Consider the following 55,707-nt stretch of genomic DNA (forward strand, 5'->3'; position numbering starts at 1 on the left):
GCCGACGGAGTGGGCCCGTTCGCGCATGCCCATGACGCCGAAGCCCTTCACCGGCTCGGGGGCCACCGGGGCGGGCGGACCCTCGTCGGTGACCGTGATGAGGAGGCGGGGGCCGTCGTAGACGAAACGGACGTGGGCGGTCTGGGTGGCCGCGTGCTTGGTGACGTTGGTGAGCGCCTCCTGCACGATCCGGAACGCGGTCAGGTCCACGCCCGGGGACAGGGGCTGCGGCTCGCCCTCCGTGGTGACGGTGACGGTGATCCCCGCCAAGGCGCACGAGGAGACCAGTTCGGGCAGCCGGGCGAGGCCGGGGGCCGGTTCCAGCGGGGCGCCCTCGTCGTCGGTCTGCCGCAGCAGGCCCAGGGTGGCCTTCAGCTCGCGCAGTGCGGAGGACGTGGTGCCGGTGAGGTCGTGCAGGATCCGCTGGGTCTGCTGCGGGTTGGCGAGCGCGAGGTGTTCGGCGGTGCCGGCCTGGGCGTTGGCGAGGGCCAGGTGGTGGGCCACGACGTCGTGCAACTCCCGGGCGATCCGCATGCGTTCCTCGGTGACCCGGAGCCGCGCCTCCTCCTCGCGGGTGCGCTCGGCGTGGTCGGCGCGGGCCTGGGTGGCCGCGAGGTAGGCCCGCCGCAGCCGGGTCATGGTGCCGGCGGCCAGGGGGAGCAGCAGCCAGAAGACCGGGCCGATGGTCCTGAGGAGCAGCGACACGTGGTCCATGGAGTCGGAGAGGGCCGCCGCGAGCGTCAGCACCACCATGGTCGACAGGCCGTAGGCGCGGATGGTCTCGCGCTCGGTGAGGGTGGCCAGCCAGTACAGCGAGGCCATGACGGGACCGAGCAGCAGGGGGGTGAGGAGGTACCCCTGCGCGATCACGATCGTGGCGCAGAGCGCGTTGACGACGACGGTGAGGCGTGGGTGGGTGCGGTGCTTGAGCAGGGCGAGGCAGGACACGCCCATGAGGACCACGGCGATCCTGTCGTCGTCCGGCGGCGCGGCGCCCGGGAGGGTGAGCGAGGCTCCGAGGGCCGCGGAACCCATCAGTGCCAGGACCAGGGCCAGGTCGACGAGGAAGGGATGGCGGTCCGAGAACTCCTCCAGGCGGTCCGTGTAGCGCCGCTCCAGGCTGGTGGTCATCATGCTCTCCGGTGGGTGGGCCTGGGCCCCATGGTGATCGAAGGGGGCCGCCCGTGCCGTACGACACGGGCGGTCCCGGTGGGGGGTGGGTCAGACCCGGGCGGCCTCCTGGTCGGCGAGGGCGGGCTCGGGGGTGTCGGCCGCCCTGGTGAGCGCCTCACCCTCGACGTCGACCCGCGGCAGGATCCGGTCCAGCCACTTCGGCAGCCACCAGGCCCGGTCGCCGAGCAGGGCGAGCACGGCCGGCACGAGGGCCATGCGGACCACGAAGGCGTCGAGCAGGACGGCGGTCGCGAGGCCGAACCCGATCATCTTGATCATGGAGTCGCTCTCGCCGATGAACCCGGCGAAGACCGCGATCATGATCAGGGCTGCGGCCACGACGACCCGGGCGCTGTGCCGGAATCCGGAGGTGACGGCCTGGTGGGCGGTCTCGCCGTGGACGTACGCCTCGCGCATCCGGGAGACCAGGAAGACCTCGTAGTCCATGGCGAGGCCGAAGACGATGCCCACCAGGAAGATCGGCATCAGGCTCATGATCGGGCCGGTGGTCTCCACGCCCAGCAGTCCGGCGCCGTGCCCCTCCTGGAAGACCACGACGACCGCGCCGAGGGCGGCCAGCACGGAGAGCAGGAAGCCGAGGGCGGCCTTCAGCGGGACGAGCAGGGAGCGGAAGACCACCAGCAGCAGCACGATCGCGAGGCCCACCACGACGATCAGGTACGGCACCAGCGCGGACTGCACCTTCTCGGAGATGTCGATGTTCAGGGCGGTGGTGCCGGTGACCTCGAAGGTGGCGCCGGTGGCGGACTCGACGCCGGGGCGCTCGCCGCGGATCGTGGTGACCAGGTCCTTGGTCTTCTCGTCGGTCGGCGCGGTGGACGGGACGACCGAGAAGACGGCGGTGTCGCCGGCCTCGTTGAAGCGGGCCGGGGACACGGACACCACCCCCTCGGTCGCGGCGATGTCCTTCGAGATCGTCGCCGCGGCGGCCTTGGCGTCGTCGTCGCCCCTGGCGTCCACCACGACGGTCAGCGGGCCGTTGAAGCCGGGCCCGAAGCCCTCGGCGAGCGCGTCGTAGGCCCGGCGTTCGGTGGTGGAGGCCGGCTTGGCCTCGTCGCCGGGCATGCCCAGCTGGAGGGAGGTCATCGGCAGGGCGAGGGCGCCGAGGCCGACCACACCGAGCAGCAGCACGGGCAGCGGGCGGCGCAGCACGAACCGGGCCCAGCGGGTGCCGCCGTTGTCCTCGGTCTCCGCTTCGACCCGGCCGCCCTTGCGGGCCCCGCGCTTGAGGACCGCGTTCGGCCAGAAGCCGAGGAACGCCGGGACCAGGGTCAGCGCGATGAGTACGGCGACGACGACCGCGCCCGCCGCGGCCAGGCCCATCTTGGTGAGCATCGGGATGCCGACCACGGAGAGTCCGGCGAGGGCGATGACGACGGTCAGGCCCGCGAAGACGACCGCGGAGCCGGCCGTGCCGACGGCGAGGGATGTCGCCTCCTGGGGTGCCCGGCCCTTGGCGCGTTCCTCCCGGTAGCGGGAGACGACGAACAGGGCGTAGTCGATGCCGACCGCGAGGCCCAGCATCATCGCCAGGGTGCCGGTCGTGGTGGACAGGCCGAGGGCGTCGGCGAGGGCGAGGATCGAGGCCATGCTGACGCCGACACCGATGAGCGCGGTCAGCAGCGGGAGTCCGGCGGCGGCCAGGGAGCCGAAGGTGACGAGGAGGACGACCGCGGCGATCGCGACACCGATCACCTCGGCCGCGCCGCCCGCGCCGGCCCCGTCGTTCATGGCGGTGCCGCCCGCGTCGACGGCCAGCCCGGTGTCCCGGGCCTGGTCGAGGGCCTTGTCCAGCTGGTGCCTGCTGACGTCGGTGAGGTCGTCGGCGGCGACCTTGTAGGTGACGGTCGCGTACGCCGTCGTGCCGTCCTTGCTCACCGCCTTCGCCTGGAACGGGTTCACGGCGGAGGCGACCTGCGAGCCGTCGGCCAGATCGGCGACGGCGGCCTCGACGGCCTTCCTGTTGTCGGCCGCGGTGACCTTCTCACCGTTCGGCGCGACGAAGACGACCCGGGCGGTCGCGCCGTCGGCCGTGGCCCCGGGAAAGCGCTGTTCCATGAGGTCGAACGCCTTCTGGGACTCGATGCCCGGCATCGAGAACCCCTCGTCGGCCGCGCCGGGCGCCTTCAGGGCTCCCAGCCCGACGGCGGCCAGGACGGCCGCCCAGACCAGGGCGACGTACCAGCGTCGCCGGAAGGCCAGGCGGCCCACGCGGTAAAGGAAAGTAGCCACGGCGGGGGATCTCCACATCTGATGCCGAACGGTCCCTCCAGGGTGTCGGGACGAGGGCCGTGAAGTCGTCGTGCGCCTGCCGACAATCCCCCGTACTCAGAACGCAGTACGCGGCCCCTCACGGGTAGGCCCCCGGGACGACGGCCGGGACCTGGGAACCGGCACGCGTGTTTTTCTGTGTTCTCTCTGTGAAACGACCGTTTCTTTGAGGCTTGACCAGCCCAAGGGGGAACAACAGCAGTGAAGTTGAGACGACTGAGACTCGCCGGAGCCGCCGTGAGCGCGCTCGCCGTGGCCTGGACCGCGTCCCCGGTGTCGGCGGCCGCGCAGGACACACCGACCGTACCGAGCCCGACCGTGCCGACCCTGACCTGGTCGGACTGTCAGGACGGCTTCCAGTGCGCGAACGCCCAGGTGCCCCTGGACTACCGGGATCCGCAGGGCAGGACCCTCACCCTGCCCGTCATACGCAAGCCGGCGGCCGACCCTGCCCACCGCAAGGGCACGCTGTTCCTGCAGCCCGGCGGCCCCGGCAACTCCGGTGTGGACTTCGTACGCGGCAACTACGCCGACCTGCCGGCCGAACTTCGCGACGACTTCGACGTGTTCGGCTACGACGTGCGGGGCGTCGGCCGCAGCTCGCAGGTCGTGTGCTGGGACGACCCGACCTACACCCGGGCCGTCACCGCCGCCAAGGGCGTCCCCGGCCCCGACGCCTACGAGCCCGCGCTCCAGCAGGCCGCCGACTTCGACCAGGCCTGCCAGAACAACGCGGGCGACCTGCTGCCGTACATCGGCACCCAGTACGTGGCCCGGGACATCGACCTCCTGCGCCAGGCCCTCGGCGAGAAGCAACTGACCTACTACGGCCGGTCGTTCGGCTCCTACATCGGTACGGTCTACGCCTCGATGTTCCCCAAGCGGGTCCGCGCGCTCGCGCTGGACGGGGCCTACGACCCGGAGCACTACACCAGCCGGCCCTACGCCTACGACCGCCCGCAGTACCTCGCCCTGGACGGGGCGATGAGCCGCTTCCTGGACTGGTGCAAGGCCGACCAGGCGACCTGCGGCTTCGGCGACGGCGACCCGCGGGGGGCGTTCGAGAAGCTGAAGGCCGACCTGGACGCCCACCCGGTGCCGACGGCCAACGGGGGCCAGGCGAACGGCTACACCCTGGTCTACCGGCTCATGTTCAACATCAACGAGGGCAAGGTCATCTGGCCGTCCTTCGGCGAGGCCCTGCGCAAGGCGCAGCTGCGCGACAACACCTCGTTCCTGCTGCGGCCGCCGTCCCCGGCCAGCTTCGACTTCCTCAACCCGAACGTCGCTGTCGAGTGCGTCGACAAGAAGTACCCGACCGACCGGGCCCTGCTGAAGCGCCAGGTCACGACCAACGCCAGGCTGGCCCCGCTGCTCGGCCCGGCCATGGCCTACGGCCCGCCGACCTACGACCACCAGCACGCCACGGCCTGCGTGCAGTGGAAGGGCGAGCACACCAGCCGCTACGACGGCAACTTCCACGCGAAGGGCTCCGCGCCGATCCTCGTCATCGGCAACACCGGTGACCCGGACACCCCGTACCAGGACGCGGTGGCGCTCTCCCGCGAGCTCGACAACGGCCGGCTGCTCACGTTCAAGGCGGAGGGGCACACCGCCTTCGGTCGCAGCGCGTGCGCGTCGGACGCGATCACGGACTACCTGGTCGACCTGAAGGTCCCGGCCCGCGGCGCGAGTTGCGCGGACGAGGCCCAGCCGCCGTCGTCCACTCCGACGGTGGCCCCGCCCGGCACGACGCTCTCGGAACTCCGCAACGGAGTGAACGAGCGGGTCGACCGCATCGGCTCGCTGCGGTAGCGGCGGTAAAGGCATGAGGGCCCAGGTCTCCGGCGGAGTCCTGGGCCCTCACGTGTCACGACGAGCGGGTTCAGAAGAGCGCGATCCTCGGCTGGACGGTGCCCTGGGCGTCGGGGTCGACCACCGTGATCCGGTAGACCTGGGTCAGGGTCTGGCCAGCGTGGAGTGTGCGCTGAGCGGTCGTCAGGTCGGTGAAGAGCGTGCCGGTCTGGCTCGCGGTCCGCACCGGACGCCAGCAGCCGTGCGCGGTGCGCTGCTCGACCACGACGTCCGACGGCGTGAGGAAGGGACCCGCGTCCGGTGACTCCACCAGGAGCTGCGGGGCGACGGTCCGGTCCGCCGCGGTGTCGTTGCGGTAGGTGACGGTGACCTGGTGCTGCTCGCCGTCGGCCACGAGGGCACTGGTGGGCAGGTCCACGAAGTCGACCGGTACGGCGGGCTGTTGGGCCCGGACGGCCGCTGCCGTGGTCGTGGGTGCGGCGGCCGCCGGGCCGGCCGCCGCCAGCCCGGCGAGGGTCATGGCCGCGGCGACGAAAGCCACCTTGAGACGAGTGCTGTTCATCAACACGTTCGCTGTTCCTTGTCGTGCGTGGGGGATGTCGTTCAAGGGGACCGCAGCAAAAGGAAAACCGTTGGTCGATTCTCGTGGATATTTCGTGGATACCCCCCGGTAGATCACCCGGAGCACCCATTACGGCCATTGCGGACTGATAACTTCCGCGTCACCGGCCTGGGGGAGCGTCGAAGCCGGTACCCCCCACCCCTTTCTCCGAATGACCGGACGGAATTCCTTGCGTACTTTCCGTGAAAGCGCCGGCGGAAGACACCGCTGGCGCGTACCGAAAAGCCGGCGCGGCCGTATAGCGGCGGCCGGCGCGATGTCCGTGCTCTCGCTGGCCCTCATCGCCCCGCTGGCCTCGGCGGCCCTGACCGACCCCGCCGACCCGACGCCCGCCCCGAAGTCGGACCACATCACCGACACCTCCCAACTTCCCTCCGGCTGGCAGAAGTCCGGCGACCGGATCGTCACCTACGACGGTGACGGCACCGGACTGCACGTCCTGGTCGCCGACGCGGCCGACGCCTACAAGTGGCACACCGCGGCCACCCTGTCCGAGCCGGGCATCGACACCGACCAGTGGATCGGCCAGACCTGTGTGACCGGGTCCGGCGACCGTGCCGTCGTGGTCTACGCGCCCCGGCAGGCCGTCAACGACCAACAGGGCTTCCAGCAGGGCGCGTTCGCGGCCGTGGTCGACCTGGCGGACGGCACCGTGACCAAGCTGCCCGAGCTGGTCTCCCTCGCCTACTTCAACCCGGGCTGCGGCGACGGCGAACAGGCCGTCCTGACCCGGCCGCAGGGCGACGACACCGAACTGCTCACCGTCGACACCGCGCAGGCGAAGCTGGTGCGGCAGCAGACCGTCACCGGGCAGCTGACCTCCGCCGTGCCGTTCGGGAACAAGATCGCGGCGGCCTCCGGCGACTCGGTGGTCTCGGTGGACGCCAAGGGCACGACCAGCACCCTGGCCAGGACCGGCGGCACGCCGTTCCGGCTGGTGCCGGACGCGCACAGCGGGCTCGCCTACCAGGTCCCGGCCGGGAAGAAGGTGCAGGTCCGCCGGGTCACCTCCACGGGATCCGACCGGCTCCTCGGCTCCGGCGCACTCGGTGCCCTCGCGGTGCACGGCAACGGGGGCCGGGTCTTCGTGACCGGCACGGACGCCGGGGACGCCGTGAAGACCCTGCCGAAGAGCTGGCGCACCCTCGACGTGCCCGCCTCCGCCGAGGTCTCCACCACCGGCGGCCTCGCGCTGACCTCCGTCGGCAACGGCACCGAGGCGGCCGGCGGCAAAAAGGCGGCGGCGGACATCGCCCAGGCCGTCGGGATCGGCGCGGTGCTGCCCGGCAGCGACAGCACCGTCGACTTCACGGTGAAGCCGAGGATCTCCCGGACGTCGCAGGGCGCCGAGCAGTCCCCGGCGCTGTCCGACGGTGTGCACACGGACAGCGTCACCCCTGGCGACGACGACCCGTCGACCTCCACCACCGACCCCGACCGCGCCTGCGCGGTCACCCGCAACGACCCGAAGCTCCAGTCGCTCCAGCCCTCGACCGCGCAGGTCGAGTGGGCGACGGACCTCGCCGTGCAGGGCAAGCTCGACGTGCGCCGCCGCAGCGGCTGGAACGGCAGCGAACTCCCGTCGTACACCCCGCAGGGCCTGTTCCCGTCCACCGCGCTCAAGGGCGGCGGCCGGGTGCCCGCGCAGATCATGCTCGGGGTGCTCTCCCAGGAGTCCAACCTGCTCCAGGCCAGCTCCCGGGCGGCCGCGGGTGAGAGCAGTAACTTCATCCAGGGCGGCTACTACGGCAACGCGGGCAGCGTCCACACCGTCGACTGGGCGGCCGCCGACTGCGGTTACGGCATCGCCCAGGTGACCAGCGGCATGGCGAAGGCCGACACCACGTACACCGCCGAGCAGCAGCAGGCGATCACCGTGGACTACGCGGCCAACATCGCCGCGGGGCTCCAGATCCTCCAGGACAAGTGGAACCAGCTGTACGACAAGGGCCTGCTCGTCAACGGCGGTGACCCGCAGTACCTGGAGAACTGGTGGCTCGCGCTGTGGGCCTACAACAGCGGCTTCAACCTGCCCAGCTCGACCGACGCCACCGCTCCCTGGGGCCTGGGCTGGTTCAACAACCCGGCGAACGGCCTCTACCCGGCCGACCGGAAGATGTTCCTCTCCTCCGGCTACGACGACGCCCGCAACCCCAACCTGTGGACGTACCCGGAGCGGGTGCTCGGCTGGGCGGCCTACTCCCAGCAGACGACCGATCCGGCGACCGGGGCGACCGTCAGGGCGTTCACCGTCGGCGACTGGCCCACCGGCAACGCACCCGACGCCCAGCCGGCGCACGACACGTTCTGCAAGCCCACGGTCAACGACTGCGACATCACCAAGCCGCACAAGGTCGAGGGGTCGACCCAGCCCGAGGGCCCGTGCCAGCGCGACGACTTCAAGTGCTGGTGGAATCAGCCGGTGAGCTGGACCGACTGCACGGCCACCTGCGGCACCGAGGTGCTGAAGTACCAGGCCGGTGACCCCGAACCGAAGGTCGCGGCCCCCCACCCGGCCGCCTGCACGTCCACCCTCCCGGCGAACGCCCTGATCGTGGACGACGTGCCGAACACGGTAAAGTTCCGGGTCGGCGGCGCCAACCCCTGCGCGGGGGAACGGAACTGGACGAGCCGGGGCAGCCTGAAGTTCACCTTCGGGTCGGCCCAGCTGAACGGGGCGACCGTCTACCCGTCGAAGATCGACTTCCATCAGCTGGGTGCCGGCTTCGGCGGACACTTCTGGCTCACCCACACCCGGGTGCCGGGTTACACCGACTCGGTGGTCACCGGCACGTGGACGCCGGACCGCAGGGTGGCCGGGTCGGCGGAGGTGATGGTGCACCTGCCCGACCACGAGGCCAACACGCCGTCGGCCACGTACCGCATCGACCTCGGTGACGGCACGGTCGTGGAGAAGACGATCTCGCAGGACACGGGCGGGAAGAACGCGTGGGTGTCGCTGGGGTCCTACGAGTTCAAGGGCACCCCGAGCGTCTCACTGAGCTCGGCGACGGCGGACGGGACCGGCGACGCGTCGATCGCGTGGGACGCGGTGGCGTTCGTACCGGTGAAGGGGAAGTAGTGCCGCGACGGTTCGCATCCCGTCTGCCACGCCGCCGTGGCTGGTCGCGCAGTTCCCCGCGCCCCTAAGGACGCGTTGCAGCAACGGAGTTGTCCCTCAGCGCCCGTCGTCAGTCCATCGGACCGACGGCGGGCGTTCCCGTGTGTGCGCCCCCGGAGGCCTCGGCGCCCGGCAGGGGCGCGGGGAGGCGCGACAAGCCACGACGGACCCGCACCCGGCAGCGGCGGTCGCCATGACGGTGTTGCCCCGGCCGATCACCGGCGACCCCGGTGGACTCACCCCGCCGTGACGGCCCCCGCACGCGCCGCCTCGACGAATGCCGTGATCAGCGCCGGGTCCTTGACGCCCCGGCTGGCCTCCACGCCGCTGGAGACGTCGACGCCCCAGGGGCGGGTGACGTCCACGGCCTCGCGTACGTTCTCCGGCGTGAGGCCCCCGGCCAGGAGCCACTTCTCCCCGGCTCCGGCCACCTGCTTCCTCGACCAGTCCCAGGCGATGCCGGAGCCCGGCACCGGGGCGTCCAGGAGCAGCATGTCCTCCCCGAACTCCCCGCAGCGCGGCACGGAGTCGCCGAAGGCGGCCGCGCGGATCAGGGTCCAGCCGCCCGTCGCGAGGTCGGTGTAGTAGCCGCGGTCCTCGGGACCGTGCAGCTGGACCGCCCCGATGCCCGACTCGGCGGCCACCGAGCGGACGTACTCCAGGGGTTCGCGGCGGAACACGCCCACCGTGAGGACGCTCTCGGGGATCCTGGCGGCCAGCCGTGCCGCCGTGGCGGGGGCGATGCGGCGGGGGCTGTCGGAGAAGACGAACCCGATGGCGTCGGCGCCGGCCTCGACGGCCGTGTCGACGTCCTGCTCGGTCCTCAGGCCGCAGATCTTCACGAAGAGCGTCATGCCGCCCACCGTATCTAATTCGTATGTGTGAACAACGATCACATACACAACCGTTGACGCGGCCATGGCAAGCGCTTACCTTCCGAACGATACGTGCCCCCGTCGCCGCACACCATGGAGACGAACGATGCACCTGAGACCAGTCATCGCATCCGTCGGCCTCATCGCCGGCACGCTCGTCGCACTGTCCGGCACCACCGCCCAGGCCGCCACCACCCGCTACGAGGCGGAGACATCCCCCGCCATCTGCACCGGAGCCGTAGAGACCGAGTACGCCGGCTACTCCGGCAGCGGATTCTGCAACGGCACCAACGCCACCGGCGCCTACGCCCAGTTCACCGTGACCGCACCCGCATCGGGCACGGCGACCCTGAGCGTCCGCTTCGCCAACGGCACGACCACCGCCCGCCCCGCGGACATCATCGTGAACGGCTCGACGGCCTCCTCGGCGTCCTTCGAGTCCACCGGCGCCTGGACCGGCTGGACCACGAAGACGCTCACCGTCCCGGTGAACGCGGGCAGCAACACGATCCGGCTCAACCCGACCGGCGCGAACGGTCTGCCCAACGTCGACTACCTGGACGCCGAGACGTCCGGCACGACGACCCCGCCGCCGGCCGGCAGCGCCCTGTACGTGTCGCCGAGCGGCACCGACAGCGCGGCCGGCACGGTGACCGCGCCCACCACCCTCACCTCGGCGATCAGCCGCATCTCCGCCGGCGGCACGATCTACATGCGCGGGGGGACGTACGCCTACTCCTCGACGGTGACCATCCCGGCCGGGAACAACGGCACCTCGGCCGCCCGCACCACGCTCTCCGCCTACCCGGGCGAGACGCCGGTGCTCAACTTCTCGGCGCAGAGCGAGAGTTCCACCAACCGCGGGATCCAGCTCAACGCCAACTACTGGAAGCTCTACGGCCTGGTCGTCGAGCGCGCCGGGGACAACGGCATCTACGTCGGCGGCAGCAACAACGTCGTCGAGCGCACGGTGACCCGCTTCAACCGTGACACCGGGCTCCAGCTGGGCCGGATCGCCTCCTCCACCCCGGCCAGCCAGTGGCCCGCCAACAACCTGATCCTGAGCGCCGAGTCGCACGACAACGCCGACTCCGACGGCGAGGACGCCGACGGCTTCGCCGCGAAGCTCACCACCGGCACCGGGAACGTGTTCCGGTACGCCGTCTCGCACAACAACATCGACGACGGCTGGGACCTCTACACCAAGACCGACACCGGCGCGATCGGCCCGGTGACCATCGAGTACTCGCTGTCCTACGGCAACGGCACCCTCAGCGACGGCTCACAGGCCGGCAACGGCGATCGCAACGGCTACAAGCTCGGCGGCGACGACATCGCGGTCAACCACGTGGTGCAGCACTCCCTCGCCTACCGCAACGGCCATCACGGGTTCACGTACAACAGCAACCCCGGCTCGATGACCATCACCAGCAACGTCTCCATCGGCAACACCGAACGCAACTTCAACTTCGAGACCGGCACCTCGGTCTTCCGCGGCAACACCTCGTGCGACAGCGGCGGGAACGACCGGTACGCCGGTGACGCCGACGGCTCCAACCAGTTCTGGTCCGGCACCAACGGCTCCCGCTGCGCCACCTACACGGGCGCCCTGGGCTGGTCCTACGCCTCCAACGGCAGCCTGGTCGTCACCTTCGGCGGCAAGCAGGTCACGCTGTAGGACACGGCGGGGACCCCGGGCTCGGTGTTCCGTGCCCGGGGTCCCCTCGCCGTCACTGCTTGGGCGCGGCCTGCTGGACGACCTCGAAGGTCCACAGCGTCGAGCCGGAGGCGGCGGGCCTGGGACGGCCGCCCTGTTCGCCGCCGCCCCCGTGCGAGGCCTGCGACATCCCGGTCATCCACTTCTGGAAGTCCTCCTCGGTACGCCAGCGCGTGTACACGAGGTAGGTGTCGGTGCCCTCGACGGGACGCAGCAGCTCGAACCACTCGAAGCCGTCCGAGTTCTCCACGGTCCCCGCCCGGGAGGCGAACCGCTTCTCCAGCGTCTCGCGCTGCTCCTCGGGGACCGTGAGTACGTTGATCTTGACGATGCTCATGGCGGCCATTGTGCGCCCACGGGCATCAACGGGACGTCAGCGGGCCGCGGCCCGCGCGGGCGCCTCACCCTCCTTGTCGACGACGGCGGTCTTCATCACGGCGCTGGTACCGGCGAGGGCCTCGGTGCTGATGCCCCGGTCCGGGTCGGTGATGTAGAAGCGGGAGCCGAGCAGGGCAAAGGTCTTGCTGTCGAAGATCCACTCGTCGCGGCTCGCGAAGCCGGTGTCGTCGAGGGTGATGGCGATGCCGTGCCGGCCGGCCGCGTCCACGGCGTCCGGGATCTCCCGTACTCCGGGCAGTTTCGCGGCCGCCCGGTAGAAGGCGGCGGCGTTGGCGGGCGGCATGACGGCGCCGCCGATCAGGTCGCCGATCAGTGAGAAGACCGCCTGGTCCGGCGACTCGCCCTCGACCGGCCTGGCCTCCTTGTAGAGCCGGGCGAGCAGGGCGTCGGGGTCGGTGGGCAGCGAGGCCAGCCACCGGTAGGTGGGGTGGAGGACGCCCACCGGGACAGGATCCGTGCTCTCGATCGGCCCCAGTCGACCGGGCATGATCGCGTCCTTGCCGCTGGACCGGAGCCATCCGGTGACCCGCAGGGGCCGGGGGTCCTGGGAGGTCCAGCGCTCCTCGGTGTGCAGGGCGCCGAGCCGCACCGGGCCGGAGAAGCTGCCCGTGTTCGAGCGCTCCAGTGTCCTGACGTACACGAACTGGTCGTCCCGCACCCGGATCGTGTCGCTCGCCATGGCGGCCGTGGCGATCCGGTTCAGGGTGACGGAGGCGCCGGCGGCGGTCGCCGACGGGGTGGATCCGGTCGCCGGGGCCCGCCCGTCCACGGAGAGGGTCACGAGCAGCGCGCCGGCCAGGGCCGAGGAGGCCAGCGGCACCAGTACGGCGGGCCGCAGGAACCGGCTTCGCCGAGGCGTGGCCGCTGTGTCGTGATCGATCTGCTGCATCAGTACGTCCTTGAAGTGCTGGTGACGCTCCGGCGGGAGGTCCCATTCCGCCGGGGTCGACAGCAGTTCCTCGGCCTCGCTCATCGGGTCTCCTCCCGCAGGAACAGGGCCGCGAGCGCGGCCTCACTCTCCATCTCTCCGTGGGCCGGGGGCGGTTCCCCCTCCGAGCTCAGCCGGGCGAGCCGGGCGCGGGCCCGCGACAGCCGGGACCGCACGGTGCCGACGGGCACGCCCAGGGCCTCGGCGGCCTGCCGGTAGTCGAGACCGGCCGACACGCACAGCGCGAACACCTCACGGTCCTGCCGCCCCAGCCCGCTCAGGGCGCGATGCACGACCGCGAGCCGCCGTGCGTCGTCGATCCGGCCGGCGGTCTCCTCGGCGAAGTCCTCGACCGGGCGCGGCTGCGGACTGCGCGCCAGGAAGGCGAGCCTGCGCCGCAGACCCCGGTTGGCGTTGTACGCCTTGTGCGTGGCGATGCCCAGCAGCCAGGGCCTGAGCGAGCCGCCCTCCAGCTCCACGGTCTGTCTCGTCCGCCAGGCGGCGAGGAACGTCTCGGACATCGCCTCCTCGGCCTCCGCCCAGTTCCCGGTCAGCCGCAGGGCGTGGTTGTAGACCGCCCGCGCGTACCGGTCGTACAACTCCCCGAAGGCCGCCCGGTCCCCGGCCCGTATCCGCGCCCGCTCCGGTTCCGCCACTTCTGTTTCCCTCACACCCGTAACGCTCCGCACCCCGGCCCCGGGTTCCTGTGTCCTGCGCCACACGCCGCGGCGCACCAAGACGGCTCATCGCGTCCCACCCGGCGGAGCGCTTACGCTGCGCGCCATGGAACAGCGCGAGGTCATGCAGAACGTCGTCGGCATCCTCACCGAGGCACTGGAGATGCGGCGCCAGGTCCGCGAGCACCCCGACCAGCAGGTCGCACTGACCGGAGCCATCTCCGCGCTGCTCGTGGAGACCCTCCCACGGATCCACCTGCCCGCGGACGCGAGCGGCCACGCGGCGGCGGACGCCGTCGTCGAGGAGCTGGGCCCCGCCATCGCGAGCATCGCCAACTGCTTCGCGTTCGCCTTCGTCCAGCTGGCCGAGGTCCACGACGAGGGCCGCACCGACACCTCCGCCGCGGACGTCCTGCGCCGCATCTCGCTCCAGTTCGCGAACGGCGCCGGGAAGTAGACCACGATCCCGTCGAGATTCCTGAGCCGGAACGACATCCGATCCGCCGCGAACGACGAATACGCCCCGGGGACGCACCGGAACGGGCCCCCGGGGCGACGAGGGAGGCGCCGGGAGCCCGTTCGTGTGCGGTGGGTGCGGGGGTGCGGGTCACCGTCGGGGCAGGCCCAGCCGGCCCCGGGTCGCGACCAGCAGGACCAGGGCCGCCGCCGTGGTGCTGAGGACGAGCGCGTGGGCGGCGTCGCCGTCGGACAGCGAGGGGAACATGTCCGACCAGGCGAGGGAGACGAAGTTGTTGACGCCGGTGTGCAGCAGCATGACCAGCGGCATGCTCTCGCCCGACGTGTTGAACACCCAGGTCATCACGCAGCTGAAGGTGATCGTCATCGCGATGAACTCCACCGGCACGGTCCACGCCACGTGCGGCCCGCCGCCCCACTGGGTCAGGAACAGCGGCAGGTGCCAGCAGCCCCACAGCGCGCCGACGACGAGGGTCGCGGTCAGGGGGCCGTACCGGCGCTGCATCCGCGGCATCGCGAACTCCCGCCAGCCGGGCTCCTCCGCGAGACCGGTGGTGATCATCTGGATGAGCAGTCCGGGGAGGTAGGCGGCGAGGATCATCGCGGACGGCAGCGCGGGTCCGCGGCCGGCCAGCGCGACCGAGGCGAGGGTCAGCGCGGCCGGCACGGCGAGCAGGACGACCAGGTACCAGCGCCGACCCACCCTGAACTTCGTCATCCTGGCCCACCAGGTCCGCAGGCCCGCACGTCCCTCCGTGATGCCGGTGACCAGCAGGGCCGAGGCGATCGGGCCGAGGTAGGCGCCGGGCAGGACGCCGGTGAGCTGGCTGCCCGCGCGGCCACCGGGGAAGACGAAGTGCCAGACGCCGAGGCCGTTCCCGGAGAGGACGTATGGCGTCCAGGCGGCCCAGCTCAGCGCGAAGGCCAGCGTGAAGAACCAGGTCAGGGGGTTGCGCCGGATACTTCCGCGCAGTCCCCCGGTCTCGTGCGCAACCGGTCGGGTGTCGATACTGACGGGGGCTTGGACGCTCACCGCGGGGTCCCTTCGGAGGGCTGATGTGATGCGTCCAGCACACCAGCGCCCGGTCCGCGGATCATTGCCGCAGAGGCCCCGAACTCCCTTGCAGCAGGCTGTACTACGACCGTCGCCGGGCGTCCTCCAGATAGCGCAGTACGGCCGCCACGCGCCGGTCGACCTGGTCCGTGGGCGCCAGGTCGAGCTTGGCGAAGATGCTCCGGATGTGCTTGTGCACGGCCCCGTCGGTCACGAACAGCCTCTCCGCGACGGCACTGTTGCCGAGCCCCTCGGCCATCAGGGCGAGTACGTCCTTCTCGCGCGGGCTGAGCCGCTCCAGCCGCACGTCCTGGTGGGACCGGGTGAACAGCTGGGCGACGACCTCGGGGTCGATGGCGGTGCCGCCGGACGCCACCCGGTGCAGCGCGTCCAGGAACTCCTCGACCCGGCCGACCCGTTCCTTGAGCAGATAGCCCAGCCCGCCGACCCCGCCGGTCAGCAGCTCGGTCGCGAAGCTCTGCTCGACGTAGGCGGACAGCACGAGCACGGCGAGGTCGGGCCTGCGCCGCCGGGCCTCGACGGCCGCGCGGACCCCCTCGTCGGTGTGCGTCGGCGGCATCCGCACGTCGAGGATGGCCACGTCGGGCTTGTGCAGGTCGATGGCGTCGAGCGCCCCCTCGGCGGTGTCGGCCGTACCGACCACGTCCAGCCCCTCGGCCCGCAGCAGCAGCGCGAGCCCCTCCCGCAGCAGGGCGTCGTCCTCGGCGATCACGATCCGCATGACAGGTCCGTCTCCAGAGTCATAGTGCCGCCCGGCGGGTCCGCCGGACGAAGAGCACGGTCACAGCCGGCCGCGCCGGGGCCCGTACAGCCCCTCACCCGACACATGGCGTCACCCAAGCCGTAGCACCGCCGGGCCCAGGCCGCCGCAGACCACCGCCCCACACCCCGCACGGCAGATCCACCTCCACGACCGTCGAACGACCCGGTGAGCCCCGTCGTCCGGCCACGTCCGTCCCTAGGCACGGCCGCGCCACGTCCCGCAACACCGACATATGGTCCACCGCCGAAGCCGCCACCGAAGTCCACGCACCGCCGGGCGCGGGGTGCCGCCGCAGACCACCGCCCCCCGCCACCCCGCACGCCGAAGCCGGTCCCCGTCACAGACCGCACGGCAGATCCACCTCCACGACCGTCGGGCCGCCCGGGGGACTCGTCAGGCTGAGGGTGCCGTCGTGGGCGGCGACCCGGTGGCGGATGCCGGTGAGGCCGGAGCCGGCGTTCTCGTCGGCGCCGCCCAGGCCGTCGTCGGTGACCCGCAGCAGGAGCCGTGCGCCGGGGGCGCGGACGGTGATCGTGGCCCGGGACGCCCCGCTGTGCTTGGCGATGTTGGTCAGCGTCTCGGCCGCGACGAAGTACGCGGTCGCCTCGACGGAGGCCGCGCAGCGCCCCGGCGCCTCGACATCGACCGTGCACGGCACCGCGCTCTCGGCCGCGAGTCCGGTCAGCGCCCCCGCGAGACCCCGGTCGGCGAGGACCGGCGGCAGGATGCTGCGGGAGACGGTCCGCAGCTCCGCGAGGGCCTGTTCGGCCGCGGACTGGGCGCGCTCCAGGAGTTCGTCGGCGCCGGCCGGGTCGCGGGCGACCATCCGGCGGGCGGCCCCGAGCAGCACGGTCACCGTGACGATCCGGTTCTGGGTGCCGTCGTGCAACGAGCGCTCGATGCGCCGCAGTTCGGTGGCATGGGCGTCCAGCGCGGCCGCCCGGGTCGCGGTCAGCTCGGCGACGCGCAGGGAGAGGTCGGCGTCGGGACCGGCCGACAGGAGCCGGCGCCCCGGGCTCGCCTGGAGCCGTGCCATGCCGGGCGTGAGCCCCAGGACGATGGCGATCCAGCCCACGCCGAGCAGGCACACCGCGAGGGCGTCCGGCCAGGAGTGCGCGACGCCGATCCCGATGGACGTGGCGGTCGCGTCCTTCGGGGCGAGCCGCCAGTACAGCGGGAACGCGGTGTCCCGCAGGGCCAGCACCGGCAGGACGAAGCCCACCAGGCCCAGCGGCAGGCCCACGGCCAGATGCCGGACCAGCCACAGCAGTTCACGCCGGGTCGTGGGGTCGCCGAGCGCGGCCCGCAGCCGCGTCGGCGGCGGCGCGGGGGCGATGACCTCGGGGCCCCAGCGGGCGAGCCGGACGCGTTCCATGCCGGCCAGGGCGTGCAGCACGCGCACCCCGCCGGGCGCCAGCACCAGCCACAGCAGCACGAACGGCGTGAGGACCGCCGTACCGAGGCCGGAGACCAGCTGGCCGATCGCGGCGGCTGCGGTCGTCGCGGTCCCCATGACCAGGCCTTTGACGTCGTCGGTGGCCATGCGAACTCCCTCGGGCCGGAGGACACCGACCCTAGGCGGAGGGCGGGTGCACCGACAGGCCGGGAAGCGGAAAGTACAGCCTGCTGTACCCCGGACCGGGCCTTCTTCGGGTTACTTGAGGCCGATCGCCGCACAGTCCGCCGCGTACTCCGCCGTGCAGATCTGCCGCACGGTGTACACGTCGTCCCTGATCACCGTCTGCCGGATGTTGTCCCTGGTCAGGGCGACCACCGGCACCAGCACGGACGGGATCTCCTTCTGGGTGGGGCTGTCGACCTTGTCGGTGACCAGCGCGTCGAACTGGAGGTCACGGCCCTGGATCTTGTACACCGCGATCTGCGCCGCGTTGGTCGCCTCCAGCAGGAACGACTTGTACACGGTCATGTACTGCTCACCCGACACGACCCGCTGCACCGCGGCGAGGCTCGCGTCCTGACCGGTCACCGGCGGGATCTTGGTGGCCCCCGCCTGCTTGAGCTCCTCGATGACCGCGCCCGCCATGTCGTCGTTGGCCGAGTACACGGCGGCGATGTTGTTCAGCCCGACGGAGGCGATCGCCGCCTTCATGTTGGCCTTGGCGACCGACGGCAGCCACTCCCGGGTGTCGTACTGCTTGGCGATGACGACCTTGCCGTTGAGCTCGTCCATGGCGCCCTTCTTGAAGAGCGCGGTGTTGGGGTCGGCGGGCGAGCCGTTCATCATCACGATCTTGCTGGTCTCGGCCTTGTCGCCGAGCGCCTCGACGACGGCCCGGCCCTGCACCTCACCGACGAGTTCGTTGTCGTGCGAGACGTAGGCGTCGATCGGACCCTGGGCGAGCCGGTCGTAGGCGATGACGGGGATGCCCGCGTCCTTCGCCTTCCGGACGTCCGGCCCGATCGCCTCGGCGTCGACCGCGTCCACCAGGATCACGTCCACCTTGTCGGCGACCATCTGCTGGAACTGCTGACTCTGCCGCTTCGCGCTCGCCCCGGCGTTGGCGTAACTGACCTTGCCCTTGCCGTGGGTGAGGGTCGCCACCTCCTTCTTGAAGAGGGGGTAGTCGAACCGGTCGAAGCGGCTGGTGTCCCGGTCGGGCAGCAGCAGGCCCAGCGTGATGTCGTCGCCCTTCTTGGGGCTCACGGCGGTGTTGCCGTCGCCCACTCCGCAGGAGGTGAGCAGCAGGGCCGACACGCAGACGGCCATGACAGGGGGGATGCGACGCATGGCGATCCTGTGGGTGGGGGGCTGTCACGTAGGCGCAACAGTAAGTGCCCTCAATCCCGATCAAACGCCCTGACCGTTTCCTTCAAGGGATCACCACCCGGCGTACGCAACCGGGCATCGATGTCCACAAGTTGCCCGGCGGTCAGGGCACGCACCATGAGGATCCCGGCCACGGCCGCGCCGACCACGGCGAGGTCGGCGACCAGCAGCGTGCTCACGCCGTGGTAGGCGCGGGCGATGACGTCGTCGGTGTCGCCGTCGTACAGCAGACCCACGCCGGTGACCATGCCGACCAGCCACAGCGCCCACCACACGTTCACGACGAGGGGCAGCTTCCGGTCCGGGGCGCTCTTGTGGTGGATGTCGGCGACGATGCCGCGCGGGATCCAGAGGTTGGCGATCGGCACGAACCAGGAGACGTAGACCCAGATGCCGGCGTAGCGCGGGGGCTCGCCGGACAGGGCCCGCGCGTTGTCCCGCATGCGTCCCAGCCAGCCGATGAACAGGGCCGCGCAGAGCAGGGTGAGGATGCTTCCCGCGGTGCTGACCAGGTGGTACGAGTCCTCCAGGGCGTTCAGCGGCCGGTGCCGGCCCTCGCCCTGGTCCGGCGGCCCCGCGGCGGGCTCCCCCGCCACGGCGAGCCTGATGTGCCACACGGCCCGCAGCGCCCAGGCGGCCCCGGCGAACCCGAGCCCGGCGACGGCGAGCCGGGCGGAGCCACGCACGCTGCACAACGCGGGCCGAACGGCGTTCTCACTCACGGGGTCCCCCTTCGAAAGGATCGCTTCACTCCCTCATCGTCGCGAACCCGGGGATCGGTTCACGGGAGGTCGCGGGTGGGACTGAGGGAGGTTCGGGGGATGCGGGGCCGACGGTCCCGGCGGGACGGCGCCCGGACATCTCGTCCCGCGGAAGTCCGGTCGTCGGTACGTCACTTGTGGCCCACGCGACACCTCACGCCCCGGTTACGTTTCGCTCAACCTCTGGTTGCGGGGCGGTGAGCGGGCGACGATGGGGCACATGACTCTGGCCGAGCGTGCCCTGGAGCGCCTGGAAGCGTGGTCCGACCTCAGCACGGGCCTGCCCAGCTGCGGAGCGGGCCTGGCGCTGCGCTCCGTACACAGCGAGATCGTGCACTTCCACCCGGGGCGGGACGTGGATCTGCACCTCACCGAGCCGGCCATCCGCAGGATCCACGACGACCTCCAGGAGTCGACCGCGGTCCGGCTGCTGCCGGGCTCCCGGTGGGTCACCGTCCACCTCGACTGCGAGACCGACGTCGACCTGCTGATGAGCCTGGTCAGCGTGGCGCTCAAGGCTCACCAGGCAGGTCCCCGGGCCGTCGGCCCGGCCGTGTGCAACTTCCACCGGGTCACGGTGGTCCCCAGGGACGTCTCTTTCGCGCCGATCCGGTGAAATCGGCGATAATCGGACCATGAGTACGGCGACGTTTGTCCTGGCGGCCTCGTCGAGCGAAGTACTCAACGTGATCGCCGCCTTCGCCGGTGGGTTGTTCATCGCCGGCGCGCTGGTGTGGGCCGTGCAATTCGGCATGCGGGTCCAGGACCGGGAGCTTCCACGGCCGCTCAGCGAGGAGCAGCCGCACCTCCCGGAGACCGGACCCATCCGTGAGATCCGGGAGATGCGGGAGCCGGACGAGTTGCCGGCCCCGGCGGAGGGGCAGGAACGGCTGATGCCGTACCAGCTCCATCACTCGGGAAGCAGACGAGGAGAGGACCAGCACCGCAAACGCTGGCTGCCCGGCTCCAGCGGGGGCTTCGGCAGCGGCGGCCTCGGCCACGTGTGACCGGGCCACCGGGGAGACCCGGTGCAGGGTGCCCCGCCGGCGAGCGGGGCCCCGGCCCGGCGCGCTCCCCGGCCCGGCCCCGGTGGATCAGCCCCGCATGTCCGGCCGGTACACCGCGAGCGCCCAGATGACGAAGAAGTCGATGCCGATCATGATGACCGACCACACCGGGGCGTAGGGCAGGAAGAGGAACTGGGCGAGCATGCTCAGCGAGGCGAGGAAGATGCCGGTCATCCGCGCCCAGGCGGCGCCCCTGAGGATGAACGCGCCGGTGACGACGGCGAGAGCGCCCAGGCAGAGCAGGATGACACCCCAGCCGGTGTGGTTGATCTTGTAGACGTAGTCGCCGACGCGGGCCCAGACGTCGTCGTCCGCGAGCAGGGAGATGCCCTGGAGGACGGCCAGGATGCCGTTCATCAGCATCAGCACCCCGGCGAAGACGACTCCACCGGCGGCCCACGAGGCCTCGGTCGGCGTGGGGCCGAGGCCCGGCGCCGGGGTCGACGTCGTGCCGGCGGACGACTGGGTGGCGTGCGGTTGCTGCGTCATGGCGGTGTCCCACCTTTCGTGATCGATGTGCTTCGACCATCCGGCGGGACGGGTCCGGCCACCACGGGAGTGGGCCGTCCGGGTGACCTGGGACATGCGGCCGTGGCGCGGAGGACCTTCACTGGAGGGACCCGCCCCCGGGGGGCGGGACGAGGAGGCGAGATGACCCGCTGGACGACGGCCGCACTGTTGGCTGCCCTGGCCCTCACCGGCCTGACCGCCTGCTCCGACGACGACAGCCCGTCGTCGGTGGCGAGCAAGGTCGCGTCGGCCGCCTCCCGCGCCGGGGACGCGGTGGCGTCGGCGACGGCGGAGGCGGGCAGACGGTTCGACGACATCAAGAACGGCGTCGACGCCCAGGACGACGTACGGCTCGGTACGCCCGCGACCGCCTCCGACGGCCGTACGACGGTCGCCGTCACCGCCGCCAACAGCGCGGACTCGGCGAAGGCCTTCGCCGTCCAGGTCGACTTCACCAACGGGTCGGGCAAGCTGCTGGACGCGGTGGTGGTGACGGTCCGGGACGTCCCGGCGGGCGGCTCCGGGAAGGGCACCGCCCGCAGTACGCACGCCCTGTCGGGGGACGTGCGGGCGAAGGTGTCCCGGGCGGTGCGCTACTGACCCGCGGCCGGCGTCACGCCATCCAGAAGAAGACGGCCGTCATCCGCTTCTCCTCCAGCGTGCTGCCGCAGTAACCGGTCGCGCTGTGCACCAGGTTGGCGTTGTAGAGGAGCAGCCGGTTGTACTTGTGCGGTACCCGTACGTCCTCCTCGAAGGCGTCGGGCGCGACGAACCGGGTGCCGAGGGCCTCGACGAGGTTGTTGTGCGGGGCCTGTACGACGTTGCCGCCGAGCCGTCCGCCGGGCATGGACTGCCGGTAGAAGCTGGTGCCGCAGTCCTTGGGGACGCCGGGGTTGAGATACAGCACGGCGGCGTACCGGCACAGCGCCCGGGAGTCGGTGTGCGGCCGGGGCTCGCTCTCGCCCTCCCCGACGACCTGGACGCAGTTGTGGTTGAGGGTCCCCCCGCCGGGCGCCTGCTGCACCCACAGTCTCCCGGCCCCCGTCGCCTTCCTCACCTGCCGCTCCACGCTCGCGAGTTCGGCGGCTTCGAGTCCGGGCATGGCCCGCAGCCCCGGCCAGGTCTCCGAGGTGTACGGATGTCCCCGCACCCAGTCGTCCTTCGCGAGACAGCGTTCCCGTACGGCGTCGACGTCCGGGAGCACGTCGTCGATCACCCAGTAGTCGCGGCCCTTGGTGGGCTTGCGGTACGGGAGGACGGGGAGGGGCCGCTGCGACCGCTGTGGCATGGACATGCGGTGAATCTAGGCCCAGGGCCCGTCAGGTCTCTCCCGCGATTTCCCCCGGAGTTCCCCGCGAACCGGTCAACGAACGGTCAACCGGTGGGCGGCAAGGCCGACCTGACGGGGCGTGGTGTGAGCCCGGTCATCCTCCGGGAGCGGTGATGAACATCCCTGCCCCGGCGTGCGTACTCCTGTGCGTCCGACCCGCCTCCTGGCGGGAAAACCCCTACCGGGCAGGAGGCACGGTGCCACTCTCGCGCAATGCGATGGGAACGCTGGTCGTGGGCGGAGCCCTCACACTGACCCTGGGCGCTCTCGCGTATCCGTCCATGCTGGGTGTCAGCCAGGCGTCCACCGCTCAGGACAGAATCATCGCCCAGACGCAGTGGGGCCCGCTGACCGAGCTGGACCGGGACTTCGTCGTCAAGGTGCGGGCGGCCGGTCTGTGGGAGTACCCGCTGGGCCAGGTCGCCCTGCAGAAGGGGACGACCCCGGAGGTGAAGGAGGCCGGACGGCACCTCATCGACGGACACGCGGCCCTGGACGCGGCCTGCCGCAAGATCGCCCCGATGCTCAACATCACCATCCCGAACGTGGCGAGCCCGCAGCAGGTCGGCTTCGTGAACACGATCGAGTCGAGCAGCGGCCAGCAGTTCGACACGAACTTCGCCAACATCCTGCGGGTGACGCACGGCTCGATCTTCAACACGATCTCGAAGGTCCGCTCCACCACCAAGAACTCGCTGGTGCGGTCGCTGGCCGACATGGCCAACGACACGGTGCTCGACCACATGACGGTCATGGAGAAGACCGGCTTCGTCAACTTCGACCAGGCCCTCTTCATGCAGACCACTCCGCCGAAGCTGCCCGACACCGACCTGACTCCGCCCGCGCCGCAGCCCGGCGCACCGATGGTGGTGCTCAGCCCGCCGGCCAACCCGACGTCGACGCCGCTCGCGGTCCCGGGCGAGAACGCCAACGGCGCCACTCCGGCCACGGGCGCGACCCCGACGCCGACCGTCGGTTAGCCCTAGCCGAGCCAGACCGTCGTATCCGGTGCCAGCAGCCCGTCCTCCAACGGGCTGCTGGTCAGGAGCACCTCCCCGGCCGGCAGCGGGACGGCGGCCTGCGACAGGTTGGCGACACACCGCCAGCCCTCGTGGCGGACGAAGTCCAGCACGCCGGCCGGTCCGCCGTCGGCCCACCTGAGCTCTTCCCCCTGCAGGAGCTTGCGGCGCAGGCGCAGGGCGGTGCGGTAGAGCTCCAGCGTGGAGCCCTCGACACCGTCCTGGGCCTCGACGGCGTACTCGGCGAACCACTGCGGCTGCGGCAACCAGGCACCGCCGGCTCCGAAGCCGTACGAGGGACCGCTCCTCGTCCACGGCAGCGGCACCCGGCACCCGTCGCGCCCCTTGCGGACCCGGCCCGTCTGCTCCCAGATCGGGTCCTGGAGCACCTCGACGGGCAGATCGGCGACCTCGGGCAGTCCGAGTTCCTCGCCCTGGTAGACGTACGACGATCCCGGCAGCGCGAGCATGAGCAGCGTGGCCGCGCGAGCGCGTCGCAGGCCGTGAGCGAGGTCGATCGCGGGCGCGTGGCCGCCGGACAGCAGCCAGGCGTTCTCGTCGGTGCCCGGCGGGAGCACGAGGCGGGAGGCGTGCCGTACGACGTCGTGGTTGGAGAGCACCCAGGTGGCCGAGGCATGGGCCGCGCGGGCGGTGGCGAGGGAGTCGGTGATGGCCTGGCGCAGCTCGCCGGCGTCCCAGGGCGTCTGGAGGTACTCGAAGTTGAAGGCCTGGCCGAGTTCGTCCGCGCGGGCGTACAGCGCGCGGCGCGAGCCCGGCACCCAGGCCTCGGCGACGGCCGTACGCGGCGGGGTGTAGGAGTCGAGGATGGTGCGCCAGTCGCGGTAGATCTCGTGGACCTCGTCGCGGTCCCAGTAGGGATGGCTGCCCGGCGGCAGGTGGTCCAGGGCCTCCTCCGCGACGCCGGGCAGGTCGCCGAGGTCGCGCAGCGGCTCGGTCAGGTCCTTGACCAGCGCGTGCGCCACGTCCACCCGGAAGCCGTCGACCCCGCGGTCCGACCAGAAGCGCAGGGTGGTGCAAAAGTCCTCGCGGACCTCCTCGTGGGACCAGTTGAGGTCGGGCTGCTCGGGGGCGAACAGATGCAGGTACCACTGTCCGTCGGCGACCCGCCGCCAGGCGCTGCCGCCGAAGACGGACCGCCAGTCGGTGGGCGGGAGTTCGCCGTGCGCGCCGCGCCCGTCACGGAACACGTAGCGCTCGCGGGCCGCGGACCCGGGGCCGGCGGCGAGGGCCTCCTGGAACCAGACGTGCTGGTGGGAGGTGTGGTTCGGGACGAGATCGACGATCACCTTCAGGCCGAGCCGGTGGGCCTCGGCGACCATGGCGTCGAAGTCGTCGAGGCTGCCCAGGCGCGGGTCGACGTCCCGGTGGTCGGCGACGTCGTAGCCGCCGTCGGCGAGTTCGGAGGGGTAGAAGGGGCTCAGCCACAGGGCGTCGGCGCCGAGGGCGGCCAGGTGCGTGAGGCGCTCGGTGACGCCCCTGAGGTCCCCGAGGCCGTCCCCGTCGGCGTCGGCGAAGCTGCGCGGATAGACCTGGTAGACGACGGCCTGCCGCCACCAGTTCGGGTCGTTGCTGGAGAGATCGGGCGAGGGGTCTGGCGTGGTGGTGCGGGAGGTCACGCGGGCTCCTCTTCCATGCGGGTGCGATATGTGCGGTCCATGAAGGCGACAAAGGGGATATCTGTCCACCCCGCCGGAAAAGTGAACCTGAGCGATTTCCGGAGCAGATCGTTCCTGCTGTGTCGAAATTGTGATGACACTCGAACCGGCCATGTATCACCGCAGGTTGACAGCATTCCGCAAGGAGATCCACGATGTGTGAACACCGTGGCGCATGTGACCAATGGGCCCAGTGTTTTCTGATGCTTGCTGTAACCACTCACTCTCATCCTGACGGGATACGTATGTCCATAGCGAGACGTGTCACCATGCGGCGCCTGTTGGGGACGGGCGCCGCGACGCTCGCCTTCTCCGCCGCCCTCGCCTCCGTCGCCTCCGCCTCCGACTGCCCCGGCGGCAAGGGCTGGGGGAACGGCGGGCACTACCAGCCGGGCACGGGCGCCGGCTCGAAGACCGAGACCGACCGCTGCGAGTTCTCCCTCGACGGCAAGAACTTCTACGCCTCGGTCAAGGTCGACGACCAGAACCTGAAGCCGGGCGACGACGGCAAGGTCCACGTCAAGGTCCGTGCGGCGGGCGACGCGTCCACCTGCACCGCCTCCCTGGCGTCCTACCTCGCGCACGGCCCGACGTTCGCCACCTCCGGCGAGCAGGTCTTCCACGACTTCGACACCGTGACCGTCAAGGCGGGCTCCGTCGACACCCTCGACGTGGCCATCCCCGACGCGGGCTGCTACGGACAGGTCGACCTGTACCGGGGCAACACGAAGTTCGACGGCAAGCTCGACGCCAACGACGGCTTCACGCACGGCGACCTCCCCAAGGGCCCGGACCACCCGGTCATCAAGGACAAGCTGATCGCGGCCTGGAACGGCGGCACGAAGGACTGCACGACCACGCAGACCACGCCTCCGGCGACCCCGCCCGCGGAGGAGTCCACTCCGCCGGCCTCGGAGTCGACCCCGCCGGCCTCCGAGTCCACCCCGCCGGCGTCCGAGAGCACGCCGCCGGCGTCCGAGACCCCGGGCACGGGCACTCCGACCCCGTCCGCGTCGGAGTCCACCACGACTCCGGCCGCCCCCACCCCGAACGGCGGCGGCGGTGACAACCTCGCCGAGACCGGCGCCAGCAGCAACACCCCGCTGATCGCGGGCGGTGCGGCGGTGCTGCTCGCGGGCGGCGCGGGCATCGTGCTGGCCACGCGTCGCCGCAAGGCTTCGCGCGCCTGACGCCTTCTGACGCCTCTTGACGACGGGGCCGTCCCACCCTCCGGGGTGTGGGCGGCCCTTTCGGCGTGTGCTCACGCCGTACCCGTGTCGCCGTACCCGCTGTGGCCCAAAAAATCGAACACATGATTGAATCCGGGCATGCGATCGTTCCCCGACGACCTCGCCCGAGCACAGCGGGAGTGGAGTACCACCTACCGACAGCTCGCCGAGCACCCCGGCCGCACGGACCTGCGCCGACGCCTGCACCGACTGTCGACCCGAGTGTTCTTCCATCCCCACTGGCAGCAGGGGCGCCCGCGCCCCGCCGAGTGGTGGCGGCTGCGTGAGAACACGGCCGAACGGCGCGACCGATGACGGACCGAAATGCGGGACCCTACGCTCCGGACGATCCTGAAGACATGTCCGGACCGATCCGCGTGATCGTGCACCCTCCGTCCCCCACCGGCGGCCGCCGCGTCCGCGTGGACGGCGAGATCCTCGGCCTGGCCCACAACCTGACCGACATCGCGGAGTTCCTCCGCCGGGCGGGGCTGGAGATCGACGCGGCCGAGGTGGCGGAGGCGGCGTGGATCGAGTGGAAGGGGGGCGGACCGGAGCGGTGGGGAGTGGAGGGGTGAGGTCGATCGCCGGCCGGAGACTTTCGGGACGCCGGGTGGGTGCGACGAGTTCACGCGCAGGTCGGCGCTGTGGGCGACTGCCGGCGAGCGCGATGGACGTGGTCCACAGACACGGCCTCGTCTTCGCTGTGGCTGGATCGACGGGAACGGGCTCGCTCGTCACGATTCCGTCGAGCTGATCGAACGCATCCGCAAGGAGCTGTGAACCGTGACGCACTTCGAGTTCGCCCACGGCACCTGGACCGCCGTCGTACGGAGCCCTACCGCGGCCTGGTCCTCCACGATGAGGCGTGGCACTGGGCGATGAGCCGGATCCACGGGGAGTGGTACCCCGTCGAGCATCCCGAACTGGCCGCCCCGTGCCCCGCATACCGGGAACTGGACTGACCGCTCAGGACACCTGCTGCAACAACCCCCGGACCGCCTCGTCCACCACCGAGTACCGCACCACCCGTCCCTCCTTCTCCCCCGCCACCACCCCGGCCGCCCGCAGCAGCCGCAACGCCTGCGACACGGCGGGGTCGTTCATGCCGGTCGCGATCGCCAGGTCGGAGACGGCCAGCGGGCCGGTCCGGTGCAGGGCGAGCAGCAAGGACAGTCGGTTCGGGTCGGCCAGCAGGGCGAAACGGTCGGACCAGGTGCGGACGTGTCCCGGGTCGCCGATCGCGGCGATGGCGTCGCACACCCGGTGTCCGTCGATGGTACGGCGGTCGGCTCGGTCGGCCGGGACGAGGTGCATGGGGCTCATCCTCGCAGGCGACCTTGTGTGATCTTCCATACCTGCGCAGGTATGCAGCTATGCAGGAGCCCCCGCTCCCGCCTACGGTGGTCGGGCCGTGGTGCTCGGGAAACCGGTGACGACCCCTCAAAGGTCCATGCCGGTGCGGCCCTCGCCACTGTGATCGGGGAGTTTCCCTCCCACGTCCCTCGCGGGACAGCCACTGGCCGTCACCATCAGGCCGGGAAGGCGGGCAGGGAAACGCACGACCCGTAAGCCAGGAGACCGGCCACGGCAGCTCACGCGTTCATCCACGAGGTGCTGGAGTGACCACCGTATGACTGACCCTGCCCTGCCCGAGACCGCCGCCGCCTCCTTCCGCTGGCGCCGCGAGGACACCGTCAAGACGGTCGGTCTGATGGTTGCGATCGCCGCCCTGCACGTCGTCGCCTTCGGCATCCTCTTCCTGCTCGTCGTCCCGGAGCACTATGAGGTGGGCGACAAGGCCTTCGGTATCGGCCTCGGCATCACCGCCTACACCCTCGGCATGCGGCACGCGTTCGACGCCGACCACATCGCCGCGATCGACAACACCACCCGCAAGCTGATGGCCGACGGCAAGCGGCCGGTGTCCGGAGGGTTCTGGTTCGCGCTGGGGCACTCCAGTGTCGTGGTCCTGCTCGCCGCGCTGATCGCCGGCGGCACCCAGCTCGCCGGCAAGGTCATGAACGAGGGCTCAAGTACCCACCAGGTCCTGGGATTTCTCGGTACGACGGTCTCCGGTTCGTTCCTCTACCTCATCGCCGCCCTCAACCTGGTCGCCCTGCTGGGCATCCTGAAGGTCTTCCGGGCGATGCGGGCGGGGACGTACGACGAGAAGGAGCTGGAGCAGCATCTCGACTCGCGCGGGTTCATGAACCGGATCCTCGGGCGGCTCACCAAGTCCATCACCCGGCCGGGGCAGATGTATCCGCTGGGATTCCTGTTCGGGCTCGGCTTCGACACGGCCACGGAGGTGACCCTGATGGTGATGGCCGGGTCGGGCGCGGCGGCCGGGCTGCCCTGGTACGCGATCCTGTGCCTGCCTCTGCTGTTCGCCGCCGGGATGAGCCTGTTCGACACGCTCGACGGCACGTTCATGAACTTCGCCTACCAGTGGGCCTTCTCCAACCCGGTGCGCAAGGTGTTCTACAACCTCGCCATCACCGGACTGTCCATCGCGGTCGCCTTCTTCATCGGCACGATCGAGCTGGTCGGTGTCGTGCACGACAAGTTCGACCTCACCGACGCCCTCACCACCTGGATCGCCGACATCGACCTCGACAACGTCGGCTACGTCATCGTCGGCCTGTTCGTGGTGGTGTGGGCGGCGGCGATCTCCTACTGGCGGCTCGCGAAGGTGGAGCAGCGGTGGGGTGTGCGGGCGGCCGAGGCGACGGCAGAGTGAGGCCCGGCGCCGCTCTCTGCCGCTGTCAGACCCCCTCCACCGCCGTCAGCCACAGCTTCACGTAGCGCTCCACGTCCACCGCCAACCCCACGTCCACCAGGGTTACTTCGCGCTCGCCCTCGTGGATCTCGGACTCGCCGGGACGGGAGCGGCGGTCGACGACGGTCTGGCCGCGGGTCGGGCCCGGGGCCAGGCTCACCTCCACCGGCAGCAGCTCGGTGGTCAGGCCCTCCGGGTCGACGACCGCGCACACCGCGCCCGCGTCACCGAGGCCGCCGGTGGGGGTGGGGTCGCCGGAGGTGGCGGGGTCGCGGTGGGCGAGGAGTTCACCGGCCATGCGCAGGGACGGTTCCGAACTGGCTCGCAGCCGCTGGACGTCGGCGGCTGGCACCAGAACCTGCTGGAAGACGTCCAGGCCGTACATCGTGATCGGCACCCCGGCGGTGAGCAGGACGGCGGCCGCCTCGGGGTCGTGCCAGACGTTGAACTCCGCGACCGGCGTGGCGTTCCCGGTCGCCACCGCGCCGCCCATGAACACGATCCGCTCGATGTTCCGCACCACTTCGGGGTGGGTGCGCAGGAGCAGCGCGATGTTGGTGAGCGGCGCGGTCGGGACGAGCGTGACGGGGGTGGGCGAGGCGAGGATCTCCCGCCTGAGCAGCGTCACCGCGTCCACGTCCACGGCCACCCGGGTCGGCGCGGGCAGCCCCAGGTCGCCCATGCCGTCGAGGCCGTGCACGTGCTGCGCGGTGCGCACGGGCTCGATCAGCGGCCGCGCGGCACCCCGGGCGACGGGGATGTCCCCGGCCCCGGCCTGCTCCAGGACGGTCAGCGTGTTGCGGACGACGCCGTCGATGTCGGTGTTCCCGGCGACACAGGTGACCGCGCGCAGGTCGATGCCTGGATGCCGTACGGCGAACAACAGAGCCAGGGCGTCGTCGACACCGGTGTCGCAGTCGATGATCACCGGGATGGGCTGACCGGTCACGGCGGGGGTCCTTTCGTCACTGGGTACGGCACCGACCTTACGCAGCAGCCCAGAGTTCGGCCCCGCGATCACCGGCCCGGGCGGCGATCCGGTCCAGCAGCTCGTCGACCGGCGCGGCTCCGGGCCTACGGCCGTCCCGCAGCCGTACGGCCGCACAGTCGGCGTCGGCCTCCCGCTCGCCGATCACCGCCTGGTACGGCACCAGGCGCGCGGCGCGGACGCGGGCGCCGAGGGTGCCGTCACCGGGGCCGGCGAGTTCGGCCCGGATGCCGCGCGCTACGGCCCGCCGTACGACGTCGAGGGCCCGCTCCTCCTGTGCCTCGGCCACCGGCAGGACCACCAGCTGCACGGGGGCGAGCCACACCGGGAACGCGCCGCCGTGCGCCTCGATGAGATGCGCGACCACCCGTTCCACGCTGCCGATGATGCTGCGGTGGACCATCACCGGGCGGTGCTTGGCGCCGTCGGGGCCGGTGTAGTGGAGGTCGAAGCGTTCGGGCTGGTGGAAGTCGATCTGGACGGTGGAGAGGGTGGACTCGCGGCCGGCGGGGTCGGTGATCTGCACATCGATCTTCGGGCCGTAGAAGGCGGCCTCACCCTCGACGGACTCGTACGCGATGCCGTCCAGGACCTCTTCGAGGAGGGCGGTGGCGCGGCGCCAGAGCGCGGGGTTCGCGACGTACTTGGCGGAGTCTCCCGGGAGGGACAGACGGTACCGGCTCGCGCGGATGCCGAGGTCGTCGTAGGCACGACGGATGAGGTCGAGGGCGGCGCGGGCCTCCTCGACCGCCTGCTCCAGGGTGCAGAAAATGTGGGCGTCGTTGAGCTGGATGGAGCGGACGCGGGTGAGGCCGCCGAGGACGCCCGACAGTTCGGAGCGGTACATGCCTCCCAACTCAGCGAGTCGGAGGGGTAGTTCACGGTAGCTGTGGGAGCGGGAACGGTAGATGAGGGCGTGGTGCGGACAGAGGCTGGGCCGCAGGACGACCTCCTCGCCGCCGCTCAGCCGCATCGGCGGGAACATGTCCTCGCTGTAGTGGTCCCAGTGCCCGGAGATCTCGTACAGCTCCCGCTTCCCGAGCACGGGCGAGTACACGTGCCGGTACCCGGCGGCCCGCTCGGCCTCCCTGACGTACTCCTCCAGGACATGCCGTACGACGGCCCCGTCGGGCAGCCAGTACGGCAGCCCCGCGCCCATCAGCGGATCGGTGTCGAACAGATCGAGCTCACGGCCGAGTCGGCGGTGGTCCTGCACGGGGTTCATGGGGCTCATGGGGTTCTCCCTCGCGGTGAGGGGCGAGGAACCGACGGGAACGACAAAGCCCCGGGGCACTCGCCCCGGGGCTTCGGACTGCGTCAGCTGTCAGCGCGCCGGGACCTGCTCCGGCGTCGTCGTGATCGACGGGATGGCAATGGCTCGGACGCGCTGCATAGGGCGAGGGTAGGGGAAGGAGTGGGGGTGGGGCGAAGGGTTTTCCGGGGCGGGCAGGCCCGGGCACGCCGAGCCCGGGGCTGGTCAGGGGTGTGCGTGATGCAGGGACCGTATGAAGGTGGTCCAGGTGGGGGGGACGACCTGGAGTATCGGTCCGTCGGGGGTCTTGGAGTCGCGGACGGCGACGGTGTGGGGGTGGTTGCGGGCGACTTCGACGCACTCGCCGTTGCCGCTGCTGTGGCTGGACTTGGCGAACTCGAAGTGCGGCACGGTCACAGCTCCTTGCGGATGCGTTCGATCAGCTCGACGGAATCATGAAGAGCGAGCCCGTTCCTTGCGATCCGCTCGAACTTGGTGTTGTGACGGGCGGCGTCCGCCTCGCTCTCCAGCCACAGCGTAGACGAGGTCGTGTCCATGTAGACCACGTCCATCGCGCCGGGTTCGGCGAAGGAGACGACGCTGAAGGCACTGGTCATGCCGGGGTGGGAGCCCGCGAGGAACGGGACCACCTGAAGCTTGATGTTGGGGAACCGGGACGCCTCGACGAGGTGATCCAGCTGGGTCCGCATGACATCGCGGCCGCCGACCAGTTGACGCAGAGCTCCTTCGCCAACAACGGCCCACAGGTCGATCGGGCTGCTGTCCGCCAACCGCGCCTGCCGGGCGACCTTGGCCTCCACGAACCGCTCGATCTCGCCGGGCTCGTCCCAGTCGGCGTTGCCGATCGCCAGTGCCCTGGCGTAGTCCGGCGTCTGCAGCAGGCCCGGGACGAAGGCTCCTTGCCAGGTCCGGACGCTGGTCGCGATGTCCTCCAGGGCGACGTACTCCACCAGGGAACGCAGCTCGGGGTACTGGTTCCACCACCCTTTGGCCTTCCGACGCTCCCGGTCGGTCCGGGCGAGGCTCAACAGCCGCTCCACGGTTTTCGGGTCGGTCACGCCGTACAGCTCGCACAGGATCTTGATGTCGGGATCGCGGAACGGCACCCACCCGCGCTCCATCTTGGCCACCTTGGCGGCCGTCGCCGACAGCGCCTCCGCAGCCTGCGGCTGGGTCAGGCCGACGCGGTCACGCAGTCTCAGCAACTCCCCGCCCAACTTGCGCGCGAGGACGGTGGATACGCGGGTTCCGCGCATGAACTGGCCTGTGGACACCTCGGGTCACCTCCTGATCGTGGCCAGTGTGCGGTTCGCCGGAGACGCAGCACAAGCCAAATCGGAGACATATTTCCCCGAGACTCCTTGCGTAAATGCCAGGCGCATCACTACCGTCAGTACTTGCTCAGCCACGCAGTGACACCAGTTGGCGGAAGTGCACCGTGCTGCCCGCACGGCGGAGCCACCCCAACGTCCCCAGCCCCGCACCCCGGAGGACGCCGTGACCGACTCCTGCCCTCCCCGCCCACCCAAGTCCTACGACCGCCACGACGAGGTCAATTACACCCCGTTCCCGCGCAGCATCCCCCTCGCCCGCAGACACGTGGCCGGACTCGCCGTCGACTGGGGCCATCCGGCCCTCGCCGGCGACGCAGCCCTGGTGGCAAGTGAGTTGTGCACGAACGCCCTGCTGCACGGCTGCCTACGAGACCGTCTCTTCCGCGTCGAGACAACCCTCACCCACACCGCGCTCCGTATCGCGGTGACCGACCCGAGGGGCGAACGCCTCCCCGGCACCCGACCGCCCCACCCCGACGACCAGTTCGGCCGAGGCCTGCTCATCGTGCGCGTACTGGCCGGTCGCTGGGCGGTGGAAAGGCTCACGGTGGGCAAGACGGTGTGGGCGGAACTGGACCTCCCGCAGAAACACGATGCGTAGCTGCACGAAGGCGAGGAGAGGAGAGGCGCGGGCAGCTTCAACGGGGCCCTGGCGTTTTGCGGCCAGGAGGCGGACAACGTCAGGGACGAGCTCAGCGCGATCGCACCCGAGTCGTCGTCCACGACTGGCTCCGCACAGGGAGATCTCGAATTGACGTCGTAGCCGCCAGCGGTTCGATCTGTTGCGTTGTTGGTAGTAGGCCTGTCTGGCGAGCTTCAGGACGCGGCACGCCACCGTGACGGGCACCCCATCCACGCCAGCTCTTTCACGAGCGGGTAGATCCTTTTCCCGGGAGCTTCGCCTGCGACAGATAGGCGGCGGCTTAGGACCTCGTTCTCCTGCTCCAGCAGCTTGATGTGCCGACGCGCTTGCCGTAGTTCCCCGTTCGGATATGGCTTGGGCACCGCAATATCCTTTCCACCCGCTCCACAGGACAAGCCGGTTCAGATGTCACCCGATCGTGCGACAGACCCCCCGGTGCGCCATGAGGTGGGTGGATGATGGCACCTCAGCGTTTACCGACAAGGGGGCAGCGATGAGATACGACTTCGATGTCATGGTGGAATTTTTCAAGGCCCGTCTTCGTGAGGACGAACATGCGGCCAAAGCGCTGAAGCCCAGCAAGAACGAGGATATGGATCGGTTGCGGGACCGGATCCTTTCCGACGTCGAGGCAAAGCGCAGGCTCATGGAATGGGTGTTCGCGCCTCAGCAGGAACTGGCGGAGTGGGAGCACTCCTTCGCCGGTGGCCTGTTCATCAAAGGGTGGATGCGACTCCGCCAGCCGGTGATTGAGCAACTCGTAGCGGCGTACGCCGATCACCCCGACTTCCACCCCGAGTGGAAGCTGGTCGAGGTCGAGCCGATTTAGGACGAGAGCCGCACCCGCCTGATACTCCGGCCGTAGATCATGATCTAACTGGCGTGGGGAGCCATGGAGACAGGGGGCCACCGATATTCATCTGGACGAGATTGACCACGCCACGGGCGTCCGTCCCTTCTCTACCTACTCGAGCCCACCGGGACGGAAGGCATCTTTCATCTCGCTGAACTTCGCGGTCGTTGCCGGGGTCCATTCCTTCGGCTGTTCAGCAAGACGGAGGGCATCGTCAATCTCGCGGAGCTTCGAGGAAGGCAGCACGCCCGCCCGCTCGATCAAGTCGTCCCGGGACACGGTGGTCAGCCACGTGCAAGGGGTAAAGCCTGGATGAGCGAACGCGAGCCGCAGCACTCCTTCCATGGGCAGTCCTTCCTTGGCGCCTACGGCCACCTCGACGCCCAGACCGCTGATGTCGATGCCTGCCGGAGCGACGATCTGCATCGCCCGGAGCTGGGACGCCTCGGCTCCCGACAGCAGTACGACCAGCCGTCGCTCGTCGAACTCGACCCACCAGACTTCGCCGCGTTGCATATGTCCTCCAGGCACGATCTGCGGTGAGGGCGCTGAGGATACGGGTGCTCACAGCACAGATCCTGCCCGTTGGCAGGATCTGGTCCGACTGGCGACGCCGCCGTCAAGCCCGGGCCCGAGCCTGCCACAACCAGCGGCAGGCCGCCCACCAACCATGAACATCACGATCTACGGCTGGAGTACTCACGCAATGATGTGCAGGATGAGGCCACACACCGGCCTCCTGCGCCATGTGTCAATTCACCCTCATTGCTGATCACCGACGCCAACCGCAGTCACCGTCGTCCTGGTTGCACGGGAACTCGTTCCAGTTTCCGTCTCATCCAGCACCGTTCACGGCCGTTCAGCCAGGACCAACGACCTCGGCCTCCTCTGTACGGGCGCTCGCCCCGCGCACCACCGCCACCGCCGTCAGGGCGACCGCCAGGCCCAGCCCGGTCTGCGTGGTGAAGGGCTCGTCGAACATCAGGGTGCCCCAGATGGCGGTGACCGGGGCCATGAGGAACATGAGGGTGTTGACCTCGGTGACTCCGGAGCGCTGGAGGACGAGCCAGTACAGGCCGTAGCCGCCGAAGGTGGAGAGGGTCACGAGCCAGACCGTCGCCAGCCAGAAGGACCCGGTGGTGGGCGGGGTCGCGGTGCCGGTCGTGAAGGCGGCGGTCGTGAAGACGACGGCGCTGGTGGCGCAGTGGACGGTCATCGACACGGCCGGGGTCACCGGGGTGCGGGAGCGCCGGTCGAGGAAGGTGGCCGCGACCAGCGAGAGCATTCCGGCGAACGGGACGAGATAGGTCCACCAGGCGACGCCCGTCGTCGACGCCGCGTCGGCCGTGGTGACCAGGGCGACTCCGCCGAGGCCCAGGCACAGCCCGAGCCACTGCCGGGCCGAGACGTACTCGCGCAGCAGCGGACCGGCGAGCGCTCCCGCGACCAGCGGCTGGGTGCCGTCGATCAGGGCCGTCGTACCGCTGGAGACGCCGAGCTGGATGGCGTAGTACACGGTGAGCAGGTAGCCGCTCTGGGAGAGCAGGCCGATCAGGGCCTGCCGTGCGATGTCGCGGGGCGCGAGACCATGCCATGGAGCGCGGCCCCGGTGGACGGCGAACACCGCGAGGACGGCCGCCAGCGGCAGGAACCGCCACATCAGCAGCGTCATCGCGCCGGCGTCCTGCGTGCCCAGCTTGGCGCCGACGAATCCCGAGCTCCAGCACACGACGAAGGCGGCGGGGAGCAGGACGTTCATGAAGGTCACCGCCTGCGAGTAGACAGATCTGTATACGTCCTTGCCTCGCCCACTATACAGATCGGTATAGTGGGCGGGGTGGGAGACCAAACACACGAAGTCCGGCGCATCGGCATGACCCCCGGCGCCCGGCGCGCCCTCGCGGCGGCGTCCCGGCTGTTCTACGAGCGCGGCATCCACGCGGTCGGCGTGGACCTCATCGCCGCCGAGGCCGGGGTGACGAAGAAGACGCTCTACGACCGGTTCGGCTCCAAGGAGCAGATCGTCGTGGAGTACCTCGCCGACCGGGACGAGCGCTGGCGGACGTACGTCATGGAGCGGCTGGAGGCGGCGGGGCCGGGAGCCGCCGACCGGGTCCGCGCGATCTTCGACGCCTCTCGGGAGTGGATGGACGACAGCAGTCCCAAGGGGTGCGCCATGGTCAACGCCCACGCCGAGATCAGCGACCCCGCCCACCCGGCGTACACCGTCATCACCGGCCAGAAGCAGTGGATGCTCCGGCTCTTCACCGACCTGGCCCCCGGACAGGCCCGCACGCTCATGCTGCTGCACGAGGGCGCACTGGTCGCCCACGGGCTGCGCGTCTTCGCCGACCCGATCGGGCTGGCCTGCGAGGAGGCGATGAAGGTGCTGGAGGTGGTGGAGGTGGTGGAGGTGGTGGAGGCGATGGACACGGTGAAGGCGAGGGAGACGGTGGACGGGGTTGCAGGTGGTGGACGTGGGGGACGGGGTGGATCGGCGGGGGTCGTAGACGCGGCTCGACACACCCCCCTAACCCGTACGGCCCAGACCACTGGTGACCTCGGTGTACCCGGTGATCACTTGGAACCATGACCCCGCCCCGCGCCGCCCGCGCCGCCGCCTCCGCTCTCGCCCTCTCCGGGCTCCTGGCCGCCACCGCCTGTTCCGCGCTCTCCACTCCCCCCACCGCCCCCAAGCCACCGATCACGCCGCCCAGCAGCGCGCCTCCGCCGTCTCCCAAGGCGTCTCCCACGGCGTCTCCCGCCGCGTCCTCGGCCCTCACCGAGGCCATGGCGCAGGCCGCGCTCATCACCTACGCGGACCTCGGTGAGCCCTGGACGCCGACCCAGGGCGTGGCCACCTGGCACGACGGAGTGCTGAAGGCCAAGGCCGACCGGCGGGAGTGTCAGCGGCTGCTCGACGCGCTGTACGCGGACGAGTTGTTCGGGGCCGGCGCCCAACCCCGGGCGGTCGTCGGGATGGACGACGTGTGGAACCAGGCGCAGATGCGGTATCAGGTGCTCGCGCGTCCACCGGCGGAGATCGACAAGACCCTGGCCTGGCTCAAGAGCCTTCCGCGGAAGTGCTCGCAGTTCGCGGCCACCACGACCACGGGGGCCGTCCTGGGCGTGCAGGTCACCGTGATGCCATTGCCGGAGGCGGGGAATGCCCGGCAGGGGCTGCGGGTCCTGCTGACCGGGCAGTCGCCGGACGGCGCCCCGACCACGCTCGCGCTGGACGTCGCCGCGCTCCGCGTGGGGGAGGACGCGATCAGTGTGACGAACGGCGGTTTCGGCGACGTGCAGACGGAGGCCACACAGGCGGCCGTACAGCTGGGCGCCGAGCGGCTGACGGAGGTGAGGAGGCAGGGGCGCGTGGAGGTGTGAGGTCGTGAGGGGTCACTCCAGCTGTCAGTCCCGGTCGAACCGCTTCCGGTGCCAGACCACGTCGTGCGCCACCTCGAGCGCGGTGCGGCCGTACGCGAAGGCGTGCGCGCGCAGCCGGGCCAGGGCCTCGTCCGAATCGACGCCGAGCTGCACCATGATCATGCCGACGGCCTGGTACACCTCGTCGTGCGTGCTGGCCAGGCCACTGAGCCAGAGGTCGTCGCCGTCGGGGCCGCTCTCCTCCCGCCGGGGCAGGGCCATCAGGGCCACCGTCATGACGCTGGCCACGAGCTCGGCGACGCGCAGTTCACGCCGGGTGAGTTCACCGGGGGCGTCGCGGTAGAGGTCGAGGGTGCCCACGCACACGGTGTCGTTGCCGAGCGGCATCGAGTACACCGCCCGTATCCCGACGGCGGTGGCCTGCTGGGCGAAGACCGGCCAGCGGCCCGCGTCCCGGCCGGACGTCAGATCGGTGGCGAACACGGCGGCGCCGGCCGCCGCGGCGGCCGTGCAGGGGCCGTCGCCCAGGGTGGCCTGGATGTCCGACAGTTGAGCGGCCCGGTCACTGCTGGCGCTGAGCTGGACGGGCATGCCGTTGCTGCGCAACGACACGCTCGCACCGGCCACGGGCAGCAACTCCACGGCGGCCACACACAGCTTGCCCGGGATCTCCGCGGGGCCGGCGCCCCGCACCCCCGCCGCGATCACATCGGAGGCCCGCACGTGGTCCTGCGGGGGGTGGGGTGCGGTTTCGTTGCCGGGAGTGGTTTCGTTGCGGGGAGCGGTTTCGTTGCCGTGGCGGGCGTCGTGACCGTGGCGGGCGTCGTGACCGGGTCCGGGATCGCGGTTCTGGGCGGGGTCGCGGTCCTGAACGGAGTCGGCTTGGCGATCGGGGGCGTTTTCGCGTTTCTGGCGGGCTTCGCGGCCGGGTCCGGATTCGTAGTCGTGACCGGCTTGGCGGCCGTGGTTGGCTTCGCGGCCGAGTCCGGCTACGCGGTTCTGGCCGACCTCGGCCTCGCGCCTTACCCCGTGCTGCCGACCAACCTCACGCTCCCGCCCGCTGTCGCGGTCCTGCCCGGCCTCCCACTCCCACCCGACCTGGTGATCCCGCCCGACCCCGCCCTCCTGGCCGCTCCCACGGTCACGTCCCGGCGTCTCGCGCTCACGCCCGACCCCGCGCTCTGGCCCGCCGCCAGGCCCGCGTCCACCGCCGCCGCCACGTTCACGCCCACCGCCGCGGTCCCGCTCCCGTCCGCCCTGGCCTTCGCGTTCCGCCTCGTGCCCCGGTCGGCGCGGTTCGGTCCTCGGCGTTTCGAACGAGTCGGCGCCGGCGTCGCCGCCCGCCGCCCCGGCGAACGGACCGGGCTCGTCGCCATGGGCGTCGCCGCGGTCGTCCCTGGGCCGCACGGTCACCGCCTCCTTCGCCAAAGCGGGCTGTCCGTCATCGGCCCCCGAGCAGGCTCACCGGGGGCGGGGGCGCCGCTCGTGGCGTACCGCCCAGGGGCACCGCCCGGCTACCCCTCGTCCACTGGGCGAAACGCTCAGGACACGGGACCTGTCCGGCCGACCAGCGCTCCTGCGCCGACCTGACCGAGTGAAGGGTCTCCGGTGGTCCGGACCTCCGCGTCCTCTCCTGCGCCCTTCACAGACCGCACAGCCATTCACTACGGTCTTCGGTGACGGTCAGGGAGCGGCCGCACAGCGACGACCCGTGCCGGAGCCGCCCGTGCGCCCCCGCCCGTCCCTCTCCCCACCGACCCCAGCCGTGCCATGTCCTACGTCCCTGTTCCCGCGACGCCGACCGGGGCGCCTCCCGCCGTCCCGAGCGGGCCGGGGACCTTCCGGGAGGACCGCGCGTCAGGGCGCGTGCCCCCACCGGGGCGGCCGCCGTCCACCGACGGAGACGGCGGCCGCCCCGGCACCCGGTTCAGCGCTTCTCGTACGGATCCGCCGGGGCGGCCGCCGCACCGCGCTCGCGTCCACGACCGGCGGCCAGGCGCCGTCGGTGCCGAGCCGGCCCTTGGGCTGCCAGGTGCCGGTGACGGTGACCCAGGTGTCGACCGGCGGGGCCCGCGCTACGGCCGGCCACCGTCCTCTGGTTCTCCACGCGCCCTGTCCCGCCCGCCCCGCGAATGTTCCCGGGCAGGCTAACCGGACATACCTGCGCGCAGGCCCGGAATCGTTAGAGGGGCGGCTGTGCGGGCGCCGGTCCGAGGGTGGTGGTGCCGGGGGCCGTACGGTGTCCGAGGCCCGTGCGGTACGCGTCCAGCGCCGCCTCGACCCTTCCCGTACGGCGGAGCAGATCGCCCAGCAGCCGGCACAGGTCGGCCAGGTCTCCGGCGGCGCCGGCCCGCTCCAGGAGGCTCAGGGCGCGGACGTAGTGCTCCTCGGCGGCCTCGGTGTCCCGGGCGTCCTCGGCGATGATCCCGAGGAGGCGGTGGGCGGCGGCGGAGTGCAGGGCGCCGCGTTCGGAACTGAGGTCGCTGAGCACGTCGTGGAGCAGGGCGGCGGCCTCGTCGGACTTGCCGCGCCGGTGCAGCACGTCGGCGAGTTCGACGGCGGCCTGGCTGGAGTAGAGGGCGGCCCGCTTGGCGGACAGCATGGCGAGCGCCTGCCTCAACTCGGCCTCGGCGCGCTCCAGTTCGCCGTTCTGGGCGTAGACGTATCCACGCATCCAGTGGCAGTTGGCGAGTTCGGTGCGGAGCTGGAGCTGCCGGTACAGTTCGGCGGCCTTGGCGAGGGAGGCGTCGGCCTCGGCGAGGCGCCCCTCGGCGAGCAGGGTGCGGGCGACGGAGCGGTGCATCCGGGCGACGAGGGCGGGGTCGCCGGATCGCGGGGCGAGCGCGAGGGCGAGTTCGGCGGCCTGGGCGGCGCGGGCGTGGGCGCCCATGTCCATGTACGGGCCGATGACGCTCGCGTAGAGGAGCAGCAGGGCGTCGGGGTCGTGGAGGCCACCGCGGTTGAGCTCGTCGATGGTGGATTCCAACAGGTAGACGGAGTAGCGGAGTTCACCGGTGAGGTAGTGGGAGAGGGCGCGTCCACGCAGGGCGGGGACGCGGGCGGGCAGCGGCACGTCGTCGCCGAGGGCCTGCTCGGACCGCTCGAAGTACTGGCGGGCGGCGCCGAGTTCGCCCGTCTCCACGGCGCACTCCCCGAGCCCGAGCAGGGCCGCGGCCCGCACCTCGGCGAGGTCGAGCGCGTCGGCCTCGGCGAGCAGAGCGGCGTACTGCGTGGCGGATTCCTCGGCCTCTCCGGTGGCGAGGGTGCGCTGGGCCTCGGTGAGGCGGAGCCGCAGATCGGTGACGAGACGGGCCGGGCGGCCGGTGGCCAGTTCCTCGAAGCCGACGCCGAGGCGGTCGGCGAGATGCCGGAGTGCGTCGTCGGAGGGCCGTACCCGCCCGGACTCCAGGGTGGAGATGTAGGCCGGTGTGTAGGCCGGTTCGGCCAGCTGTTTCTGTGTCAGCCCGCGGTCGACCCGCAGCTGCTGCACCCGTCGCCCGATGACGCCCGGGTCGTCCCGCTCCGACATGGCCAACTCCCCAAGCCCCTCTTGCCGTTCGGCTCTCGCAGCCCCTAGGTTAAACGGCGTATTAACCCTGCTTAATACACCGTCACCGCCATGGGTAATCACCGCCACCGCTGCGAGGTCGCCGTGCTCGAACGCACCAGCACCACCGCGCGCTACGCCAGGGGGTTCGCCGCCGCGGTCGTGGCCGTGGCCACCCTGGTCCTCGCGGCCAACGCGGGACCAGCGAAGGCGGCGGGACCGCACCCGGCCGAGGAGCGGGCCGCCCAGCCGCAGCACGCGGCCGGGCCCGCCTCGGGCTGAGCCGTTCGCCGGCTCAGCCGGTCTGGCAGCTCAGTCGTGTCGAGCTTCCAGGCACCGAGTTCCGTGGTGACGACGAGGAGCGTTCCGTACGGCTGCTAGGTAGTGACCGATGGCCAGGAAGATCCAGGGCGCCGTCGTCGGTGTCGGTGGCTTCGAAGGTCAGTATCCCGGAATCGTGGAGCGGCTGCTCAGAGCTGGAACTCCGCCGGCGGGACGCCGAGGGCCGTGCAGGCCTCCCTCAGGACCGCCTGCTCCGCCTGGGAGAAGTGGCCGTCGGCGCCGGCGATGACGATGCCGGTCTGGATCACCGCGCGTGCCTCGGTGGGCTTCTTGGCGGCCTTGGCGATCTCCTGGAGCGCCTCGGCCTTGCCCTGCGGGAAGTTGCGGGTCAGTTGGTCCACATGCTTGTGGAAACGGGTGCGCAGCTGCTCCGGCGGGAAGTTCTGCAGCACCTCGTTGCCGAGGATGAGCGACTCCATCTGCTGCATCTCGGCCGCGTCCACCTGGCCGTCCGCGGCCGCGACCAGGGCACACATCGCCATGCTGGCGTCCCGGTACGCGCCGCTCTTCAGCTCGGTCTTCAGGGAGCCGAGCTGGGTCTTCAGCACGCCGACGAGCTGGGCGCGCGAACCGCCGCGGGAGCTGCCCTGTCCGTGCCCGCCGGTCGTCGTGCCGCGCCCGCTCTGAGCCTGCTGCTGCAGGTTCTTGGCCTGGTCCTTGAGCCGGTCGAACAGTGCCATTGACGTCACCTCGGTACTCGTCTGAGTGATCTCACCCGGTCAACGGACACCCCCGGGTAAAGGTTCCACCAAGTCACCTCGGCGGATCTCCCGGTACCCGCCGTCGGGAATGTACGTCCGCCACCGCGCCCGGCTCAGCCCGCCGCCCGCGCGGGCGCACCCGCGCGTGATCGCGTGGTCGGCGGTGACGGCGTACCGCTGGAGCGGAAGGTGTGCGCTGCCCACGTACAGGATGCTGCCGCCGGGGCCGAGGGCGAGGGCGTCGATCCGTTCGCCCGGGGTGGTCAGCGGGCCGCCGAGCGGCTGGAGGGTGGAGACGTCCCAGGGCTGGAGGCTGCCGGCGTCTCCGGCCACGGCGAGGGTGCGGCCACCGGGGCTGAAGGGGAGCGCGGAGACGGCCCCGCGGTGTCGGGCCGGCGGTCCTCGCCTTCTGACCCACGCCCCCAACCGGGGCCGCCGACTCCCACTCCCCACGTCGACGGACGACCCCCTCGTCGCCGACACCGGCACCGGCTCGGCGTCGGCGGCCGCTTCCCCGTGCCCCGCGGGCCCCGGCGCCTACGCTGCCCCCATGACGTCTGCCGCCGCCCGTACCGCGCTGGAGCTCACCGCCGACCTCCCGGTCCCCGGCCTGGAGGACTTCTACCGGGACCTGCACCGCCACCCCGAGCTGTCGTTCGAGGAGCACCGCACGGCGGCCCGGCTCACCGAGCGGCTGAAGGCGGCCGGCTTCGAGACGGCCGAGGGCATCGGCCGCACCGGTGTCGTGGGCGTTCTGCGCAACGGCGACGGGCCCACCGTCCTGCTGCGCGCCGACATGGACGCGCTCCCGGTCGAGGAGCAGACCGGGCTGCCGTACGCCTCCCGGACGCCCGGGGTGATGCACGCCTGCGGGCACGACCTGCATGTGACCTGGCTCGCGGGGGCGGCGAAGGCGCTCGCGGACGGCCGGGACGCCTGGTCCGGGACGCTGCTCCTGGTGGGCCAGCCCGCCGAGGAGTCCGGCGGCGGGGCGGCCGCGATGGTCGCCGACGGGCTCTACGACCGTTTCCCGCGCCCGGACGTGCTGCTCGGCCAGCATGTGGCCCCGGGGCTCGCCGGGCTGTACCCGCACGTGCCCGGGCTGATCATGTCGGCGACGACGGACGTCGAGATCGTGGTGCACGGGCGGGGCGGGCACGGCTCACGCCCCGAGACGACGGTCGACCCGGTCGTCACGGCCGCGTACCTCGTCACGCGTCTGCAGACGGTCGTCAGCCGGGAGATCAAGCCGCGCGAGGCGGCGGTCCTGACGGTGGGCCGGATCGAGGCGGGCACGGCGGCGAACATCATCCCGTCCACCGCCCGTATCTCCCTCAACCTGCGCACCCAGTCCGAGGCGGTCCGGGACCGGATGCTGGCCGCGATCCGCCGGATCGCCGAGGGCGAGTGCCATGCGGCGGGCTGCCCGCGTGAGCCCGAGGTGACCCTGGGCGGCTCGTTCCCGGTGACGGTCAACGACCCCGAGACCGACCACCGGATCGCCGCCGTGCACCGCGAGGTCTTCGGCACCGACACCGTCTTCGACTCCGGCCCGGCGATGGCCAGCGAGGACTTCTCGGAGCTCGCGGTCGGCGAAGTCCCGTACTCCTACTGGTTCGTGACCTCCACCCCGGCCGCGACCTGGGACGCGGCGCCGGGCGCGGACCTGATGGAGAAGTTCGACGCCGTCCCCAGCAACCACAGCCCCCACTTCGCCCCGGACCTGTCGACGGTGGCGCCGGGGGTGCTGACGCTGGTGTCGGGGGCGCTCGCGATGCTCGGCTAGAACGGCGTCGCCTGCAACTCACTCAGCTGCTTCCGCACGTTCTCCAGGGCGCCGGGGCGGCGTCCCGGGACGCGGGTGCGCAACTGGGCGAGCAGCGCGCCGAGTTCCTGCGCCCGGGACTTGTCGCGCACCTGGCCCCACTGGTGGTGGGCCCGGTCGACGGCCTTCTCCACGGCCGGCGAGTCCGGGGCCTGCCCGGCGGCCAGCCGGGTCTCGGCCACCGTCAGCCAGATCCGGCAGCTGCGCGCCGAGTCCCTGGCGAACATCGCGAGATCCGCCCGGACCTCGGACCAGTGCAGGGCCTGCTCGGAGGCGGGGCCGTGGGCGCGGGTGGCGGCCTGCTCGTGCGCCAGGGCGATCGCGTCGGCCTCCTGGTGGCGGCCGGCCTGGACGGCGGCGGTGACCTGGACGTGGGGGTCCTGCGGCTGGGGAGGACGGACGGCCGCCGGCTGAGGGGCCCGGCCCGCACGCACCGACCCGTCCGGGGATCCGCCCTCCGGGGGAGTGCGAGGACGAGGCGGTTCGGGCCGATAGGGGGGTCCGGGGGCGAAGCCACCGGGTGCGGCCACCGGCACCGGCGGCACGGTCAGGACCACATCCCCGTACGCGTCGCTGCCCAGCCGTCCGAACGCCTGCTGATGCAACTCCGGTTCGGCGGGCCGGTACCCGCTGCGCAGAATCGTCGCGATCGTCTTCATGTACGCCGGCACGGCCACCGTGCGCCGGGACGGCGGCGGCGCGATCCGCCCGAACACCGCGTTGTTGCGGCCGGAGTCGAGCGCGTGCGCCCCCAGCCACCCCCAGGTGTCGGTGTCGGCGTGCAGGTCGAGGAAGAGCGTCGTCGACCCCGGGGAACGCAGCCGGAACTCCTCGCGGATCCACTGCCACGGCAGCGCGGTGTAGCGCACGGTGGCCGGGGTCGTGCGGGCCAGCGCCAGGTGGGGCAGGTGCTGGCGGCGGTCCAGGGCGAGCTGGCCCGCGATGAAGACGGTGAGCGGGCCCGGGGTGGCCGCGACGGCGCGCAGGCGGGTCAGGACGGCCTGCGGTTCCAGGGGGTCGGCAAGCTCGACGACGTTGGCGGTGTCGGTGCCGGAGAGCACGGCCGGCGGCACCGCCGCGAGGACGGGAAGCGCGGACGCCGCGTCCACCAGACGGCTCTTGCCCACCGGTGAGGCGGCGAGCAGCAGCACGGTTCCGGGCATCGGTCCCTCCCCATCCCCCGTCGATCACTTACGGCAGCACGGTAACCGCTGCGGCTGCGAAGGGGAGTTCTCAGGGCGACAAACGTCCCTTTCCTGCCCGCTCGTCGGCCCGGCGCACCGCGAAGACGGTGGTGTCGTCGAGCAGTCTTCCGCCGCGGTGCCCGCGGGTGCCGTCACGGACGAGGGCCACCGGACGGCGGGGTTCGACGGCTGTCGGGTCGACCGGTGCGGCCAGGAGCCGTCGGCGATGACGTAGGTGACCAGGGCGAGCGCGGCGAAGGCGGCGGTGCCGGGGACCCCGCAGATCGCGGCCGCGATGCCGGGGACCAGGACGACCCAGGAGATCATCCGGAACTCGGCGGCCGTGTTGTAGTCGATCGCGGTGATCGCGGCCGGCAGCAGGAGGGGCGGCACCCAGGCGACACTGTGGCCGCGGACACGGAGCACCTGTCCCCGGCCGACACCGCTCATGGGGCCGGCGAAACACGGTGGGCCTCTCGCCGCCATTCGACTTGCCAGGGCCCCTTGGCAGGTGTGCTCTGGTAGTCGGGGGCGTAGCGGGGTGGAGAGAGAGGAGTGCTCTCATGGCTCATGCGGCACCCGCGGGCGGGTTCGCCCGGACACCCGATGTCTTCAGCGCCAAGGTGCACAGGGCCGCCAGGTACGGCATCCCGGTCGTGCTCGGGCTGGTCTACGGCTACTGGGCCGCGGCGAACCGCCGTGACGGCGGGCCGATCACCGGCTGGAACGTGCTGTTCGGCTGTGTTACGGCGGTCGCGTTCATCGTGCTGTGCGTCGGCGTGGCGACGTTCGCCCCGCTGCTGAAGCGGGAACTCCACTCGGCCGTGAAGTCCGGCTTCGCCGGGGCGGCCGTCGGGTTCCTGTACAGCCAGACGGGAGAGAGCGTGCTGCGCTCGACGGCCCTCGGGCTCGCGGTCGCGGCGGGGATCTTCGTCGTGTTCTTCTACCGCTACTACACACGCGAGGACGGCGAGGGGAACCGCATCCGCTGACGGACGCGCACGGACCCCGGCAGGACCCCGGCCGGAAGCGGCCGGGGTCCCCGGCTTCCCTCAACTCCGCCCGACGAACGCCGCGCTGACCCAGCCCCGGGCACCGGTGAACCAGTACCAGTACGGGTTGCCGTTGACGCTCTGCCCGCGGACCATGCACGCGATCCGGTCCCGGCTGCCCGGCGCGAGCCGGTGGACGACGGCGGAGTGCGTGGTGGGCGCCGCCCGCACGTCGACCGCGGTGCGGGAGACGACGGTGCCCCGGACCGGACCGCCGCCACCGTGTCCTTCGGCGTACGTGGGCGGGGCTGCCGCCGCGAAGGTGCCCGTCGCGGTGACGGTGAGCGTCGCGCCGGTGAACAGGGCGACAGCCAGGGTCCGCAGGGCTGTGTGGGTGCGCATGAACCGGCCTCCTTCTCCCCGATTCGCGATCCCCCATCCCCGATCTCCCTTGATCCATGAGACACCCGTTCGGGTGAACCCTCCACCGGAGGGCGCAATCCTCCGCTCCACGGCTCGCGCGTCCGCCCGCGACGGTTTTGCCTGGAAGGGTGACCTCCCGTGTCCGTGACGTTCTGTCGGCCGCCCTGATCGCCCTGGCCTGCCTTCTGGTGCCCTTCGGCGCGCTGGCGGCCTGGGCGGCGTACGGCCTCGCCGACACGGGCCGGTACGTCACGGCGATGGCACCGCTCGCCACCGACCCCGCCGTGCGGGACAGCGTCGCGGACGCGGTGGAGGGCGAGGTCGGCGAACCGGTACGGCCCTTCGTCCGCGCCCTCACCCGGACCCGGGCCTTCGGGACCGCGTGGGACGAAGGCAACAGGACCGTCCACCAGGCGGTGTTGAGAGCCGTCCGGGAGGGCGGCCATCACGAGGTGACCGTCGACATCGCCCCCCTCGCCGCCCGGGTGGAGCACCGGGTCACCCTGCCCCGCACCGAGGTCGCCGTGCTCCCGGCCTCCGAACTGGACCGTCTCCGGAAGGGCTACGACGTGCTCGAAGTCGCCGGTTTCTGGCTGCCCGTCACGGCCGCCGCCCTCGCCGTCGCCGGCATCGCGGTCGCCGCCTGCCGCCGCCGCGCCCTCACCGCGACCGCCCTCGGCACGGCGCTCGGCGGCGCGCTGCTGGGCCTCGCCGTCGCCGTGGGCCGCCATCTCACCCTGACCGACCTGCCCGACCCGGTGCGCCGCCCGGCCGCGGGCGCCGTCTACGACGCACTGACGGGCACCTTGCGCACGGTCTCCTGGCTGCTGGTGGCCGTCGGTCTGGCGGTGGCTCTGACCTGCCGGCTCACCGGTCGCTACGGCTTGCCGCCAGGCCGGCGAGGGTCCGCAGCGCCCGTTCCAGATCCGGCACAGCAGTCGACGCGAGCCCAAGCCTGACCGTGTTCGGGGTGCGGCTCGGGTCGACGGTGAAGGAGGGGCCGGGCGTGAGCGCGATACCGAGCGCCGCCGCGGCGGCGGTGAAGGTGTCCGCCCGCCAGGGGACCGGGAGTTCCCACCAGGCGTAGTAGGCGCGCGGATCGGACCGTACGGCGAACCCTTCCAGGCACTCGGCCAGCACCCGCTGCCTGCGCGCCGCGTCGGCCCGCTTCGCCTCGACCAGCCGCGCCACGGTGCCGTCCACCGTCCACCGCGTCCCCGCCTCCAGCGCGAACCGCCCCGCACTCCACCCCCCGGACCGGACGGCGTCCGCCACGGTATCCGCCCGCTCCCGCGGTACGACGAGAAAGCCGACGGTGAGCCCGGGCGCGACCCGCTTGGACAGACCGTCGACGACGTGGGTGAGGGCGGGGGCGTGCACGGCGAAGGGGTCGTCGGCCTCCGCCAGGAACGACCAGATGCGGTCCTCCACGACGGGGATGTCCAAGTCACCCACGACGGCGGCGAGTTGACGCCTGCGCCCGGCGCTCATGGTGACGGAGGTCGGGTTGTGCAGGGTCGGCTGCACATAGAGGGCCGACAGGGGAGCCGTGCGGTGGGCGGCGGCCACCGCCTCGGGACGCGGACCGTCCTCGTCCGTGGCCAGCGGCACCAGCGTGATGCCGAGCCGGGCCGCGATGTCCTTGACCACGGGATACGTCAGTTCCTCGACGCCGAGCCGGCCGCCCGGCCGCACCAGGGAGGCGAGGGCGGCGGCGACGGACTGGCGGGCGTTGCCCGTGAAGAGGATCCGGGACGGGTCGGGCCGCCAGCCGGGGGTGGCGAGCAGGGCGGCGACGGCCTCGCGCGCGGCCGGCGTACCGGTGGCGGCGGCCGGGCGGAGGGCCTCGGTCAGGACGTCGGGGCGCAGCAGGGGTGCGAGGGCGTCGGCGAGCAGCTCGGACTGGCCTTCGACGGACGGGTAGTTGAGCTCCAGGTTGACGGGCGTCCCCGCGTCCTCGATAAGCCCCCTGCCCGGCCGCACGGGTGCGGTGGCCCGCACGAAGGTGCCCCGGCCCACCTCGCCGACGACCAGTCCCCGCCGGACGAGTTCGCCGTACGCCCGCTCCGCCGTCGACGCGGCGATCCCGTGCCGACGCGCGAACTTCCGCTGCGGGGGCAGCCGTTCGCCCGGGCGGAGCCGTCCGGTGGTGATGTCGGCGGCTATGCGGTCGGCGATACGCCGGTAGTCGTGCACGAGGACCCCCTGCGATTGCACTGAGGGCAAAGATTTTATTGCACCGAGAAGCCGGGCCGACCTAGGGTCGGAGTCATGACGCCCACCCCCCTGGTCCTGGTCCACGGCCACCCCTTCGACCACACGATGTGGCGCCCGCAGATCGAGGCGTTCTCCGCCTCCCGCCGCGTTCTCGCCCCGGATCTGCGCGGGTACGGCGGCGCGGCGGCGCTTGCGGACGTCGAGCGCTTCGAGCAGTTCGCGCGGGACATCGAGGCTCTGCTGGACGAACTGGACGTGCGGGCCTGCGTGCTGGCGGGCCTGTCCATGGGCGGCCAGATCGCCATGGACTGCTACCGGCTCTTCCCCGAGCGGATCCGGGGCCTGGTCCTCGCCGACACCTTCCCGGCGGCGGAGACCCCCGAGGGCGTGAAGGTCCGGCACGCCATGGCGGACCGGCTGGAGCGCGAGGGGATGCGCGGGTACGCCGACGAGGTGCTGGAGAAGATGGTCGCACCGTACGCCTCCCCCGAGGTCAAGGCACACGTCCACGGCATGATGACGGCCACTCGTCCCGAGTCCGCCGCCGCGGCCCTGCGCGCCCGCGCCGCCCGCCCCGACTACCGGGAGCTGCTCACCCGGGTCACGGTCCCGGCGCTGGTGGCCGTGGGCGCCGACGACACCTACACACCGGTCGCCGACGCCGAGGCCATGCACACGGTGCTCCCGGAGTCGGAGCTGCACGTCTTCGAGGGGGCGGCGCACCTGCCGAACCTGGAACGGGCGGGGGAGTTCAACGCCGTGCTCGGGGAGTTCCTGGCGAAGGTCGACGCCCGCTCGTAGGCTCGGGACGGTGACCCGCCGAAGACTCGGTATCCGCACCGCCGCCCTGCTCTTCGCCGCCGTGAGCGTGATCCTGGGATGCCGGCTCGCCGACACGGACGGCATCACCCCCGTCCCCCAGCTCCTCGCCTTCCTGCCCTGGCTGCTCGCGCCCGCCGCGGCGGGCCTGGCCCTCGCCCTGCTCACCCGCTGGTGGCCCGGGACGATCTGGGCGGGCGTGGTCCTCGGTCTGCTGGCGTGGTTCATCGCGCCCTACGGCACGGGCACCGAACCGGACGGGCGGGTGCTCGCCTCCTTCCGCGTCCTGACCTCGAACGTCGAGTTCGGCCGGGCCACCGACGCCCTCGTCACCGCGGTCCGCGAGGAGAAGCCGGACATCGTGTTCGTGGAGGAGTGCGAGTACGGCTGCTCGGCGACGCTGAGCCGGTCCCTGTCCGAGGTCTACCCGTACCGGCGGTCCGTGGCGGGCGGCGGCTCGACGGGGTCCGTCGTCCTCAGCCGCTTCCCCCTGAAGCCCGCCGCCGGGATCCCGGACAGCACCATGGGCATGCCCGGGGCCGTCGCCGACATGCGCGGCCACCCCGTACGGCTGCAACTCGCGCATCCGATGCCCCCGCTGCCCAGCCAACTGGACCTCTGGCGAAGCGAGTTGGGGCGACTCCGGAACTTCGCCGCTGCCGCGCACCAGGCGCCCACCGTCCTGGCCGGCGACTTCAACGCCTCCCAGGACCACGCGGCCTTCCGCGCGATCCTCGACACCGGACTGCGCGACGCGGCCCGCCTCGCCGGCTCCGGCCGCACGCCCAGCTGGCCGGCCCGCACCGCCCCGGTGATCGGCGCGCAGATCGACCACGTGCTGGTGTCGGCGGACTTCTCCGCGAGCGACGCCCGCTTCCTGCACCTGACGGACACCGACCACCGTGCCCTGCTGGTGGCCATCACTCTGCACGGGCCCGGTTGACCTGGGTGTTCATAATGACCTCATGTCCCGCATCGGCCTCACCCCGCCCGACTGGCTGGTCCGGAACCTCCAACCGCAACAGGCCCCCGTCAACCGGCCCGCCGTGGCCCGCGCGGCGATCGCGATGACCCTCCCCCTGGCGATCGGCCTCTGGGTCGACCGGCCCCTGTACGGCGCCCTCGCCTCCATGGGCGCCCTCTCCGGGGTCATCGGCGACACCGCGGACGCGTACCGCATGCGGATCCTCAACATCGCGATCCCGCAGCTGTTCGGCGCGGTTGGCGTGACCCTCGGTTCACTGGTGTACGGCCGCGGGTGGCTCGCCGTCTGGGCGGTCACCGGCGTCGCCCTCGTCTCCGGGATGATCTCGACGATCGGCGCGGTCGCCTCGGTCTCGGGACTGCTCCTGCTGCTGAACTCCGTGGTGGGCGCGGGCCTGCCGATGCCGGGCGACTGGTGGCTGGCCCCGCTGCTGATGACCGGCGGCGGGCTGCTCGTCCTGCTGCTGGCCCTGCTCGCCTGGCCGCTCAGATCCGGGGTGCCGGAACGGACGGCGGTCGCGGACACGTACCGGACGGTGGCCGACCTGATGGCCGCCTGCGGCCGTGCGGAGTACGACGAGGCACGGCATGCCGTCACCCGGTCCCTGAACCAGTCGTACGACCTCGTCCTCGCCCGGCGCGCCCGCCACCACGGCCGCAGCCCCGAACTGACCCGTCTGCTGGCCCAGTTGAACGCCATCACCCCGGTGGTGGAGGCGGCCCCGGCGGCCCACCTGTCGGGCAGACCGCTGGCGCCGGAGATCCCCGAGGCGGTCCGCCACCTCGCCGGGGCGGTGGAGACGGGCTACACGGGCCCCATAGGCCTGCGTCTGCCGGTTCCGGTGTCGGAGACGGCCCGGGCCGTCGACCACGCGCTGCGCCACGCGGCCGAGGTCGTCGCCGTACCGGACGTGGACCCGCGCGGCATCGACGACCGCCTCGGCCGCCCGGCCGCGCTCGAAGTCCGGGCCGCCCGCGCGGCGCGCAACGTGGCTTTGTCGGCGGCGTCCTGGCGTTACGGGCTCAGGCTGGCGCTGTGCATCGGGCTGGCCCAGGCGCTGGTCTCCATCGTCCCCGTGCCCCGCTCCTACTGGGTGGCCCTGACCATCACCTTCGTGCTGAAGCCGGACTTCGGTTCGGTGTTCTCGCGGGCCCTGCTGCGGGCGCTGGGCACGGTGGCCGGGCTGGTGGTCGCGGCGGCGGTGCTCTCGCAGGTGCCGCGCGGATGGTGGGACGTACCGGTGATGCTGGTTCTGGCCCCGCTGATCCCAGCCTTGACCCCACGCGGGTACGGCTACCAGACCGCGGCCATCACCCCGGTGATCCTGCTCCTGTCGGACGTCCTCAACCACCAGGGCACGGCCCTGTTGATGCCCCGCTTGCTGGACTCCCTGATGGGCTGCGGAATCGCCCTGGTCGCGGGTTACCTGCTGTGGCCGGAGAGCTGGCACACGCGGGTGGGCGACCGGTTGGCGGAGGCGGTGGCGGACACGGCGGCCTACGTGGAGTCCGCGTTCGGAGACTCTGCGGCGGGGGCTCGAACGCGCCGCCGCCTCTACCGCGACCTGTCCGTCATCCGCACGGAGTTCCAGCGTGCGCTGACCGAACCGCCGCCCATGGGACGCAGGGCGGCGGCCTGGTGGCCTCTGGTGGTCGCCGTGGAGCGCATCGTGGACGCGACGACGGCGGCGCGGGTCCGGGTGCGACACGGGGCGGCCCGCCCGTCCGTCGCGGAGGTGGAGCAGGTGGTGCTCCAACTTCGGGAGCTGGCGGACGGCTTGCGCGAGGCGGAGACCCTGTACGCGGTCCGCACGGACCTGACGGGCCCGGCGGGAAGCGTTCTGGAGCCCCTACGACAGGAAGTGGCGGCCGCAAGAGCGATCACCGCACCCACCTAGGGGCGCGGGGCTGTGTCGATGTGCGGCTCCGCCGCGTGGGCGCGACCAGCCACAGCGGCGCCGCAGCCGCTATACGCCGATGTCACCCCCATCCTTGCGCCAAACAGCCACCACAGCGGGCCGCACCATCCGACCCGCCCCGTCCGGCCACGTACTCGCCGGCTTCTCCACACTCGCCCCGCTGATCTCCCCGGGGTGCTGCACAGCCACCAGCACCCGCCGCCCCTGCACCAGCGGCCCACAGGTCTCGGCCCCGGTCGGCACGGTCAGGAACTGCTTGAGCTCACCCCGCCGCTCGCCCTTCGTGGCCACGCCGAACAGCCCGTCGTGCGAGCCCAGCTGGTTGCCGTCCGTGGAGATCCACAGGTTGCCGTGCGGATCGAAGGCCACGTTGTCCGGGCAGGAGATGGGGCTGACGTCGTCCTTCGGGAACCCGGCGAAGTAGGTGGCCGGGTCCTCCGGGTCACCGGCGACGAGGAACAGCGTCCAGGCGAACCTCGTGCTGTCGGCCCGGTTCCACCGCTCGGTGAGCTCCAGAATGTGGCCGTGCTTGTTGGCGTTGCGGGGGTTGGCCTCGTCGGCGGGGGCGTTCGCGCCGACACCGCGGTTGGTGTTGTTGGTGAGGGCGACGTACACCTTGCCGGAGTGCGGGTTGGGCTCGATGTCCTCGGGCCGGTCCATCTTCGTCGCCCCGACCTTGTCGCCGGCGAGCCGGGTGAAGACGCACACCTCGTCGGCGGTCATGCCCTCGACGTGCGAGACGGTCCCCTTCGCCGTGGCGGTGACCAGCGCAATCCACTCCCCACTGCCGTCGAACTCCCCGTCGGCGGGCAGCTTCCCGGTCCCGTCGATCTCGAGGGCGGGGGAGTCACCGGTGAGCCGGGCGACGTAGAGGGTCCCCTCGTCGAGCAGGGAGAGATTGTGCTCCCGTACGGCCCGCGAGCTCCCGTGCTTCATCCGCTTGCTGCCGACGAACTTGTAGAAGTAGTCGAACCGCTCGTCGTCCCCGGAGTACACGACCGGCCGCCCGTCGTGCGTGAGCCGCACGGTCGCACCCTCGTGCTTGAACCGGCCGAGCGCGGTGTGCTTGCGGGGCGCGGAGGAGGGGTCGTACGGGTCGAGCTCGACGACGTACCCGAAGCGGTGCACCTCGTTGGGCTCCCGGGCGACGTCGAACCGCTGGTCGAAGAGCTCCCACTTGCGCTCGCTGGCGCCCGCCCCGATCCCGTACCGCTTGTCCGTCGCCCGGCCGGCATGGGCGAAGTACTGGTTGAAGTTCTCCTCGCCGTGCAGGGTGGTGCCCCAGGGGGTCGTACCGCCGGAGCAGTTGTTGAGCGTGCCGAGGACCTTCCGGCCCGTCGGGTCGGCGGAGGTTTTGAGCAGGTCGGACCCGGCGGCGGGCCCGGTCAGCCGGAACTCGGTGGTGGCGGTGACGCGCCGGTTGAGGTGGTGCCGGGGTACGACGGTGAGCGCGCCGTTCTTCTTGTTCTCCGCCACGACGACCGCGGACAGCCCGTGCGCCGCCCACGCGATCTCGACCTGCTCACGGGTGGGGGCGGCGGCGTCGTAGCCGCGGAACATGAGGACCTCGTCGGTGTACTCGTGGTTGGCGACGAGCACCTGCCGGCCGCGCTCGCCCGGGAGGGGCAGCAGCGCGAGGAAGTCGTTGTTGTACCCGAACTGGCCGGCCTGGGCGGCGGCGGTCTGCTGGTCCGGGTCGAAGGCGGGGGCGCCGCGCAGGATGGGCTCGCCCCAGCGGACGACGACGTTCTGGGCGTAGCCGGCCGGGATGGTCACGGTGTCGGCGGTGTTGGGCGCGACGGGGGTGAACCGGAGCCCGCGAGCGGCCCTGCCCTTGGGGTGGGACTTGCTCGTGACCTGCTGGGCGGCTTCGGCCGGGGGCGCCGCGACGACGGTGCCCGCGGTGCCGGCCGCGGCGGCGACGGTCACGACGGCGGCGGCCCGCAGCATCGAACGGCGGCTGAGCGCGGTGGCGATGACGTCGCCGACGTACGGGTTGGCGGAGGTGTTCGGCGCCGGGTGGAAGCAGGCGTCACCACACCGGAAACGGCAGGTCAGGGCGGACCGGCCACCAGGATGCGACTCGTTCGACCCATGAGTGGTGCTGATCAACGGCAGCTGTGTGCGCACTTTGCTCTCCCCTTGCTTCCCCTTGAAGCTCGCTTGACGGACGGTAGGCGCGCGTCTGTGCGAGAGCGGGGCGGGGCGATGAACGGTGGATGAATCCCGGGTGGACGTAGCGGAGTTGACGTCACGCGCGGGTGAAGTCCGGAAGTAGGTCTTGACGCCCGGGGCCCCTGCCACCCGCCCCTGCCCAAGATCGCAATCCGGTGCCGCTAACCTTACGTGTCCGTCCTGGCCAGGGATTGACGGGCTACAACTCATGCGAAGGGTTGCGCACATGGGCATTCTCACTCTCCTGCGGAACGCGTTCGGCGGCCGATCACGCAAGGGCGCTGCCACCGAGGCAGAGGGTGCGGTTCCTTCGCAGGAGGCGACGGAACCGAAGCTCCCGTCCCCGGCGACCGAGCCGACCCCTCCGACGGCGGCGGCCTCCGAGCCGACGCCGACGCCGACGCCTGCGGCGGCCACGGTCCCCGAGCCGCGCACCGCCACACTCTCCACCGAGTCCGAGCACGAGCTGGTGGCGGCCGCCTTCGACAAGGTGACGGTCCCGAAGCAGGGGGCTGCGGAGGAGGAGGAACCGGCGTCGACGGAGAAGGCGGGCGCGGCAACGGAGCCCGAGCCGGCGTCGGCCGAGAAGGCGGTGACCGCGACCGAGCGGCCCACCGAGGAGCCGACGGCAGAGCCCGAGGCGTCCGACCAGCAGCAGGCCGCCGACAAGGCAACGCCTGAGGAGCCGACGGCCGCCTCCGCGGTGCCCGGCGAGGAGCCGGCCGCTGAGGAGCCGACGGCGGAGGGCGCGGCTTCTGCGGAGGAGCCGGAGGCTGAGGAACCGGAGGCTGAGGAGCCGGTCGTCGAGGAGCCGGTCGCCCAGGAGCCGGACGCTGAGAAGCCGGTCGTCAAGGAGCCGGTCGCCCAGGAGCCGGACGCTGAGAAGCCGGTCGTCAAGGAGCCGGACGCTCAGGAGCCGGACGCTGAGAAGCCGGTCGTCAAGGAGCCGGTCGCCCAGGAGCCGGACGCTGAGAAGCCGGTCGTCAAGGAGCCGGTCGCCCAGGA

Annotated in this window: 54 protein-coding genes, 3 pseudogenes and 1 riboswitch (1 of these 58 running past the window's edge); of the genes and pseudogenes, 26 read left to right on the forward strand and 31 right to left on the reverse strand. The window is 71.6% G+C overall.

Annotated elements, in window-relative coordinates; translation table 11 throughout:
* A protein-coding gene (locus tag ABZT02_RS21640; RefSeq protein WP_356019588.1) for a sensor histidine kinase crosses the window boundary here: on the reverse strand, positions 1-1,131 show its 5' portion. It extends 96 nt beyond the left edge of the window; only the first 1,131 of its 1,227 coding nucleotides appear in the window; its start codon is at positions 1,129-1,131; the stop codon falls past the left edge of the window.
* 90 nt (positions 1,132-1,221) lie between these two features.
* Positions 1,222-3,426 carry an MMPL family transporter gene (locus tag ABZT02_RS21645; RefSeq protein WP_356019589.1) on the reverse strand — a complete coding sequence of 735 codons (2,205 nt, stop codon included), beginning with the start codon at positions 3,424-3,426 and terminating at the stop codon, positions 1,222-1,224.
* A gap of 240 nt (positions 3,427-3,666) precedes the next feature.
* Here ABZT02_RS21645 and ABZT02_RS21650 point away from each other — a divergent pair, with 240 nt between their 5' ends.
* On the forward strand, positions 3,667-5,280 hold the full coding sequence (locus ABZT02_RS21650) for an alpha/beta hydrolase (RefSeq protein ID WP_356019590.1): 1,614 nt from the start codon (positions 3,667-3,669) through the stop codon (positions 5,278-5,280).
* A gap of 70 nt (positions 5,281-5,350) precedes the next feature.
* Here ABZT02_RS21650 and ABZT02_RS21655 read toward each other — a convergent pair whose 3' ends face one another.
* A complete protein-coding gene (locus tag ABZT02_RS21655; protein WP_356019591.1) occupies positions 5,351-5,842 on the reverse strand; it encodes a signal peptide protein in 492 nt (163 codons plus the stop codon).
* Between the two features lie 316 nt (positions 5,843-6,158).
* On the opposite strand from ABZT02_RS21655, the gene ABZT02_RS21660 reads away from it, so the two are divergent.
* Positions 6,159-8,984, forward strand: coding sequence for a transglycosylase SLT domain-containing protein (locus tag ABZT02_RS21660; protein WP_356019592.1), 2,826 nt, complete (start codon positions 6,159-6,161; stop codon positions 8,982-8,984).
* 275 nt (positions 8,985-9,259) lie between these two features.
* Here ABZT02_RS21660 and ABZT02_RS21665 read toward each other — a convergent pair whose 3' ends face one another.
* Positions 9,260-9,877, reverse strand: coding sequence for a phosphoribosylanthranilate isomerase (locus ABZT02_RS21665; RefSeq protein ID WP_356019593.1), 618 nt, complete (start codon positions 9,875-9,877; stop codon positions 9,260-9,262).
* Positions 9,878-10,004: 127 nt separating this feature from the next.
* Here ABZT02_RS21665 and ABZT02_RS21670 point away from each other — a divergent pair, with 127 nt between their 5' ends.
* Positions 10,005-11,576 (forward strand): carbohydrate-binding protein, encoded by a 1,572-nt coding sequence (locus ABZT02_RS21670; RefSeq protein WP_356019594.1) that lies wholly within the window; start codon positions 10,005-10,007, stop codon positions 11,574-11,576.
* Between the two features lie 52 nt (positions 11,577-11,628).
* On the opposite strand, the gene ABZT02_RS21675 is transcribed toward ABZT02_RS21670, so the two are convergent.
* The 3 genes from ABZT02_RS21675 to ABZT02_RS21685 are packed head-to-tail and all read right to left on the reverse strand — an operon-like array spanning position 11,629 to position 13,613.
* A complete protein-coding gene (locus ABZT02_RS21675) occupies positions 11,629-11,952 on the reverse strand; it encodes an antibiotic biosynthesis monooxygenase (RefSeq protein ID WP_356019595.1) in 324 nt (107 codons plus the stop codon).
* 36 nt (positions 11,953-11,988) lie between these two features.
* Positions 11,989-12,987, reverse strand: a complete 999-nt coding sequence (locus ABZT02_RS21680) for a CU044_5270 family protein (protein WP_356019596.1) — start codon at positions 12,985-12,987, stop codon at positions 11,989-11,991.
* Complete coding sequence (locus ABZT02_RS21685; RefSeq protein WP_356019597.1) at positions 12,984-13,613, reverse strand: RNA polymerase sigma factor; 630 nt, start codon at positions 13,611-13,613, stop codon at positions 12,984-12,986. Before ABZT02_RS21685 ends, ABZT02_RS21680 begins: the two co-directional genes overlap by 4 nt.
* Positions 13,614-13,725: 112 nt before the next feature.
* Between ABZT02_RS21685 and ABZT02_RS21690 the strand changes: the two genes are divergently transcribed.
* Positions 13,726-14,076 (forward strand): hypothetical protein, encoded by a 351-nt coding sequence (locus ABZT02_RS21690; RefSeq protein ID WP_356019598.1) that lies wholly within the window; start codon positions 13,726-13,728, stop codon positions 14,074-14,076.
* Positions 14,077-14,226: 150 nt separating this feature from the next.
* Here ABZT02_RS21690 and ABZT02_RS21695 read toward each other — a convergent pair whose 3' ends face one another.
* The 5 genes from ABZT02_RS21695 to ABZT02_RS21715 form a co-directional block, all read right to left on the reverse strand.
* Positions 14,227-15,129, reverse strand: coding sequence for a type II CAAX endopeptidase family protein (locus ABZT02_RS21695; protein WP_356019599.1), 903 nt, complete (start codon positions 15,127-15,129; stop codon positions 14,227-14,229).
* Between the two features lie 103 nt (positions 15,130-15,232).
* Entirely contained in the window at positions 15,233-15,892 is a 660-nt protein-coding gene (locus ABZT02_RS21700) for a response regulator transcription factor (RefSeq protein ID WP_356019600.1), read from the reverse strand.
* A gap of 379 nt (positions 15,893-16,271) precedes the next feature.
* Positions 16,272-17,477, reverse strand: coding sequence for a sensor domain-containing protein (locus ABZT02_RS21705; RefSeq protein ID WP_356019601.1), 1,206 nt, complete (start codon positions 17,475-17,477; stop codon positions 16,272-16,274).
* 111 nt (positions 17,478-17,588) lie between these two features.
* On the reverse strand, positions 17,589-18,683 hold the full coding sequence (locus ABZT02_RS21710) for a substrate-binding domain-containing protein (protein ID WP_356019602.1): 1,095 nt from the start codon (positions 18,681-18,683) through the stop codon (positions 17,589-17,591).
* Positions 18,684-18,733: 50 nt separating this feature from the next.
* Positions 18,734-19,444 carry a DUF4328 domain-containing protein gene (locus tag ABZT02_RS21715; RefSeq protein ID WP_356019603.1) on the reverse strand — a complete coding sequence of 237 codons (711 nt, stop codon included), beginning with the start codon at positions 19,442-19,444 and terminating at the stop codon, positions 18,734-18,736.
* 259 nt (positions 19,445-19,703) lie between these two features.
* On the opposite strand from ABZT02_RS21715, the gene ABZT02_RS21720 reads away from it, so the two are divergent.
* Both ABZT02_RS21720 and ABZT02_RS21725 read left to right on the forward strand, forming a co-directional pair.
* Positions 19,704-20,099 (forward strand): luciferase family protein, encoded by a 396-nt coding sequence (locus ABZT02_RS21720; RefSeq protein WP_356019604.1) that lies wholly within the window; start codon positions 19,704-19,706, stop codon positions 20,097-20,099.
* Positions 20,100-20,118: 19 nt separating this feature from the next.
* Positions 20,119-20,490 carry a DUF6479 family protein gene (locus ABZT02_RS21725; RefSeq protein ID WP_356019605.1) on the forward strand — a complete coding sequence of 124 codons (372 nt, stop codon included), beginning with the start codon at positions 20,119-20,121 and terminating at the stop codon, positions 20,488-20,490.
* 87 nt (positions 20,491-20,577) lie between these two features.
* On the opposite strand, the gene ABZT02_RS21730 is transcribed toward ABZT02_RS21725, so the two are convergent.
* The gene (locus ABZT02_RS21730) at positions 20,578-21,039 is read right to left on the reverse strand and encodes a hypothetical protein (RefSeq protein WP_356019606.1); all 462 of its coding nucleotides are present in this window, start codon (positions 21,037-21,039) and stop codon (positions 20,578-20,580) included.
* Positions 21,040-21,201: 162 nt separating this feature from the next.
* On the opposite strand from ABZT02_RS21730, the gene ABZT02_RS21735 reads away from it, so the two are divergent.
* Entirely contained in the window at positions 21,202-21,660 is a 459-nt protein-coding gene (locus tag ABZT02_RS21735) for a hypothetical protein (protein WP_356019607.1), read from the forward strand.
* Between the two features lie 13 nt (positions 21,661-21,673).
* Here the strand turns inward: ABZT02_RS21735 and ABZT02_RS21740 are convergent, their stop codons facing one another.
* The gene (locus tag ABZT02_RS21740; RefSeq protein WP_356019608.1) at positions 21,674-22,354 is read right to left on the reverse strand and encodes a DUF6445 family protein; all 681 of its coding nucleotides are present in this window, start codon (positions 22,352-22,354) and stop codon (positions 21,674-21,676) included.
* Between the two features lie 254 nt (positions 22,355-22,608).
* On the opposite strand from ABZT02_RS21740, the gene ABZT02_RS21745 reads away from it, so the two are divergent.
* Entirely contained in the window at positions 22,609-23,370 is a 762-nt protein-coding gene (locus tag ABZT02_RS21745; protein ID WP_356019659.1) for a DUF4142 domain-containing protein, read from the forward strand.
* Positions 23,371-23,372: 2 nt separating this feature from the next.
* Here the strand turns inward: ABZT02_RS21745 and ABZT02_RS21750 are convergent, their stop codons facing one another.
* Positions 23,373-25,046, reverse strand: coding sequence for a glycoside hydrolase family 13 protein (locus tag ABZT02_RS21750; protein ID WP_356019609.1), 1,674 nt, complete (start codon positions 25,044-25,046; stop codon positions 23,373-23,375).
* 284 nt (positions 25,047-25,330) lie between these two features.
* On the opposite strand from ABZT02_RS21750, the gene ABZT02_RS21755 reads away from it, so the two are divergent.
* From ABZT02_RS21755 to ABZT02_RS21770, 4 genes are all read left to right on the forward strand, one after another.
* Positions 25,331-26,275, forward strand: coding sequence for an LAETG motif-containing sortase-dependent surface protein (locus ABZT02_RS21755; protein WP_356019610.1), 945 nt, complete (start codon positions 25,331-25,333; stop codon positions 26,273-26,275).
* Positions 26,276-26,413: 138 nt separating this feature from the next.
* Entirely contained in the window at positions 26,414-26,629 is a 216-nt protein-coding gene (locus ABZT02_RS21760) for a hypothetical protein (RefSeq protein WP_356019611.1), read from the forward strand.
* 44 nt (positions 26,630-26,673) lie between these two features.
* Positions 26,674-26,892, forward strand: coding sequence for a hypothetical protein (locus tag ABZT02_RS21765; protein ID WP_356019612.1), 219 nt, complete (start codon positions 26,674-26,676; stop codon positions 26,890-26,892).
* A gap of 201 nt (positions 26,893-27,093) precedes the next feature.
* Positions 27,094-27,279: a hypothetical protein gene (locus ABZT02_RS21770; RefSeq protein ID WP_356019613.1), complete on the forward strand. Its 186-nt coding sequence runs from the start codon at positions 27,094-27,096 to the stop codon at positions 27,277-27,279.
* Between the two features lie 4 nt (positions 27,280-27,283).
* On the opposite strand, the gene ABZT02_RS21775 is transcribed toward ABZT02_RS21770, so the two are convergent.
* Positions 27,284-27,631, reverse strand: a complete 348-nt coding sequence (locus ABZT02_RS21775) for a metalloregulator ArsR/SmtB family transcription factor (RefSeq protein WP_356019614.1) — start codon at positions 27,629-27,631, stop codon at positions 27,284-27,286.
* A gap of 81 nt (positions 27,632-27,712) precedes the next feature.
* Positions 27,713-27,919: riboswitch (cobalamin riboswitch) on the forward strand.
* A 28-nt stretch (positions 27,920-27,947) separates the two neighbouring features.
* Between ABZT02_RS21775 and ABZT02_RS21780 the strand changes: the two genes are divergently transcribed.
* Positions 27,948-29,057, forward strand: a complete 1,110-nt coding sequence (locus ABZT02_RS21780) for a HoxN/HupN/NixA family nickel/cobalt transporter (protein ID WP_356019615.1) — start codon at positions 27,948-27,950, stop codon at positions 29,055-29,057.
* 25 nt (positions 29,058-29,082) lie between these two features.
* On the opposite strand, the gene ABZT02_RS21785 is transcribed toward ABZT02_RS21780, so the two are convergent.
* The 4 genes from ABZT02_RS21785 to ABZT02_RS21800 all read right to left on the reverse strand — a co-directional run bounded on the left by ABZT02_RS21785 (position 29,083) and on the right by ABZT02_RS21800 (position 32,613).
* On the reverse strand, positions 29,083-30,045 hold the full coding sequence (locus ABZT02_RS21785; protein ID WP_356019616.1) for a nucleoside hydrolase: 963 nt from the start codon (positions 30,043-30,045) through the stop codon (positions 29,083-29,085).
* A gap of 37 nt (positions 30,046-30,082) precedes the next feature.
* Positions 30,083-31,309: a threonine--tRNA ligase gene (gene thrS, locus ABZT02_RS21790; protein ID WP_356019661.1), complete on the reverse strand. Its 1,227-nt coding sequence runs from the start codon at positions 31,307-31,309 to the stop codon at positions 30,083-30,085.
* Between the two features lie 252 nt (positions 31,310-31,561).
* Positions 31,562-31,747, reverse strand: coding sequence for a DUF397 domain-containing protein (locus tag ABZT02_RS21795; protein ID WP_356019617.1), 186 nt, complete (start codon positions 31,745-31,747; stop codon positions 31,562-31,564).
* A gap of 2 nt (positions 31,748-31,749) precedes the next feature.
* The gene (locus ABZT02_RS21800) at positions 31,750-32,613 is read right to left on the reverse strand and encodes a helix-turn-helix transcriptional regulator (RefSeq protein ID WP_356019662.1); all 864 of its coding nucleotides are present in this window, start codon (positions 32,611-32,613) and stop codon (positions 31,750-31,752) included.
* A 241-nt stretch (positions 32,614-32,854) separates the two neighbouring features.
* On the opposite strand from ABZT02_RS21800, the gene ABZT02_RS21805 reads away from it, so the two are divergent.
* Together ABZT02_RS21805 and ABZT02_RS21810 are read left to right on the forward strand one after the other, a co-directional pair.
* Positions 32,855-33,292: an ATP-binding protein gene (locus tag ABZT02_RS21805; RefSeq protein ID WP_356019618.1), complete on the forward strand. Its 438-nt coding sequence runs from the start codon at positions 32,855-32,857 to the stop codon at positions 33,290-33,292.
* Between the two features lie 535 nt (positions 33,293-33,827).
* Positions 33,828-34,163 carry a DUF6221 family protein gene (locus ABZT02_RS21810; RefSeq protein WP_356019619.1) on the forward strand — a complete coding sequence of 112 codons (336 nt, stop codon included), beginning with the start codon at positions 33,828-33,830 and terminating at the stop codon, positions 34,161-34,163.
* Positions 34,164-34,298: 135 nt separating this feature from the next.
* Here ABZT02_RS21810 and ABZT02_RS21815 read toward each other — a convergent pair whose 3' ends face one another.
* Positions 34,299-34,703, reverse strand: a complete 405-nt coding sequence (locus ABZT02_RS21815) for a type II toxin-antitoxin system PemK/MazF family toxin (protein ID WP_356019620.1) — start codon at positions 34,701-34,703, stop codon at positions 34,299-34,301.
* Positions 34,704-35,046: 343 nt separating this feature from the next.
* A complete protein-coding gene (locus ABZT02_RS21820; protein ID WP_356019621.1) occupies positions 35,047-35,946 on the reverse strand; it encodes a DMT family transporter in 900 nt (299 codons plus the stop codon).
* A gap of 114 nt (positions 35,947-36,060) precedes the next feature.
* On the opposite strand from ABZT02_RS21820, the pseudogene ABZT02_RS21825 reads away from it, so the two are divergent.
* Positions 36,061-36,579, forward strand: a pseudogene (locus ABZT02_RS21825) (helix-turn-helix domain-containing protein); the annotation flags it as partial.
* Between the two features lie 197 nt (positions 36,580-36,776).
* Positions 36,777-37,574, forward strand: a complete 798-nt coding sequence (locus ABZT02_RS21830; RefSeq protein WP_356019622.1) for a hypothetical protein — start codon at positions 36,777-36,779, stop codon at positions 37,572-37,574.
* 24 nt (positions 37,575-37,598) lie between these two features.
* Here the strand turns inward: ABZT02_RS21830 and ABZT02_RS21835 are convergent, their stop codons facing one another.
* The gene (locus tag ABZT02_RS21835; RefSeq protein ID WP_356019623.1) at positions 37,599-38,297 is read right to left on the reverse strand and encodes an ANTAR domain-containing protein; all 699 of its coding nucleotides are present in this window, start codon (positions 38,295-38,297) and stop codon (positions 37,599-37,601) included.
* A gap of 72 nt (positions 38,298-38,369) precedes the next feature.
* Between ABZT02_RS21835 and ABZT02_RS21840 the strand changes: the two genes are divergently transcribed.
* Positions 38,370-39,164 (forward strand): hypothetical protein, encoded by a 795-nt coding sequence (locus ABZT02_RS21840; RefSeq protein WP_356019624.1) that lies wholly within the window; start codon positions 38,370-38,372, stop codon positions 39,162-39,164.
* Positions 39,165-39,756: 592 nt separating this feature from the next.
* Here ABZT02_RS21840 and ABZT02_RS21845 read toward each other — a convergent pair.
* A complete protein-coding gene (locus tag ABZT02_RS21845; RefSeq protein WP_356019625.1) occupies positions 39,757-41,103 on the reverse strand; it encodes a tetratricopeptide repeat protein in 1,347 nt (448 codons plus the stop codon).
* 90 nt (positions 41,104-41,193) lie between these two features.
* Between ABZT02_RS21845 and ABZT02_RS21850 the strand changes: the two genes are divergently transcribed.
* Positions 41,194-41,403, forward strand: coding sequence for a hypothetical protein (locus ABZT02_RS21850; RefSeq protein WP_356019665.1), 210 nt, complete (start codon positions 41,194-41,196; stop codon positions 41,401-41,403).
* Positions 41,404-41,591: 188 nt separating this feature from the next.
* Here ABZT02_RS21850 and ABZT02_RS21855 read toward each other — a convergent pair whose 3' ends face one another.
* Together ABZT02_RS21855 and ABZT02_RS21860 are read right to left on the reverse strand one after the other, a co-directional pair.
* On the reverse strand, positions 41,592-42,143 hold the full coding sequence (locus ABZT02_RS21855) for a tellurite resistance TerB family protein (RefSeq protein ID WP_356019626.1): 552 nt from the start codon (positions 42,141-42,143) through the stop codon (positions 41,592-41,594).
* 39 nt (positions 42,144-42,182) lie between these two features.
* Positions 42,183-42,497 (reverse strand): hypothetical protein, encoded by a 315-nt coding sequence (locus tag ABZT02_RS21860; protein ID WP_356019628.1) that lies wholly within the window; start codon positions 42,495-42,497, stop codon positions 42,183-42,185.
* A 217-nt stretch (positions 42,498-42,714) separates the two neighbouring features.
* Between ABZT02_RS21860 and ABZT02_RS21865 the strand changes: the two genes are divergently transcribed.
* Positions 42,715-43,950 carry an amidohydrolase gene (locus tag ABZT02_RS21865; RefSeq protein WP_356019629.1) on the forward strand — a complete coding sequence of 412 codons (1,236 nt, stop codon included), beginning with the start codon at positions 42,715-42,717 and terminating at the stop codon, positions 43,948-43,950.
* Here ABZT02_RS21865 and ABZT02_RS21870 read toward each other — a convergent pair.
* Complete coding sequence (locus ABZT02_RS21870) at positions 43,947-45,152, reverse strand: hypothetical protein (protein WP_356019630.1); 1,206 nt, start codon at positions 45,150-45,152, stop codon at positions 43,947-43,949. The genes ABZT02_RS21865 and ABZT02_RS21870 overlap by 4 nt on opposite strands.
* A gap of 225 nt (positions 45,153-45,377) precedes the next feature.
* Positions 45,378-45,623: pseudogene (locus tag ABZT02_RS21875) on the reverse strand (serine/threonine-protein phosphatase); the annotation flags it as partial.
* Positions 45,624-45,736: 113 nt separating this feature from the next.
* Here ABZT02_RS21875 and ABZT02_RS21880 point away from each other — a divergent pair.
* On the forward strand, positions 45,737-46,165 hold the full coding sequence (locus tag ABZT02_RS21880) for a hypothetical protein (RefSeq protein ID WP_356019631.1): 429 nt from the start codon (positions 45,737-45,739) through the stop codon (positions 46,163-46,165).
* 60 nt (positions 46,166-46,225) lie between these two features.
* Here ABZT02_RS21880 and ABZT02_RS21885 read toward each other — a convergent pair whose 3' ends face one another.
* The gene (locus tag ABZT02_RS21885; RefSeq protein WP_356019632.1) at positions 46,226-46,567 is read right to left on the reverse strand and encodes an SH3 domain-containing protein; all 342 of its coding nucleotides are present in this window, start codon (positions 46,565-46,567) and stop codon (positions 46,226-46,228) included.
* Between the two features lie 149 nt (positions 46,568-46,716).
* On the opposite strand from ABZT02_RS21885, the gene ABZT02_RS21890 reads away from it, so the two are divergent.
* Positions 46,717-47,547 carry a hypothetical protein gene (locus ABZT02_RS21890; protein ID WP_356019633.1) on the forward strand — a complete coding sequence of 277 codons (831 nt, stop codon included), beginning with the start codon at positions 46,717-46,719 and terminating at the stop codon, positions 47,545-47,547.
* On the opposite strand, the gene ABZT02_RS21895 is transcribed toward ABZT02_RS21890, so the two are convergent.
* Positions 47,456-48,784: a PLP-dependent aminotransferase family protein gene (locus tag ABZT02_RS21895; protein ID WP_356019663.1), complete on the reverse strand. Its 1,329-nt coding sequence runs from the start codon at positions 48,782-48,784 to the stop codon at positions 47,456-47,458. The two genes, ABZT02_RS21890 and ABZT02_RS21895, sit on opposite strands and share 92 nt — an antisense overlap.
* A gap of 75 nt (positions 48,785-48,859) precedes the next feature.
* Here ABZT02_RS21895 and ABZT02_RS21900 point away from each other — a divergent pair, with 75 nt between their 5' ends.
* Genes ABZT02_RS21900 through ABZT02_RS21910 form a run of 3 tightly spaced genes read left to right on the forward strand, consistent with a single transcriptional unit; the run spans position 48,860 to position 52,506 of the window.
* Positions 48,860-49,606: an alpha/beta hydrolase gene (locus ABZT02_RS21900; protein ID WP_356019635.1), complete on the forward strand. Its 747-nt coding sequence runs from the start codon at positions 48,860-48,862 to the stop codon at positions 49,604-49,606.
* 10 nt (positions 49,607-49,616) lie between these two features.
* Complete coding sequence (locus ABZT02_RS21905; RefSeq protein WP_356019636.1) at positions 49,617-50,567, forward strand: endonuclease/exonuclease/phosphatase family protein; 951 nt, start codon at positions 49,617-49,619, stop codon at positions 50,565-50,567.
* 22 nt (positions 50,568-50,589) lie between these two features.
* Positions 50,590-52,506, forward strand: coding sequence for an FUSC family protein (locus tag ABZT02_RS21910; RefSeq protein ID WP_356019638.1), 1,917 nt, complete (start codon positions 50,590-50,592; stop codon positions 52,504-52,506).
* Between the two features lie 69 nt (positions 52,507-52,575).
* Here the strand turns inward: ABZT02_RS21910 and ABZT02_RS21915 are convergent, their stop codons facing one another.
* Positions 52,576-54,657, reverse strand: coding sequence for a PhoX family protein (locus ABZT02_RS21915; RefSeq protein WP_356019639.1), 2,082 nt, complete (start codon positions 54,655-54,657; stop codon positions 52,576-52,578).
* 271 nt (positions 54,658-54,928) lie between these two features.
* Between ABZT02_RS21915 and ABZT02_RS21920 the strand changes: the two are divergent.
* A pseudogene (locus ABZT02_RS21920) lies at positions 54,929-55,707 on the forward strand (Toxic cation resistance protein); the annotation flags it as partial.

Source organism: Streptomyces sp. NPDC005402, from assembly GCF_040606575.1.
Taxonomy (GTDB): domain Bacteria; phylum Actinomycetota; class Actinomycetes; order Streptomycetales; family Streptomycetaceae; genus Streptomyces.

Coding starts and splice junctions, on each gene's coding strand:
- ABZT02_RS21850 (WP_356019665.1), top strand. CDS start 41,194: ATGGGTAATCACCGCCACCGCTGCGAGGTCGCCGTGCTCGAACGCACC.
- ABZT02_RS21765 (WP_356019612.1), top strand. CDS start 26,674: ATGTCCGGACCGATCCGCGTGATCGTGCACCCTCCGTCCCCCACCGGC.
- ABZT02_RS21820 (WP_356019621.1), bottom strand. CDS start 35,946: ATGAACGTCCTGCTCCCCGCCGCCTTCGTCGTGTGCTGGAGCTCGGGA.
- ABZT02_RS21655 (WP_356019591.1), bottom strand. CDS start 5,842: ATGAACAGCACTCGTCTCAAGGTGGCTTTCGTCGCCGCGGCCATGACC.
- ABZT02_RS21830 (WP_356019622.1), top strand. CDS start 36,777: ATGACCCCGCCCCGCGCCGCCCGCGCCGCCGCCTCCGCTCTCGCCCTC.
- ABZT02_RS21870 (WP_356019630.1), bottom strand. CDS start 45,152: ATGCCCGGAACCGTGCTGCTGCTCGCCGCCTCACCGGTGGGCAAGAGC.
- ABZT02_RS21910 (WP_356019638.1), top strand. CDS start 50,590: ATGTCCCGCATCGGCCTCACCCCGCCCGACTGGCTGGTCCGGAACCTC.
- thrS (WP_356019661.1), bottom strand. CDS start 31,309: ATGAACCCCGTGCAGGACCACCGCCGACTCGGCCGTGAGCTCGATCTG.
- ABZT02_RS21730 (WP_356019606.1), bottom strand. CDS start 21,039: ATGACGCAGCAACCGCACGCCACCCAGTCGTCCGCCGGCACGACGTCG.
- ABZT02_RS21810 (WP_356019619.1), top strand. CDS start 33,828: ATGAGATACGACTTCGATGTCATGGTGGAATTTTTCAAGGCCCGTCTT.
- ABZT02_RS21760 (WP_356019611.1), top strand. CDS start 26,414: ATGCGATCGTTCCCCGACGACCTCGCCCGAGCACAGCGGGAGTGGAGT.
- ABZT02_RS21690 (WP_356019598.1), top strand. CDS start 13,726: ATGGAACAGCGCGAGGTCATGCAGAACGTCGTCGGCATCCTCACCGAG.
- ABZT02_RS21700 (WP_356019600.1), bottom strand. CDS start 15,892: ATGCGGATCGTGATCGCCGAGGACGACGCCCTGCTGCGGGAGGGGCTC.
- ABZT02_RS21725 (WP_356019605.1), top strand. CDS start 20,119: ATGAGTACGGCGACGTTTGTCCTGGCGGCCTCGTCGAGCGAAGTACTC.
- ABZT02_RS21740 (WP_356019608.1), bottom strand. CDS start 22,354: ATGTCCATGCCACAGCGGTCGCAGCGGCCCCTCCCCGTCCTCCCGTAC.
- ABZT02_RS21815 (WP_356019620.1), bottom strand. CDS start 34,703: ATGCAACGCGGCGAAGTCTGGTGGGTCGAGTTCGACGAGCGACGGCTG.
- ABZT02_RS21880 (WP_356019631.1), top strand. CDS start 45,737: ATGGCTCATGCGGCACCCGCGGGCGGGTTCGCCCGGACACCCGATGTC.
- ABZT02_RS21900 (WP_356019635.1), top strand. CDS start 48,860: ATGACGCCCACCCCCCTGGTCCTGGTCCACGGCCACCCCTTCGACCAC.
- ABZT02_RS21885 (WP_356019632.1), bottom strand. CDS start 46,567: ATGCGCACCCACACAGCCCTGCGGACCCTGGCTGTCGCCCTGTTCACC.
- ABZT02_RS21780 (WP_356019615.1), top strand. CDS start 27,948: ATGACTGACCCTGCCCTGCCCGAGACCGCCGCCGCCTCCTTCCGCTGG.
- ABZT02_RS21710 (WP_356019602.1), bottom strand. CDS start 18,683: ATGCGTCGCATCCCCCCTGTCATGGCCGTCTGCGTGTCGGCCCTGCTG.
- ABZT02_RS21745 (WP_356019659.1), top strand. CDS start 22,609: ATGGGAACGCTGGTCGTGGGCGGAGCCCTCACACTGACCCTGGGCGCT.
- ABZT02_RS21735 (WP_356019607.1), top strand. CDS start 21,202: ATGACCCGCTGGACGACGGCCGCACTGTTGGCTGCCCTGGCCCTCACC.
- ABZT02_RS21755 (WP_356019610.1), top strand. CDS start 25,331: ATGTCCATAGCGAGACGTGTCACCATGCGGCGCCTGTTGGGGACGGGC.
- ABZT02_RS21705 (WP_356019601.1), bottom strand. CDS start 17,477: ATGGCCACCGACGACGTCAAAGGCCTGGTCATGGGGACCGCGACGACC.
- ABZT02_RS21680 (WP_356019596.1), bottom strand. CDS start 12,987: ATGAGCGAGGCCGAGGAACTGCTGTCGACCCCGGCGGAATGGGACCTC.
- ABZT02_RS21665 (WP_356019593.1), bottom strand. CDS start 9,877: ATGACGCTCTTCGTGAAGATCTGCGGCCTGAGGACCGAGCAGGACGTC.
- ABZT02_RS21660 (WP_356019592.1), top strand. CDS start 6,159: ATGTCCGTGCTCTCGCTGGCCCTCATCGCCCCGCTGGCCTCGGCGGCC.
- ABZT02_RS21775 (WP_356019614.1), bottom strand. CDS start 27,631: ATGCACCTCGTCCCGGCCGACCGAGCCGACCGCCGTACCATCGACGGA.
- ABZT02_RS21855 (WP_356019626.1), bottom strand. CDS start 42,143: ATGGCACTGTTCGACCGGCTCAAGGACCAGGCCAAGAACCTGCAGCAG.
- ABZT02_RS21670 (WP_356019594.1), top strand. CDS start 10,005: ATGCACCTGAGACCAGTCATCGCATCCGTCGGCCTCATCGCCGGCACG.
- ABZT02_RS21845 (WP_356019625.1), bottom strand. CDS start 41,103: ATGTCGGAGCGGGACGACCCGGGCGTCATCGGGCGACGGGTGCAGCAG.
- ABZT02_RS21865 (WP_356019629.1), top strand. CDS start 42,715: ATGACGTCTGCCGCCGCCCGTACCGCGCTGGAGCTCACCGCCGACCTC.
- ABZT02_RS21675 (WP_356019595.1), bottom strand. CDS start 11,952: ATGAGCATCGTCAAGATCAACGTACTCACGGTCCCCGAGGAGCAGCGC.
- ABZT02_RS21720 (WP_356019604.1), top strand. CDS start 19,704: ATGACTCTGGCCGAGCGTGCCCTGGAGCGCCTGGAAGCGTGGTCCGAC.
- ABZT02_RS21800 (WP_356019662.1), bottom strand. CDS start 32,613: ATGCGCGGAACCCGCGTATCCACCGTCCTCGCGCGCAAGTTGGGCGGG.